The organism is Spiroplasma endosymbiont of Sarcophaga variegata, assembly GCF_965178695.1.
Lineage (GTDB): Bacteria > Bacillota_I > Bacilli_A > Mycoplasmatales > Mycoplasmataceae > Spiroplasma > Spiroplasma poulsonii.
Window position 1 is genome coordinate 115,344 of sequence record NZ_CBCXVU010000002.1, and the last position, 57,671, is coordinate 173,014.

74 protein-coding genes and 3 pseudogenes (2 of these 77 cut by a window edge) are annotated in these 57,671 nt (G+C 27.8%); 10 read left to right on the plus strand and 67 right to left on the minus strand.

The genetic code is table 4. From position 1 onward, the window contains the following. Together ACOBME_RS02060 and ACOBME_RS02065 are read left to right on the plus strand one after the other, a co-directional pair. Nucleotides 1-26, plus strand: the end of a protein-coding gene (locus ACOBME_RS02060; protein ID WP_419333882.1) for a hypothetical protein. The gene continues 913 nt to the left of window position 1, outside the view; 26 of the gene's 939 nt are visible here — the last part of the coding sequence; its start codon lies beyond the left edge, outside the window; it ends in the stop codon at nt 24-26. Continuing rightward, nucleotides 16-1,149, plus strand: a complete 1,134-nt coding sequence (locus tag ACOBME_RS02065) for a hypothetical protein (protein ID WP_419333880.1) — start codon at nt 16-18, stop codon at nt 1,147-1,149. Before ACOBME_RS02060 ends, ACOBME_RS02065 begins: the two co-directional genes overlap by 11 nt. A gap of 24 nt (nt 1,150-1,173) precedes the next feature. Here the strand turns inward: ACOBME_RS02065 and ACOBME_RS02070 are convergent, their stop codons facing one another. Beyond that, on the minus strand, nt 1,174-2,136 hold the full coding sequence (locus ACOBME_RS02070) for an IS1/IS1595 family N-terminal zinc-binding domain-containing protein (RefSeq protein ID WP_338963247.1): 963 nt from the start codon (nt 2,134-2,136) through the stop codon (nt 1,174-1,176). A 228-nt stretch (nt 2,137-2,364) separates the two neighbouring features. On the opposite strand from ACOBME_RS02070, the gene ACOBME_RS02075 reads away from it, so the two are divergent. Both ACOBME_RS02075 and ACOBME_RS02080 read left to right on the plus strand, forming a co-directional pair. Then, on the plus strand, nt 2,365-2,991 hold the full coding sequence (locus ACOBME_RS02075) for a hypothetical protein (protein ID WP_338963398.1): 627 nt from the start codon (nt 2,365-2,367) through the stop codon (nt 2,989-2,991). Between the two features lie 73 nt (nt 2,992-3,064). Further along, nucleotides 3,065-3,403, plus strand: coding sequence for a hypothetical protein (locus ACOBME_RS02080; protein WP_338963556.1), 339 nt, complete (start codon nt 3,065-3,067; stop codon nt 3,401-3,403). A gap of 19 nt (nt 3,404-3,422) precedes the next feature. Here ACOBME_RS02080 and ACOBME_RS02085 read toward each other — a convergent pair whose 3' ends face one another. The 17 genes and pseudogenes from ACOBME_RS02085 to tsf all read right to left on the minus strand — a co-directional run bounded on the left by ACOBME_RS02085 (nt 3,423) and on the right by tsf (nt 12,499). Next, entirely contained in the window at nt 3,423-3,632 is a 210-nt protein-coding gene (locus ACOBME_RS02085) for a hypothetical protein (protein WP_338963231.1), read from the minus strand. Beyond that, a complete protein-coding gene (locus ACOBME_RS02090) occupies nt 3,625-3,828 on the minus strand; it encodes a hypothetical protein (protein WP_419333849.1) in 204 nt (67 codons plus the stop codon). The genes ACOBME_RS02085 and ACOBME_RS02090 overlap by 8 nt, the downstream gene beginning before the upstream one ends. Further along, nucleotides 3,818-4,282 (minus strand): hypothetical protein, encoded by a 465-nt coding sequence (locus ACOBME_RS02095; protein ID WP_338963404.1) that lies wholly within the window; start codon nt 4,280-4,282, stop codon nt 3,818-3,820. The genes ACOBME_RS02090 and ACOBME_RS02095 overlap by 11 nt, the downstream gene beginning before the upstream one ends. Continuing rightward, a complete protein-coding gene (locus ACOBME_RS02100; protein WP_338963407.1) occupies nt 4,267-5,157 on the minus strand; it encodes a recombinase RecT in 891 nt (296 codons plus the stop codon). Before ACOBME_RS02100 ends, ACOBME_RS02095 begins: the two co-directional genes overlap by 16 nt. Before the next feature lies 1 nt (nt 5,158). Continuing rightward, nucleotides 5,159-5,860: a kinetochore Spc7 family protein gene (locus ACOBME_RS02105; protein WP_338963619.1), complete on the minus strand. Its 702-nt coding sequence runs from the start codon at nt 5,858-5,860 to the stop codon at nt 5,159-5,161. Between the two features lie 2 nt (nt 5,861-5,862). Next, the gene (locus tag ACOBME_RS02110; RefSeq protein ID WP_338963239.1) at nt 5,863-6,000 is read right to left on the minus strand and encodes a hypothetical protein; all 138 of its coding nucleotides are present in this window, start codon (nt 5,998-6,000) and stop codon (nt 5,863-5,865) included. Nucleotide 6,001: 1 nt separating this feature from the next. Continuing rightward, nucleotides 6,002-6,223: a hypothetical protein gene (locus ACOBME_RS02115; RefSeq protein ID WP_338963241.1), complete on the minus strand. Its 222-nt coding sequence runs from the start codon at nt 6,221-6,223 to the stop codon at nt 6,002-6,004. Between the two features lie 507 nt (nt 6,224-6,730). Next, on the minus strand, nt 6,731-6,967 hold the full coding sequence (locus ACOBME_RS02120; protein WP_338963243.1) for a hypothetical protein: 237 nt from the start codon (nt 6,965-6,967) through the stop codon (nt 6,731-6,733). Between the two features lie 78 nt (nt 6,968-7,045). Further along, nucleotides 7,046-8,031, minus strand: a pseudogene (locus ACOBME_RS02125) (hypothetical protein). Beyond that, complete coding sequence (locus ACOBME_RS02130) at nt 8,031-8,234, minus strand: DUF2649 family protein (RefSeq protein ID WP_338963585.1); 204 nt, start codon at nt 8,232-8,234, stop codon at nt 8,031-8,033. Before ACOBME_RS02130 ends, ACOBME_RS02125 begins: the two are co-directional and overlap by 1 nt. Before the next feature lie 151 nt (nt 8,235-8,385). Continuing rightward, nucleotides 8,386-8,820: pseudogene (locus ACOBME_RS02135) on the minus strand (DUF3627 domain-containing protein). A 437-nt stretch (nt 8,821-9,257) separates the two neighbouring features. Then, on the minus strand, nt 9,258-9,509 hold the full coding sequence (locus ACOBME_RS02140) for a hypothetical protein (protein WP_419334062.1): 252 nt from the start codon (nt 9,507-9,509) through the stop codon (nt 9,258-9,260). After that, a complete protein-coding gene (locus ACOBME_RS02145; protein WP_004027793.1) occupies nt 9,509-9,658 on the minus strand; it encodes a hypothetical protein in 150 nt (49 codons plus the stop codon). Before ACOBME_RS02145 ends, ACOBME_RS02140 begins: the two co-directional genes overlap by 1 nt. Nucleotides 9,659-9,765: 107 nt before the next feature. Beyond that, nucleotides 9,766-9,921 carry a hypothetical protein gene (locus ACOBME_RS02150; RefSeq protein ID WP_338966611.1) on the minus strand — a complete coding sequence of 52 codons (156 nt, stop codon included), beginning with the start codon at nt 9,919-9,921 and terminating at the stop codon, nt 9,766-9,768. A 321-nt stretch (nt 9,922-10,242) separates the two neighbouring features. Further along, nucleotides 10,243-10,713, minus strand: a complete 471-nt coding sequence (locus ACOBME_RS02155; RefSeq protein WP_338963622.1) for a spiralin lipoprotein — start codon at nt 10,711-10,713, stop codon at nt 10,243-10,245. A gap of 251 nt (nt 10,714-10,964) precedes the next feature. Beyond that, the gene (locus ACOBME_RS02160; RefSeq protein WP_338963623.1) at nt 10,965-11,579 is read right to left on the minus strand and encodes a hypothetical protein; all 615 of its coding nucleotides are present in this window, start codon (nt 11,577-11,579) and stop codon (nt 10,965-10,967) included. A 29-nt stretch (nt 11,580-11,608) separates the two neighbouring features. Next, nucleotides 11,609-12,499 (minus strand): translation elongation factor Ts, encoded by an 891-nt coding sequence (tsf, locus tag ACOBME_RS02165; protein WP_338963624.1) that lies wholly within the window; start codon nt 12,497-12,499, stop codon nt 11,609-11,611. Here tsf and ACOBME_RS02170 point away from each other — a divergent pair. Further along, the gene (locus tag ACOBME_RS02170) at nt 12,482-12,898 is read left to right on the plus strand and encodes a hypothetical protein (RefSeq protein WP_338963625.1); all 417 of its coding nucleotides are present in this window, start codon (nt 12,482-12,484) and stop codon (nt 12,896-12,898) included. The two genes, tsf and ACOBME_RS02170, sit on opposite strands and share 18 nt — an antisense overlap. On the opposite strand, the gene rpsB is transcribed toward ACOBME_RS02170, so the two are convergent. The 4 genes from rpsB to ACOBME_RS02190 form a co-directional block, all read right to left on the minus strand. Then, nucleotides 12,895-13,818 (minus strand): 30S ribosomal protein S2, encoded by a 924-nt coding sequence (gene rpsB / locus ACOBME_RS02175; protein ID WP_338963626.1) that lies wholly within the window; start codon nt 13,816-13,818, stop codon nt 12,895-12,897. The genes ACOBME_RS02170 and rpsB overlap by 4 nt on opposite strands. Before the next feature lie 282 nt (nt 13,819-14,100). Next, a complete protein-coding gene (locus ACOBME_RS02180) occupies nt 14,101-15,063 on the minus strand; it encodes an IS1/IS1595 family N-terminal zinc-binding domain-containing protein (protein WP_338963247.1) in 963 nt (320 codons plus the stop codon). Between the two features lie 243 nt (nt 15,064-15,306). Next, nucleotides 15,307-16,233, minus strand: coding sequence for a hypothetical protein (locus ACOBME_RS02185; RefSeq protein ID WP_338963628.1), 927 nt, complete (start codon nt 16,231-16,233; stop codon nt 15,307-15,309). Nucleotides 16,234-16,326: 93 nt separating this feature from the next. Continuing rightward, nucleotides 16,327-16,668 carry a 4'-phosphopantetheinyl transferase superfamily protein gene (locus tag ACOBME_RS02190; RefSeq protein ID WP_338963629.1) on the minus strand — a complete coding sequence of 114 codons (342 nt, stop codon included), beginning with the start codon at nt 16,666-16,668 and terminating at the stop codon, nt 16,327-16,329. A gap of 98 nt (nt 16,669-16,766) precedes the next feature. Here ACOBME_RS02190 and rnhC point away from each other — a divergent pair, with 98 nt between their 5' ends. Further along, nucleotides 16,767-17,654 (plus strand): ribonuclease HIII, encoded by an 888-nt coding sequence (gene rnhC / locus ACOBME_RS02195; protein WP_338963630.1) that lies wholly within the window; start codon nt 16,767-16,769, stop codon nt 17,652-17,654. A gap of 13 nt (nt 17,655-17,667) precedes the next feature. Here rnhC and ACOBME_RS02200 read toward each other — a convergent pair whose 3' ends face one another. From ACOBME_RS02200 to ACOBME_RS02245, 10 genes are all read right to left on the minus strand, one after another. Beyond that, nucleotides 17,668-18,255: a hypothetical protein gene (locus tag ACOBME_RS02200; RefSeq protein ID WP_338963631.1), complete on the minus strand. Its 588-nt coding sequence runs from the start codon at nt 18,253-18,255 to the stop codon at nt 17,668-17,670. 120 nt (nt 18,256-18,375) lie between these two features. Continuing rightward, the gene (locus ACOBME_RS02205) at nt 18,376-18,753 is read right to left on the minus strand and encodes a hypothetical protein (protein WP_338963632.1); all 378 of its coding nucleotides are present in this window, start codon (nt 18,751-18,753) and stop codon (nt 18,376-18,378) included. Nucleotides 18,754-18,842: 89 nt separating this feature from the next. After that, the gene (locus tag ACOBME_RS02210; protein ID WP_338963633.1) at nt 18,843-19,106 is read right to left on the minus strand and encodes a hypothetical protein; all 264 of its coding nucleotides are present in this window, start codon (nt 19,104-19,106) and stop codon (nt 18,843-18,845) included. A 181-nt stretch (nt 19,107-19,287) separates the two neighbouring features. Continuing rightward, nucleotides 19,288-19,560, minus strand: coding sequence for a hypothetical protein (locus ACOBME_RS02215; protein ID WP_338963634.1), 273 nt, complete (start codon nt 19,558-19,560; stop codon nt 19,288-19,290). Nucleotides 19,561-19,602: 42 nt separating this feature from the next. Then, a complete protein-coding gene (locus ACOBME_RS02220) occupies nt 19,603-20,259 on the minus strand; it encodes a hypothetical protein (protein WP_419334068.1) in 657 nt (218 codons plus the stop codon). A 15-nt stretch (nt 20,260-20,274) separates the two neighbouring features. After that, nucleotides 20,275-21,012 (minus strand): hypothetical protein, encoded by a 738-nt coding sequence (locus tag ACOBME_RS02225; RefSeq protein WP_419334071.1) that lies wholly within the window; start codon nt 21,010-21,012, stop codon nt 20,275-20,277. A gap of 348 nt (nt 21,013-21,360) precedes the next feature. After that, entirely contained in the window at nt 21,361-21,942 is a 582-nt protein-coding gene (locus ACOBME_RS02230; RefSeq protein WP_419334074.1) for a hypothetical protein, read from the minus strand. Continuing rightward, complete coding sequence (locus tag ACOBME_RS02235; protein WP_338963637.1) at nt 21,857-23,443, minus strand: hypothetical protein; 1,587 nt, start codon at nt 23,441-23,443, stop codon at nt 21,857-21,859. Before ACOBME_RS02235 ends, ACOBME_RS02230 begins: the two co-directional genes overlap by 86 nt. Then, the gene (locus tag ACOBME_RS02240; protein ID WP_338963638.1) at nt 23,433-24,101 is read right to left on the minus strand and encodes a hypothetical protein; all 669 of its coding nucleotides are present in this window, start codon (nt 24,099-24,101) and stop codon (nt 23,433-23,435) included. The genes ACOBME_RS02235 and ACOBME_RS02240 overlap by 11 nt, the downstream gene beginning before the upstream one ends. A 30-nt stretch (nt 24,102-24,131) precedes the next feature. After that, nucleotides 24,132-24,758, minus strand: a complete 627-nt coding sequence (locus ACOBME_RS02245) for a hypothetical protein (RefSeq protein ID WP_338963639.1) — start codon at nt 24,756-24,758, stop codon at nt 24,132-24,134. Between the two features lie 420 nt (nt 24,759-25,178). Here ACOBME_RS02245 and ACOBME_RS02250 point away from each other — a divergent pair, with 420 nt between their 5' ends. The 3 genes and pseudogenes from ACOBME_RS02250 to ACOBME_RS02260 form a co-directional block, all read left to right on the plus strand. Continuing rightward, complete coding sequence (locus ACOBME_RS02250) at nt 25,179-26,141, plus strand: IS1/IS1595 family N-terminal zinc-binding domain-containing protein (RefSeq protein ID WP_338963247.1); 963 nt, start codon at nt 25,179-25,181, stop codon at nt 26,139-26,141. A gap of 127 nt (nt 26,142-26,268) precedes the next feature. Continuing rightward, complete coding sequence (locus tag ACOBME_RS02255) at nt 26,269-26,868, plus strand: DDE-type integrase/transposase/recombinase (protein WP_338963640.1); 600 nt, start codon at nt 26,269-26,271, stop codon at nt 26,866-26,868. Between the two features lie 44 nt (nt 26,869-26,912). Beyond that, nucleotides 26,913-27,002 (plus strand): annotated as a pseudogene (locus ACOBME_RS02260) (hypothetical protein); the annotation flags it as partial. Between the two features lie 14 nt (nt 27,003-27,016). Here the strand turns inward: ACOBME_RS02260 and ACOBME_RS02265 are convergent. The 32 genes from ACOBME_RS02265 to ACOBME_RS02420 all read right to left on the minus strand — a co-directional run bounded on the left by ACOBME_RS02265 (nt 27,017) and on the right by ACOBME_RS02420 (nt 52,483). Next, nucleotides 27,017-27,394: a lipoprotein gene (locus ACOBME_RS02265; protein WP_338963641.1), complete on the minus strand. Its 378-nt coding sequence runs from the start codon at nt 27,392-27,394 to the stop codon at nt 27,017-27,019. A 53-nt stretch (nt 27,395-27,447) separates the two neighbouring features. Next, nucleotides 27,448-27,858 (minus strand): hypothetical protein, encoded by a 411-nt coding sequence (locus tag ACOBME_RS02270; protein WP_338963642.1) that lies wholly within the window; start codon nt 27,856-27,858, stop codon nt 27,448-27,450. A gap of 30 nt (nt 27,859-27,888) precedes the next feature. Then, entirely contained in the window at nt 27,889-28,446 is a 558-nt protein-coding gene (locus ACOBME_RS02275; RefSeq protein WP_338963643.1) for a hypothetical protein, read from the minus strand. Nucleotides 28,447-28,498: 52 nt separating this feature from the next. Continuing rightward, a complete protein-coding gene (locus ACOBME_RS02280) occupies nt 28,499-29,695 on the minus strand; it encodes a hypothetical protein (RefSeq protein ID WP_419334078.1) in 1,197 nt (398 codons plus the stop codon). A 57-nt stretch (nt 29,696-29,752) separates the two neighbouring features. Beyond that, complete coding sequence (locus tag ACOBME_RS02285) at nt 29,753-30,226, minus strand: hypothetical protein (RefSeq protein ID WP_419334080.1); 474 nt, start codon at nt 30,224-30,226, stop codon at nt 29,753-29,755. Nucleotides 30,227-30,228: 2 nt separating this feature from the next. Further along, nucleotides 30,229-31,851, minus strand: a complete 1,623-nt coding sequence (locus ACOBME_RS02290) for a hypothetical protein (protein ID WP_419334083.1) — start codon at nt 31,849-31,851, stop codon at nt 30,229-30,231. Continuing rightward, a complete protein-coding gene (locus tag ACOBME_RS02295) occupies nt 31,841-32,887 on the minus strand; it encodes a hypothetical protein (protein ID WP_338963646.1) in 1,047 nt (348 codons plus the stop codon). Before ACOBME_RS02295 ends, ACOBME_RS02290 begins: the two co-directional genes overlap by 11 nt. Next, entirely contained in the window at nt 32,887-33,195 is a 309-nt protein-coding gene (locus ACOBME_RS02300) for a hypothetical protein (RefSeq protein ID WP_338963647.1), read from the minus strand. The genes ACOBME_RS02295 and ACOBME_RS02300 overlap by 1 nt, the downstream gene beginning before the upstream one ends. Before the next feature lie 159 nt (nt 33,196-33,354). Continuing rightward, on the minus strand, nt 33,355-33,693 hold the full coding sequence (locus ACOBME_RS02305) for a hypothetical protein (RefSeq protein ID WP_338963648.1): 339 nt from the start codon (nt 33,691-33,693) through the stop codon (nt 33,355-33,357). Continuing rightward, a complete protein-coding gene (locus tag ACOBME_RS02310) occupies nt 33,671-34,177 on the minus strand; it encodes a hypothetical protein (protein WP_338963649.1) in 507 nt (168 codons plus the stop codon). Before ACOBME_RS02310 ends, ACOBME_RS02305 begins: the two co-directional genes overlap by 23 nt. 270 nt (nt 34,178-34,447) lie before the next feature. Continuing rightward, nucleotides 34,448-35,035, minus strand: coding sequence for a hypothetical protein (locus ACOBME_RS02315; RefSeq protein WP_419334087.1), 588 nt, complete (start codon nt 35,033-35,035; stop codon nt 34,448-34,450). Nucleotides 35,036-35,229: 194 nt separating this feature from the next. Next, nucleotides 35,230-35,472, minus strand: a complete 243-nt coding sequence (locus ACOBME_RS02320; protein WP_127092443.1) for a hypothetical protein — start codon at nt 35,470-35,472, stop codon at nt 35,230-35,232. Next, nucleotides 35,472-35,762 (minus strand): hypothetical protein, encoded by a 291-nt coding sequence (locus ACOBME_RS02325; protein ID WP_198049139.1) that lies wholly within the window; start codon nt 35,760-35,762, stop codon nt 35,472-35,474. The genes ACOBME_RS02320 and ACOBME_RS02325 overlap by 1 nt, the downstream gene beginning before the upstream one ends. A gap of 69 nt (nt 35,763-35,831) precedes the next feature. Further along, nucleotides 35,832-35,987: a hypothetical protein gene (locus ACOBME_RS02330; protein WP_338963651.1), complete on the minus strand. Its 156-nt coding sequence runs from the start codon at nt 35,985-35,987 to the stop codon at nt 35,832-35,834. Between the two features lie 282 nt (nt 35,988-36,269). After that, nucleotides 36,270-36,767 carry a deoxycytidylate deaminase gene (locus ACOBME_RS02335; RefSeq protein WP_338963652.1) on the minus strand — a complete coding sequence of 166 codons (498 nt, stop codon included), beginning with the start codon at nt 36,765-36,767 and terminating at the stop codon, nt 36,270-36,272. Next, nucleotides 36,755-38,128, minus strand: a complete 1,374-nt coding sequence (locus tag ACOBME_RS02340) for a rhomboid family intramembrane serine protease (protein WP_338963653.1) — start codon at nt 38,126-38,128, stop codon at nt 36,755-36,757. The genes ACOBME_RS02335 and ACOBME_RS02340 overlap by 13 nt, the downstream gene beginning before the upstream one ends. Before the next feature lie 6 nt (nt 38,129-38,134). Next, nucleotides 38,135-39,058, minus strand: a complete 924-nt coding sequence (locus tag ACOBME_RS02345) for an RluA family pseudouridine synthase (RefSeq protein ID WP_338963654.1) — start codon at nt 39,056-39,058, stop codon at nt 38,135-38,137. Further along, a complete protein-coding gene (lspA, locus tag ACOBME_RS02350; protein ID WP_338963655.1) occupies nt 39,051-39,638 on the minus strand; it encodes a signal peptidase II in 588 nt (195 codons plus the stop codon). Before lspA ends, ACOBME_RS02345 begins: the two co-directional genes overlap by 8 nt. A gap of 32 nt (nt 39,639-39,670) precedes the next feature. Next, nucleotides 39,671-42,400: an isoleucine--tRNA ligase gene (gene ileS / locus ACOBME_RS02355; protein WP_338966557.1), complete on the minus strand. Its 2,730-nt coding sequence runs from the start codon at nt 42,398-42,400 to the stop codon at nt 39,671-39,673. 239 nt (nt 42,401-42,639) lie between these two features. After that, nucleotides 42,640-43,044, minus strand: coding sequence for a hypothetical protein (locus ACOBME_RS02360; RefSeq protein ID WP_338963656.1), 405 nt, complete (start codon nt 43,042-43,044; stop codon nt 42,640-42,642). A gap of 15 nt (nt 43,045-43,059) precedes the next feature. Continuing rightward, nucleotides 43,060-43,254 carry a hypothetical protein gene (locus ACOBME_RS02365; RefSeq protein ID WP_419334092.1) on the minus strand — a complete coding sequence of 65 codons (195 nt, stop codon included), beginning with the start codon at nt 43,252-43,254 and terminating at the stop codon, nt 43,060-43,062. A gap of 96 nt (nt 43,255-43,350) precedes the next feature. Further along, nucleotides 43,351-43,809, minus strand: coding sequence for a hypothetical protein (locus ACOBME_RS02370; protein ID WP_338963658.1), 459 nt, complete (start codon nt 43,807-43,809; stop codon nt 43,351-43,353). Next, the gene (locus tag ACOBME_RS02375; protein ID WP_338963659.1) at nt 43,802-44,230 is read right to left on the minus strand and encodes a cell division protein SepF; all 429 of its coding nucleotides are present in this window, start codon (nt 44,228-44,230) and stop codon (nt 43,802-43,804) included. The genes ACOBME_RS02370 and ACOBME_RS02375 overlap by 8 nt, the downstream gene beginning before the upstream one ends. A 2-nt stretch (nt 44,231-44,232) precedes the next feature. Next, the gene (ftsZ, locus tag ACOBME_RS02380; RefSeq protein ID WP_419334095.1) at nt 44,233-45,471 is read right to left on the minus strand and encodes a cell division protein FtsZ; all 1,239 of its coding nucleotides are present in this window, start codon (nt 45,469-45,471) and stop codon (nt 44,233-44,235) included. 39 nt (nt 45,472-45,510) lie between these two features. Continuing rightward, a complete protein-coding gene (locus tag ACOBME_RS02385; protein ID WP_338963661.1) occupies nt 45,511-46,854 on the minus strand; it encodes a cell division protein FtsA in 1,344 nt (447 codons plus the stop codon). A 37-nt stretch (nt 46,855-46,891) separates the two neighbouring features. Next, the gene (rsmH, locus tag ACOBME_RS02390; protein WP_338963662.1) at nt 46,892-47,833 is read right to left on the minus strand and encodes a 16S rRNA (cytosine(1402)-N(4))-methyltransferase RsmH; all 942 of its coding nucleotides are present in this window, start codon (nt 47,831-47,833) and stop codon (nt 46,892-46,894) included. A 3-nt stretch (nt 47,834-47,836) separates the two neighbouring features. Further along, nucleotides 47,837-48,268 (minus strand): division/cell wall cluster transcriptional repressor MraZ, encoded by a 432-nt coding sequence (gene mraZ / locus ACOBME_RS02395; RefSeq protein ID WP_338963663.1) that lies wholly within the window; start codon nt 48,266-48,268, stop codon nt 47,837-47,839. A 217-nt stretch (nt 48,269-48,485) separates the two neighbouring features. Next, nucleotides 48,486-48,662: a 50S ribosomal protein L32 gene (gene rpmF, locus ACOBME_RS02400; RefSeq protein WP_338963664.1), complete on the minus strand. Its 177-nt coding sequence runs from the start codon at nt 48,660-48,662 to the stop codon at nt 48,486-48,488. A 267-nt stretch (nt 48,663-48,929) separates the two neighbouring features. Then, nucleotides 48,930-49,892, minus strand: a complete 963-nt coding sequence (locus ACOBME_RS02405) for an IS1/IS1595 family N-terminal zinc-binding domain-containing protein (RefSeq protein WP_338963247.1) — start codon at nt 49,890-49,892, stop codon at nt 48,930-48,932. Between the two features lie 188 nt (nt 49,893-50,080). Then, a complete protein-coding gene (locus tag ACOBME_RS02410) occupies nt 50,081-51,043 on the minus strand; it encodes an IS1/IS1595 family N-terminal zinc-binding domain-containing protein (protein WP_338963247.1) in 963 nt (320 codons plus the stop codon). 188 nt (nt 51,044-51,231) lie between these two features. After that, entirely contained in the window at nt 51,232-52,194 is a 963-nt protein-coding gene (locus ACOBME_RS02415; RefSeq protein ID WP_338963247.1) for an IS1/IS1595 family N-terminal zinc-binding domain-containing protein, read from the minus strand. Nucleotides 52,195-52,240: 46 nt separating this feature from the next. Next, nucleotides 52,241-52,483 carry a DUF177 domain-containing protein gene (locus ACOBME_RS02420; protein WP_338963665.1) on the minus strand — a complete coding sequence of 81 codons (243 nt, stop codon included), beginning with the start codon at nt 52,481-52,483 and terminating at the stop codon, nt 52,241-52,243. Between the two features lie 292 nt (nt 52,484-52,775). Here ACOBME_RS02420 and ACOBME_RS02425 point away from each other — a divergent pair, with 292 nt between their 5' ends. Then, the gene (locus tag ACOBME_RS02425; protein ID WP_419334101.1) at nt 52,776-53,618 is read left to right on the plus strand and encodes a MurR/RpiR family transcriptional regulator; all 843 of its coding nucleotides are present in this window, start codon (nt 52,776-52,778) and stop codon (nt 53,616-53,618) included. 19 nt (nt 53,619-53,637) lie between these two features. On the opposite strand, the gene pheT is transcribed toward ACOBME_RS02425, so the two are convergent. The 3 genes from pheT to ACOBME_RS02440 all read right to left on the minus strand — a co-directional run. Next, nucleotides 53,638-56,037, minus strand: coding sequence for a phenylalanine--tRNA ligase subunit beta (gene pheT / locus ACOBME_RS02430; RefSeq protein WP_419334104.1), 2,400 nt, complete (start codon nt 56,035-56,037; stop codon nt 53,638-53,640). 7 nt (nt 56,038-56,044) lie between these two features. Further along, the gene (pheS, locus tag ACOBME_RS02435) at nt 56,045-57,082 is read right to left on the minus strand and encodes a phenylalanine--tRNA ligase subunit alpha (protein WP_338963668.1); all 1,038 of its coding nucleotides are present in this window, start codon (nt 57,080-57,082) and stop codon (nt 56,045-56,047) included. A gap of 304 nt (nt 57,083-57,386) precedes the next feature. Beyond that, a protein-coding gene (locus ACOBME_RS02440; protein WP_419334107.1) for an FtsX-like permease family protein crosses the window boundary here: on the minus strand, nt 57,387-57,671 show its 3' end. The gene runs 2,934 nt beyond the window's last position; the window shows 285 of its 3,219 coding nt (coding positions 2,935-3,219); its start codon lies beyond the right edge, outside the window; its stop codon occupies nt 57,387-57,389.

Consider the following 57,671-nt stretch of genomic DNA (forward strand, 5'->3'; position numbering starts at 1 on the left):
TAAGGGGTGTTTTATATGGAAAATAATTTAAGTAATTTGTTATTTATAACAGTTGAAGATGTTAAAGCAAGTAAACTTTGACAACCTATTAATGATCGTAAACAATCTGCTTATAATGATAATTTAATTTATAATGCTATTTTAAAAACTAGTTTATGAATGGATAGATTATCAGGTGGAACAATTTCAGATAAAATTAATAAAAAAGATTTGTTTCCTTGAGTAAAAAAAGATAATACTGGTTTAATTGAATATGATAAATGATTAAGTTATATTCAATCTGCTTGTTTATTAGCAGTTATAAATTGATATTTACCAAAAGGAGTTAATGATTTAACTGGTAGTGCTTCATTTTCACAAGGTGGAGTTGCTTATTCACAAACTAATGACCCAGAAGCAAATGAAAATATTACTCGTGATGTTAAAAATGCTTTAAAATTAGCAGGTGAAATTATTGATATTATATCTAGTAAAACAGTATCTAGACCTTATAATTATAGTTTAGATAATTATGCTCATCCATGAGAAGAAGAATATAAGCATATTAGTAAAAAAACTTTTTATCCAACATTATTATTTTGATTAAAAGAACGATTACAAACTGATAATTCAATAAATATTACTTATCCTACTATTAATGATTTTTCTAAAATTGATTATAATGAGTGTATTAAATTAATAGTTCCCTTTGATAATAATACGATTTATTATGAAAATAATGTCTGAAAAGCAAAACAAAGTAGTGGTACTGATATAAAAATTGATAATAAAACTATCATCAAAAATGATAATGATGGGATTGAAGTTTCAGATTTAAAACAAGATAAATTAATATCGGGTGAAAATATTAAAACTATTAATGGTAATTCATTATTGGGGAATGGTGATATATCTATTAATACTGGTAATGATTGAGAATTAATTAATTATCCAGAAGCAAACGAAAAATTAACATTTAAAATTCCAGATTATGATTTAATAAAATATTACTATAAAATATCAATTTCAATAACAGATTATGCATCTGCTAATAAATTTGTAACATATTATTTTGAAACAATATCACAAAAATCCTTTAATTTTGTCGAAAACTCTTGATGAAATAAAAAAAATCATCAATATGACAATTTGAAAACTAATTTTGTGTAAGATTATGATTTTGCTTTAAATTTTTTAAACGTTAAAATATAATACCGTTGATTGTTGGTTTGGTGTTAAACCTTTGTGTTGGTATTTTCATTTTCAGAGCTTTAAATAATTTTGAATATTAGTGAAACCCAAACCATGATAATGAATTAAGGCTTCTTTAAGACTGGATTGTAATTTACTAATCTTATTTAACTTTTGATAACTAGTATCAGGGTTTGTACTAGTTTTGGTGGAATATAGAGTAGAATTTGTTTGTTTTGCTACTAATAAATATAGTGGTTGCATATCAGAAATAATTATTGATTTTTCTTTAATTAGTTGCTTATTCATATTTTCAATAATCCATTGTTTTTGTAATCTTTTGGTATTGGTGGATTGAACAAAAATATTATTATTGCTATCAACTGCCATTTGAATACAGCATTTGGTATCAGTTGAAAATGGATCGAGATGAGTTTTTCGTTTATCAAATTTATCTTTAAAATTGCCTTTATGAATTTCTTTAATAAATGTTTCATCCATTTGGATTTGACCATTTAATTTTTTAAATTTTAACTGTGTATTTTCTAATTGTTTTGATTGCATTAATTTTTGTCGATTATATCAAGCGGTTTTTGGGGTTGTTTTAATAAAACGAGAAATTATTTTACTAGATTGTCCTAACAATGAAATTTGAATTAATAAATTTCACTGTTCATAATTTAAATGACTTCAATAAGTAAAATGATGACGAAATGCATCAAAACTAGCACGACATTTTTTACATAAATATTTTTGTTTTCCTTCGGAATTATGACCATTTTTAACACAATGAAAAGATTTGCAATTAGGACATATAATGCCTTTATCTCTAAATTTTTGATCAATTTCATTTAAACGTTTTTGTTTTTTAATTAAGTCTGCTTGTTGTTTTATTTTTTCATAAAATTCTAAAAATTGATCATCTGTTAAGCTATTTATTAATTCTGTAATTATTTTTTTCATCATTTATTTACCTCCATATATTAAAAATATACCTAATTTTAGGTATATTTTATAAATATCAAGAGTTTTCGACAAAATTAAAGCAAAAATCAATATTTTCATTTTTAGCAGATAATTCTTATAAAAGAATAACAATTAAGCAAGATGGCTCAATTTCAAATGATACAAATAATATTGTTATTAAAGATTTAACAATTAAAAGAAAATTAATTTAGAAAGGATTTTTAATTAATGAAACAAAATAAAACAACTTGATTAAAGGGTGCCTTACCTTGAAATTGATTTAAAAAAGACCCTATTCCAACTTATAATTGAAATCATAAAGATATTAGAGAATGAGAAAGAAAATATAAAATTCGTAGTTGAGTAGTTAGTTTTTATACATTGATATTTTTAGCATTAAATTGTTGATTAGAATATGGCATGATTAATGCAATAAAAGATAATATTAATTGATATAATTATGGACAATATTGAGGTAATGGAATTGCTATTTTACTAACACCTTTATTTACATATGGAATTCAAGGTATATTTGTTGCTAGTAGTAAACCAAAAGTAGATATGAAAATTGATATTCCACGATTAAAAATATCTAAAATGGGATTAGTATTTACAATTTTACCTTTAATTACTTTAATAATTTCTTTAATTATTATTTGAATTGATAAATCAAAATGAAAAAAAGACCATTTAAGACATTGTTTGAACTGCCGTATTAATCCGCGTGTTATTCAACCAAGAATATCAAAACAATGAAATAATTTGGATGGTATAACAGAAGAAATATTTAAAAATATGCAAGATGAATATACTAAAAAACAAGAAGAAAATAACAAAGAATTAAATTTAAAATAAACTATATATAGGGGCGGTTGATATTTTTGGGTGGTTATATAGTTTAATTTATAAATTATTTTGTTCTGAAAGAATGGATGGCCACTGTTTGAGTAAGGATAAGAAAGGAAATAAAGAAATGGAAATTAGTAATGAAATAGTAATTGCTTTACTTGTATTAGCGGGTGCTGGTGGAATGGGTAGTCTTGGTATTCTTGGATTATCTGCTAAAAAAATTAAAAAATATAAAGCAGAAATTAGAGAATTAAGAACTGCTGTTATTGCTCACGAAAAACATTTACGAGGACCTGATTATGCAACAGAATTAGCATTAAAAACAGGTCAAATTAAAAATGTTAAAAAACAAGTTAAAGTAAATGACAAAAAACAAGCACAAAAAGATGCTATTAAAAAACTAACAAATAGTATTTAAAAAAAATAACCTTAATTGGTTATTTTTTATTTTCTAATATTAAGTCTAAATTTTTAACTTTACAAATAACTAAATTATTTTTTCCATAATTATTTTTATAATATTCTCAGTATTCAGTTGAATTAATATCTACATCTTGTTTATCAATCCCAATTATATATTCACCACGAGGGTTTTTACAAGGGCGATTACCTTGTTCAGATCGATAACATAAAATATAATTATTCATATTCTTTATTTCCTTTATAATGTGTTATATAAAAGTTAATAAGATATTCAATTCGTTGCGAATAAGTAAAGTTATTAAATTCATTTCAAACTTTTTCTTCATTTTTATTTAAGTAAATATTAACATTACGAATTTGACAAGAATAATACTTTCCTGTTTTTTGATTATATGAATGTTTCATAATATTAACTTTCATAATTAGCAATAATAATTGCATCTCGTAAATGATTACTTATTTTTTCATTATTATAAAATCAACCTTTACCATATTGATAAGTTAAATTAGTATCTTTATCAAATTTTCATATACAACTATCATTATATTTACTTAAATTTTCCATATTTTTAACAACTGATTTAGTATTTTTTGGTGATACTCAATTAATAAAATATTTATAAACAGATAATGCTCCTAATAATCTTAATAAATCATCTCTATCTTTACTAGCATTAGCAGATGTATATAAACAATCTTCAATATTAATTTTTTCTTCATAATCAAACAATTTATCATTAATAAATTCATATTGTTCTTTTCAATTTTTATTTGTAAATTCTAATTTTTCAATTAATTTATTATCTTCATAAATAACAATAGCAGTAGTACCTGTTCCTGATGGGTCAATACCTATTTTTATCAAGTGGCTCATTCCTCATCGTTGTTATTATTAATTGTTGGCACTACATTTGATATATCTTCTTCTTTAACTAAATTATTATCTGTCACTTCTTCACTTGATATATTTTCATTACTAATTTGACCCTTATTTATGCTTATATTGCTATCATTATCAATATAAATCTTTTCATCATTAGTTGTAATAACTGCCTGATCTGATTTATAAGCTTGTTGTAATTCAACAGACATAATACCTCATTTTCTTAATAAAGATGTTAATACTGTTTTTAATGCCATTTCATCAAAACTAGCAATATAAAATGATTTATTTTTAGCATAAGTTTTAGAATATTTCATAAAATGATTTTCCATTTGTTCTTTGGTCATATATAAAGTTTTTCCAAAACCATTAACCATTTTAAAGTATGCTACATAACCAATAATTGGTAATTTTTCTCTTTCATCTTCATTTTGAATTCAATTAAAACTAGTTCCTTTTAAACGATCATAATTTACTAATTCATTTTCTCTAACATCTGATACTGACATATCTAAATATTGACCACTTCTTTGTGCTAATTGAATATAACCTTTATAACCTATTTGAAATTGAGCTTGATTAATTCATTCTTGGATTTCGCGACCGTTAATAATTCTTGTTATTTTAGTATTATATGGAACTACATAAGCATAACCAAATTGTTTTTCCATTGGTAAATTTAATAAAACTCCTTGATAACAAGCAGTCATAATTGTTTTTGGATCTGCTTTTTGTAATAATTCATTACTATTTGATATTGCAACTATATTACTTTTAAATCTTGCAATTTCATTTTCATTAGAAAATTTACTTTTTATTCATTCTGTTGCTTTATCTGTTCTTAAAAATTCAACAATATTTGCCATATTATTTTTCTCCTTTATTTATTTTAAAATTAATACCTTTAACCCCAATTAAATTAATATCTTTATTACTATCTCACTGATCTTTAATTTCATTTTTAACAATTTGTTCATCAACAACTAAATAATTTTTAATAAGATTAATAAGTTCTAATTTATCAGCATTTTGTAAAAAATCATCATTAATACCAATAACCTCAATATCTTTAATTAATAATTTTTCTTTCCGAAAATTACTAGTAATAATTTTTAATTCTTGCTCTTTTTTTGCTACACTTTTAATTTCTAAAAATTGTTCTTTTTTATGAGTTTCAATAATTTCATTTTGTTTTTGAAATTGAATATTAATAACATTATTTTTTAAAGAATCATGATTATTCTTAATATTATTTTCTAAATTCAAAATATCTTTTCTAATAAAATTTAATTCATCTTTAAAAGATTTTATTAATTCTAATGGTTCTCTAAAAATATAATCAATTTTTGAAACTACTAATTTTAAATCTTTTAGTGATTGTGATTTATATTCTCCATTTATTAATCAAGCTTGTTGTCGATATATAAATTCTGCTAATTCTTGTCCATTTTCATCAATTCATTTTTTAATTGTTAATGCTTTTAAACTTAATTCTTTAAAATTATTTCCTTTTAAATAAAATGGATACGTAATATTTTTAACTTCATTATTTAATTTTAAATCTGCCATAATTAAATTTCCTCTAATTCCATTTCATTAATTAAATTATCAATATATTCATAAGCACTTTCTTCTGAATGACATTCTTCTAATGCCATATTAAATAAATCTTCTTCAGTATAAACATAACCATTTTCATCTTTTCACATACTAATTTACCTCGTTCTTTGCTATTAATATTTCTATTAATTTTCTTCCTTTTTGTTCTTTAATATCAAAATAAGTTATTTCTTGATTTAATAAATGTGCTTCTTCATTTTTAATTAAATTAATATCATCATTAATATTTTCTTTTTGCCCTGTTTTATTATCAAATATATTAATACAAAAATCATTGTACATATATATTGATATTAGATTTTTGATTGTCATATTTACCTCCTATTTTTAACTCGCTGGCACTCACTCCAAAGTGAAAGTGCCAAAGCGAGAGTTAGTTATATAATTAAGTATTTATCTATTTATTTACTACGCCATCCGCTTCACTGCGGGTGAGCGGTGGCGGTATGTTTTATTGTTTAATGTTTAATAATCGACAGTTGTTTTTATAAGATAATGCCAGAGAATTCTCTCTCTTCATCCGCACCATTTCAGGTCAAAGCGTTCAGTTTTTAAAATAAATTCACTTGCACATTGAAGAGCCTAATGCTGACTTTGTGGTTTTTAAAACCTCTGTCATCCTCTAATGGGATAATATCTATCGCAAATTTATTTATAAAGTGGCCATCTCAATATTTATTGTCGTTTGATGTTGACCCCGCACTTATCACGACTATCGCTTGTTAAAGCGTCTATTATTTACGGACTGATTACCGCTGGGCTAGACCGCCTATGTGGAAAAAAACACTTAGTTATTTAAAATAACTGTTCCACCCTGCATTAAGTTGTTTTATAAAATCAAAGTTTAAAAGAACCAGTTTTATCATCAAAGATAATTTTTGAATTTTCTAGTTTTTGATAAAACTGTTTTTGTGTTTTATCTTTTATTTTATTTAATAAATATTTATGTTTTTCACAAGTTCATAAAACTTTATTTGATAAAAATTCTTCGGTAATGAATGATACTGCTTTATAACAATCATTAACATCACATATTTTTTGTTGTTTAATTATCATTACCTCCTTTTAGGGATTTTTTATTTCAAATAAAAAAACAACCCTAACAAGAGTTGTTTTTTGGAGCTTCATCGTACATTATACGGGTTTTAAATTTTTTTTCAAAATATCAATATCAAACAATGCTAAACGCTCTTTAACACTTAATTTAGTAATTTCTGACCAATAATATTCTTTATAATTAACTATTTCATCATTTTTTAAATCACGAACAAACTTTAATCATTTACTATCATATTTCTGTGCAAATTCTAATGGAATAATTATTTTAAAAAACCGAATTCCTAACCCAACATCCGACTTATGTTTTGCTCGTTTACCTTCGGCTGTTCGTTCTACTGATTTTGTTTTTCAAATTTCATAATCTGTAATATCTTGAAAAATACCAATTCGCATAATAAAGAAACGATTAAAAAAATTAAATCCTTTTTAGCAATAGGTTTTTTAAATGAAATTGGAATAATAATACCACTTGCTAATTGTCGAATATTATTTAAAATCATACCCTCACGCTGAGCTGTAAATAAAGCACGATTACCAAAATGTCTTGCTAATACAATTCACGGAATTTTACCACTATGAACTTTTTTCTCATCGTGGGGACTAGTTCCATCAATATATAAATAACTTTCATCAAATAAAATAACACTATCATCTGGGGGAACTGGTTTTGTTCTATCTGTAAAATCTAAATTTTTAAATGTTAAAACTTTAACTTTATCATCTTCTAACGGATAATTACTATAAATCTTATCTGTTAATAGTTTCATGGTTTGTGATAAATAAGTTAAAAGTAAAGTTTTTCCGGTTCCTAATTTACCAATAATAACTGATAACGGATTATCTCAAACAAAACTTACTAACCGAAAAGCATTTAACTGATAAAATATGTTTTTTCAAACTCATCATACAAAATAAACACATTGCAAAGCAAATAATAATCAAAATACTAAACCGGTATAATTTAATGAAATTATTCAAAGTAATAAATCAATTAAACTAAACAAAATCATTGAACCACTAATATAACAATAATTTTTTACGAAAAATATAAATTTTTTCATTACTTAAAATACCCAACTATTTTAAAAACCATTCACAATAAAAACCACGTTAAAAATAAAATCACAATTCAAATACCAATCATAAGAGTTAAATATTCATTTTGAGTTAAATTTCAAGTTGTAATAATTTCAACATTCGTTTTATCTATAAACAAAAATACATAAATAAAAAACTCTTTTAATTTTTCTCAATCATTTTGCATATTTAAAAACTCCACATTTTCTGAATAAGTTTAAAAAACATCCCCAAAAATAAAACGATAAATAATACAAATGATATGACATATAAAAATTCAGGAGCATTTGAACCAATAATATAACTAACAAATTGAACTCAATAATCATATAAACCCATTAATTTAAGTCCTTCAAATCATTAATTAATTTATCTACTTTTTCATCACTTCAATTTGTTAAATTATTGTTAGTTGTTTTTACTTTTTGAGGTTCACCAGGAAATATTGCTTTTTTCATTTGTGTAAAATAATTTTATTTGTATTGATTATACAAATTGATTAGTTCTGCTCCAGTTAAATATTTTCACACATGACGTTTTAAATTTTCATCATATTTTACAATACGATAAGAATTATCATAAATCAAACCGATTGCTACTTGTTCTGAGTGTTTTTCACTCGGATAAATAAATTTATTACTCAACCAAAAACCAATATGACGATTATGATTAGGTAAATTTATAAAAATTGCTTTTTCTGTTTCAAAAACTATCAACTCTTTACGAATAAAATAATTTTCTATATTTTGATTTTTCTTAACAAAATTACTCAATTTTATCAACTCCTAACTAAATATTTATTTAATAAACAATGTTATTAACAATGTTAAATATATAAAATAATAAAAATTGACACACTGAAAAATACTATTTAATTTTTATAATAGTTATTAAAATATAAAATTAATCATTTATAATTAAATTGATATTTTTGCACTACACACTGCCTACAAATTTTAAAAAGAAAGTAGATATATTTATAAAGAATATTATAAAAATTTATATTCCAAAACTACTATTAATATGACCCTTAATAAAAATATTCTTATTTTTATTAAATCCTACTTTAAAACAATTATTTCATTACTAATAATTTCAATAATAACTTATAGACAGTGTGTAATACAAAAATAAACAACAAAATTATTTAATCAACTCACATAAAAGCTAGTGTGCCATAGCTAAGATATATGATCAGTAATAATAAATATTAAAATATTTTAACCATAACACGGAAAAAGTTTAAAATCTTAATGATAACAAAAATACCAAATGGAATTAAAATAATTCACGCATCACCTAAAAAGGTCATTAATTGTGGTAATACAGCATAAATTGCTTCTTTAACTTTCATCATTGCTTGCCCTAAACCACTTCAAATAGAACCCATTCCATCTGAAATAGTAGGTTTATCACCAACTGCTAAAAAATTAATTGCTGTTGTTAAATACATACCTAACATTATTTTTTATCCTCCTTATTTTCAATTTCTTTTTTATCTTTTTTCTTTCCTCGAATTTGGCGAATTTTTTGATAAATTGATAAACCAATTCAAGCAAAAATACCTAATATAATAACAACACTAAAAATTGTCGTTAATCAAACTGGCATAACTTATTCCCCCTAAAAATCTAATTTTCGCGGCACGCTTCGCGTGTTCGCTACGCTCAAAATAAACTATATTGAATAAATTACCGCTAATAAATTACGCGGATAATTTATTCATCTTCTTTTTCATTATTAATTACAATATTATTTACCGTATTAATAACATTATCTTTTCCATACTTAGTTACTAAGGACCGTAAAATAAAATAATGTTTTCTTTCCATTAAAAAATCAACTCCTTTCTGAGTTGATTTGTTGCACTTCACTTACACGATGCCTTGTTATATTAATTTTAGTGGATATTCTCGGATTGTAAAGATTTTTTAACCAAAAGCATAAAAAAACACTAATTAATTAGTGTTTTTTTATATTTGGTTTAATTAAAAGTTGTTTATTAACTAAGCTGTTTTACCTTTAACATTAACATTAAAAGTAAATAATCCCAAAATTTTATTTCCTTCAGCAGTCACTATAAATATACAGCATTAATAACATCTAATTCAGATTGTTTAACATCAGTAATTGTTGCGACAGTAAGTTCAGGTGAACCTTTAGCTTACCCCTGAAATATCAACTGTTGCTGTTCCTTATTCTTTAACTGTAATTTCACTTGAAAATTCAGTCCCTGAAACATATCCTTGGATTTTTTTAGCTGTTGTCAAGTCCTCAGCCTGCATCTCATTGTTTGTATCTTTTTTGTAAAAATCTTTAATTTGATCATCAGTTGCTTTTTTAATTGTTAAAGTAAATTTTTTATCTTTTTCTAATGAAAAAGTAACATCTTTTGTTGTTACTACAAAAGTGTATCCAAATAATTTAAGATTATCAGTAATTTCTTTATTTTTAGCTTCATCTGTTACTTTACCAGCAACAATTCCAATTACTTTAGTATTTAATGCAGCGTCATCTGCAACTCCTAATAAAGCTTTTTCAAAATCTGATGCTTTTAATCCCCCTAAAGTATCTTTACTGTTATCTCCTTTGTTACATACGACTACTGTCGTTGCTCCGGTTGTTGTTAATCCGAATGCTCCTAAAATAGCTAGAAGTTTCTTCATTTTTTTTATTTCCTTTCTGTTTAAGTAGGACATATGAAATCAAAAGTAATTATTACAATTAAAAAATTGTAATACATAAGAGGAAAGGAACGTTAATTTACTATTACATATTTTAATAATACTTTAACTGCTTTCTAACCCACTGTCTTTATTTATATCTTTCTTAATTTCTTTCCCTTATACCGATAAGAATACCATATTCTTTTAAAAAAGCAATAAATATTAAAAAAAAAAATTTTCAATTAAATTGATTAATCTTTTTTTGTTTCTTTTACTGTTTCTGGAGTTGATTCAGCCGTTGGTTTTGAATCTGCTGGTTGTTCACTATCTGGCACAAACATCATAATTTCTTGGTTTAATAAGCTAACATTATTAACCATAAATTGACCAGCTTGGCTTGCTAATGAAAAACGAGTTTTTTTCTTACTACGACTTCCTTCCGTATAATGAATAATTAACTGGTTAGTTTTATCGTTCCGTTCAACACGATTAATTTTACGAATTAAAATTCGTTCTCCTAAAAAAGCAATTTCTTTTTCATCAATTCCAATTGCAATTGTTTGTAAAAATAAGAAAATGTAAACACCAACAGCAACTGTCAACACAAAAGCAATTACAATAACCGCAATTACTGGTGCATTTGTTGCTGGCTTAATCACAAATTCTAATAAGAAACCAACAATAACAACTGGTAAATTAATTCCTAACACAGTAAATAAAATAATTAAAATCTTTTTGTTTACAAAACGTTCTTTAAATTCTCGTTTTGTAAAACTAATTAGACAACCAATAATTGACAAACTAACAGCAACAAATAAAAATGCTGCCATTGCGATCGCAATTATTGTTCCTTTCTGAGCATCCATTTTATGCCCTCCTTTCTGGCAAAACAGTTCTATTTACGAACTTGTGCCATTACTTCAGTTGCAAAATCAACTTCTTCTTTTTCGATTCCTTCCCCAACTTCATAACGAATCATATCAACAACACTAACATTATTTGCTTTAATAACATCGCTAACTTTTTGGTCTGGATTAACAACAAAAACTTGATCAAGTAATGAAATTTCCGCTAATTGTTTGTTTAAACGTCCTTCAACCATTTTTTCTAAAATATTATCTGGTTTTCCCGCATTTTTAGGATCATTTTTTGCTTCAGTTGTTAAAATTGCTTTTTCACTTGCTAAAAAATCAGCTGAAATATCATCTCGCGAAATAAATTGCGGACGCATTGCTGAAACATGCATTGCCAATTGTTTTCCGATTGTTTCATCAATTTTACCATCAAACACTAATACTGTTACAATCCGTTGATTAGAATGAATATAAACTCCTAACGATTGAGTTTCTTGTAAATGTAATGTTTTAAAACGACGAAGGGTGATTTTTTCCCCAATTGTAGCAATTGCATGAACAATAACTGTTTCTAATGATTCACCATTAACTGATAATTGTAATGCTGCTTCCACTGTTTTTGGGTCATTATTTATTAAAGTTTCCCCAACAATTGCCATTAAATCTAAAAATTGTTTACTTATTCCAACAAAATCGGTTTCTGAATTAACTTCAAAAACAACTGTTTTATTTCCTTTTGTTACTAAACCAACTAATCCTTCCGAAGCAACACGGTCTGATTTTTTTGCGGCTTTTGTAATTCCTTTTTCACGCAATCAAGTAATTGCTTTTTCAATATTTCCATCTGTGGCTTCTAATGCTTTTTTACAATCTAACATTCCAGCCCCAGTTCTTTCTCTTAATTCTTTTACTAATTGTGCAGTAACTGCCATACTGATTCTCCTTTCAAATTTAATGCTGCTTGTATTGAAACTAATCAGTTAATACAATTCAATTTTTGTTATTTTTTTACTACTTTACTATCAACAATTGTTAAATGTTTACCTAAGGCACTAACCATTTCGGCTTTTTTTCCTTTTGGTAACCCAAATAGATTTCCTAAAGGTTCTAATTCATCAACTTTTAATTTTGTTAATGTTTTTTCTAAATCATTATCAACAACTTTGATTATATTTAAATCAAAACTTGAAGTTGAGCTATCTGCTGTCCCTTTTTCAACTTTTGCTTTTGCTGCCGGTTGTTCAGGGGCAACCGCTACTGAAGCAACTTTCTCAGTCTTTATTTTTGGTGCTGGTTGATCAGAACCCGGTGCTACAGTAGCAACTTGCTAAACTTTTGCTTTTGGTACTGACTGTTCAGGTGCAGCCGCTACTGAAGCAACTTTCTCCCCTGTTCGATTAGGACCAACTGATGCTCTGGTTGTTGGTCCTTCTGAACGATAATCACGGTTAGGCATATTACGATTAAATGAACGACGATTATCGTATTGACCACCACGTGGTCCACGATTATCCTCTCCTTCACGACGAACAAATTCATTTGGTTTAAATTGTGGTTCCGGCATTTTTAATCCCATTGCATCACCATATAAATCAGCAATATGATGGGTAATAATTGCAATTGAACGTGAAGTATCATCATTAGCTGGAATAACATAATCAATTGGGTTTGGATCAACATTAGTATCACAAATTGCAATTACTGGAATGCGTAATTTTCGTGCTTCACGCACAGCAATATGTTCTTCTTTTGGATCAACCACAAACAATGCTTGTGGCAATTCTTTCATTCCTTTAATTCCACCTAAAAATTTTTCTAGTTTTTCTTTTTCTTTTTTAATTAACATTTGTTCTTTTTTTGGTAATAATTTTAATTCACCATTTTTTTCTTGGCGTTCAATGTTTCATAAACGCTTCACTCGTAAATGAATTGTTCTTAAATTAGTTAATGTTCCCCCTAATCAACGTTGATTAACATAAAAAGATTCGCAACGCTCAGCAGCGTCTTTGACAATTCATTTTGCTTGTTTTTTTGTTCCAACAAATAAAATTTTTCCTTTACGCGCAGCAATTGATGCCATTAATTTTTTAACATCTTCTAATCGTCATAATGTTTGTTGCAGATCAATAATATGAATCTTATTTTTCTCACCATAAATATATGGTTTCATTTTTGAATTTCATCTTTTTGTTTGGTGCCCAAATTGCGCACCAGATTCTCATAACATTTCTCTTGTTAATTCTTTTGCCATATTTCTATTAAATTCTCCTTTTCGTTAAAGCTTCCATTTATTTCTAACATTCACCACTATCTTATTAAAATAAATAGCACTGGGCAAATGAATCCATAAATGTGTATTGTATACCATTAATTTTTATTGAATACAAGCATTAAAATTATAACACACTTTATTTTAAACAAGCAAATAAAAAACTTTAATTTTGTCGAAAACTCTTGATGAAATAAAAAAAATCATCAATATGACAATTTGAAAACTAATTTTGTGTAAGATTATGATTTTGCTTTAAATTTTTTAAACGTTAAAATATAATACCGTTGATTGTTGGTTTGGTGTTAAACCTTTGTGTTGGTATTTTCATTTTCAGAGCTTTAAATAATTTTGAATATTAGTGAAACCCAAACCATGATAATGAATTAAGGCTTCTTTAAGACTGGATTGTAATTTACTAATCTTATTTAACTTTTGATAACTAGTATCAGGGTTTGTACTAGTTTTGGTGGAATATAGAGTAGAATTTGTTTGTTTTGCTACTAATAAATATAGTGGTTGCATATCAGAAATAATTATTGATTTTTCTTTAATTAGTTGCTTATTCATATTTTCAATAATCCATTGTTTTTGTAATCTTTTGGTATTGGTGGATTGAACAAAAATATTATTATTGCTATCAACTGCCATTTGAATACAGCATTTGGTATCAGTTGAAAATGGATCGAGATGAGTTTTTCGTTTATCAAATTTATCTTTAAAATTGCCTTTATGAATTTCTTTAATAAATGTTTCATCCATTTGGATTTGACCATTTAATTTTTTAAATTTTAACTGTGTATTTTCTAATTGTTTTGATTGCATTAATTTTTGTCGATTATATCAAGCGGTTTTTGGGGTTGTTTTAATAAAACGAGAAATTATTTTACTAGATTGTCCTAACAATGAAATTTGAATTAATAAATTTCACTGTTCATAATTTAAATGACTTCAATAAGTAAAATGATGACGAAATGCATCAAAACTAGCACGACATTTTTTACATAAATATTTTTGTTTTCCTTCGGAATTATGACCATTTTTAACACAATGAAAAGATTTGCAATTAGGACATATAATGCCTTTATCTCTAAATTTTTGATCAATTTCATTTAAACGTTTTTGTTTTTTAATTAAGTCTGCTTGTTGTTTTATTTTTTCATAAAATTCTAAAAATTGATCATCTGTTAAGCTATTTATTAATTCTGTAATTATTTTTTTCATCATTTATTTACCTCTATATATTAAAAATATACCTAATTTTAGGTATATTTTATAAATATCAAGAGTTTTCGACAAAATTAAAGTAAAAAATGCTTTTTATACAAGATAAAAAGCATTTTTAGCTGTTCATTTTTATACGGCTGTTCATTTCGATAAAAATTATCATTTAAATTAAAAATTGTTTGTTTTTCAAATTTAATAATTTTTTCAGTAGTAAATAGGTAAATCAAAAATAACAATCATTTTTTAATTTAACATTTTCAATTTCCAATTATTAGGATTAATTTCTTCTTTTGAATGGTTATTTAAAGTTAAATTACGATTAAGTTCTTGTAACATTAAAACTTCAATTAAATCTAAGTCATCTTCTTGATAAATGGCATTGTGCTCATTGGCAAAAAGCTGGCAAAGATAAAGCATTAAAACAAATCAAACAAATAAATCAGCAATTACGGTTGCTACTGATCAAGCTTGATGCAATAGTTGCCGAATTTTAATATTATCATCAAGCACAAATGGTAATGAAATTTTTGTTGAACTATTAAGCAAACTAAATAAAACTAAAATTGTTACAAAGCGAATAATGTTACTTTTTTCATCTTGACGTGTTAAAAACCCACAAAGTTGTAAAATCACAACAAAAAGTAAGATTACTAAACAAGTGAATAAAATAAATAAATCTTTATCATAACGATTAATATTATTTAAATTATTAACAATAACTGGACCAATAATAATAATAAACGGTGAAGCATAAACAACATATAATAGAATCGATACTAACCGACGATTATTGACAATCATTCCTAAGGTAATTGTTAACTGCAAATATGAATATCCCGTTAACAAAGTTCGATAATAACTCGGATCAATTGAAAGATCAGGAACTAACACTAAATTCCAAATAATACTGCTAAAGAAAAAGACACTAATCCCACCAACAATTACCATAAAATTTAATAAGCCGTGGCGAGCACTGATCTTTTTACTTTTATAATGTAAAAAAGTTCATGAAGAAAGAATTGTAAACAAGAAAAAGGCAGCAAAAATAAACATTCATAAGAAAAATTTAAAGACACCATCAGCAGCATATCTATTGTTAAAAATTCATTCTCGTAAAAATGAATTGTCTAAATAATCTTTAAATAATATATCGTCAAATGAATAATACATTTTTGCCCCTCCTTTACAAAACAAACTTACCAATTTTTATTATACTCTACTTTTCTAAAAAAGATAAAAAAAACAACTTTTTATAAAAAATTGTTAATATGTTGATCAAATTGCAAAACCAACACTATAATCGCGTTCGTGACTAAGTGAAACATGAATAACTTCATTTTCTCCTAACGGTACACCTTCAACATGTAATTTATTATCATCTTTTAACTTAATTGTGACTTCGTTTAAAATTAACTTTATTTCTAACGCTTTAATTAATGCTTCTTTCGCCGCTCACCGACCAGCTAAAAACTGGCGTTGGTGTTCTTTATCCATTAATGTTTCATATTCTTGCAGTTCACTGATACTTAATAATTTCTGGCTTAATACTGTTGATGGTTTAATTCGCTTATTTTGGACAATATCAATTCCAACATTTTTAATCATCCTCAATGCTCCCCTCTTTTTATCTTAGTAATATTTTAACAAATTGATTAAAAAAACGATATAATAATTTAAAGAAAGAAAATAATGGGGACAATCATATGAAAAATGTTAGTTTTAAGAAAGTTGATCCGAAAGTTATTCAAGAAATTATTAACACTTACCAAACGTATGAAATTAATAATACTGATCCTAATAAAGTTAATGTTTTTAATAAAAGTGGTATTACAATTAGCATTTATAAGACAAATAGTGTTTTATTCCAAGGCTATCAAGCCGATAAAGAAGCGGCAAAATTTTTTACAATCCCAATAACCCCCATCATTCCCGCTAGTCAAACAACATCTTATTTTGAAAAAGATGTGATTGGAAATGACGAAGTTGGGGTTGGTGATGTTTTTGGTCCCCTTGTTGTTACTGCCACTTATTTACCGCCAACAAGTTTTCAACAACTAGTAACATTACCAATTAAAGATAGTAAAAAAATGACAACTGAACAAATTATGACCCTAGCACCAATCATTCAAAAACTTGTTCAATCGGTGACCGTTGTGATTGATAATAATCAATATAACCAATGATATACCCAATATCAAAATGCCCATGTTATTAAAGCGCTAGCCCATAATCAAGCCTTAGTCCAATTATTATCAATTTATCAATTAACAAATAAGACAATTTTTATTGACCAGTTTGTTAATGCAACAAAATATTTTAAATATTTACAAAAAATAACTCCTGTTGTTAAAGATAATGTGGTTTTTATTACGAAAGGCGAAGAAAAATCCTTAGCAATTGCGTGTAGTGCCATTCTTAGCCGTGCTACCTTCTTAACAACGATTAAAAACCTTGAAACAAAATATCATCTAAAGTTACCGTTAGGAGCAAATGAAAACGTTAAAGCTTTAGCACAAAAATATAAAGCAACACGTCCGCTTCGTGAATATCAACATTTTTTAAAAATTCATTTTAATTTAAAAGCAAAATAATCCTTTCGAAGGATTATTTTTCATCTTCAGCTAACCGCAGCATTTCATCAGTAATTGGTTTTTTATTTAATTTCAATGGTTTATGGTGCTTTGCTAAATAAGTATCTAAATCACTTTTTGAATACTTATGATTATTTAAACATAATGTCGCAATCACAACATCAAAGATTGGCCCCGCAATTCAGATTCAATTAAAACAAACTAAGGCGATTGAACAAAACCCGACAACAATTCGCGCTCAATAGAAGTTTGCTAATCCTAAAACCGCAAATATTAAAGTAATAATACTAAATGATAAAACAATTTCATTCTTATAGGGATAATTAAGAATTTTTGATCAAACATTCCGTAAAACATAATATAAAATTGAAAAAATAATGTTAAATATCGCAACGACAATTGCTAAAATCATTGCAATTTTTCCCTTCCGATCTAACTGACGGTATTGTTTAATATTTAACATAATTTTAATTTGATCAACTTTAGTAATATTATTCTCTTTAATTTGTTTACGGAAATAAAATAAGTTATTAATCCAAATAAATAAATATTGAAACGAGGTACATAACGTAAAAATTAGAACCGTACCAACCGCTAACATTGGAAACCCATTTGTCGCATAGAAATTTAAAAAGAAATATGGAAATAGGGTGTTATCTGGTTGGTGATCAGCATGGCGAATATAACCACGAATTAAAATACAAATTAAGTATAAGAATGGTTATAAACAAATTAACCAGTAATTAGCTTTATGATGTGTTTCAAATTTATAAAAAGTATCACCAGCAGTGAAAATATAACTAAAAATCATTACCCCTGGAATAATTGTGTGTAAAATAAAAGTTGAAATTCATTCATAAATACTCTGATTTTTAACAAGATCACCTTGGGCAAATAATCCAAACCAAAAAACCAGCATTGTCATCGTAATATAAACTGTCACCATTAACCGAATAATAAAATCAGGTTTAGTGTTTTTAAATTTATTTTGAAATAAATAAAAAACAAAATAAACAAAAACAAGATAATTTGATTGGGTTGTAAAGTAAGCATAATAGTGGCTTAACCGTTCCCCATATGATGTGAAAACCACAGACATTTAAGAATTTAGTTCATACCGTTAATAAAATTATAACATTAAAATAAAAAACTGCCATTAATTTTTGGCAGTTATAAATTAAATTAGAATTATAATACCATATTTGGGCCAGCAATAGTACAATGGCCACTTTCAAGTACATCCAGTCCAATTATTGCGTCAAATCCTTGGCTGAAAATATGTTCATTTCCGTGAACCATTGTAATCTTAGTTACAAATGAACTTGGGAATACTCGAGATTTTAATCCCTCAGGTGTTGATACTATTCCTTGTTGAAGGTCAGTTGGTAAATGTAAAGCAACCATATATGTATAAAATTCATCTTCTGAATTAGAACCAGTAGAAACTTTCATTTTTCCTCTTGACTCAAGTTTTAATTTTTCAACAATTTTAGTTTATATAACAGAATTTGTTGCACCAGGTATCTATTAAAGCTTTACAAAAAAACCATCCTTTAAATTAATTTCTTTGTTGGAAATGGAAGTAACGACTAAATCAACTTCGAATCTTCTATTTTTAAGTGACGTTCAAATTTTAGGCATAAAAACTTAATCCCACATATCCAAAATTATTCATTTTTGGATCTAAATCACTAATTTTTTGAACGATGAATTTTTTATCACTTAAATTTTCTAATGAATAAATATTAGCTTCATCATAATTAGAAAATTTTGCTACAAATTTTTTATCCGAAATTATAACAATATCCTCATTTTTTAAATTATATTTTTTAATTAATTCATTTTTATTATCATTAAATCATTTAAAATTTTCGTCAATATAATTCTTATTTTCACTTTTACTCATTTCACATCAACTCCTATTACATATTAATTATAACTTATTTTTTTAATTTTTAAATAATTTAAACCTAAAATAGCTAAAACAACATTCAGCTGCATTTATCATATCCAATTTATTTACACCAGGTTTTTCATCGCGAATATTAGTTTTCTCATTATTAATACAGTTAAATAATTCTTGATATAAATAACCGTTCTTTTTTACTAATATTTCTTTGTCATTAAATGTTTTAAAAACATCTAAATTCTCACTAAAATAAATTTTTCCTTCGGCTAATAATCTTTTTCATTTATAATGTCGGTCTTGTACACTTCATCCTTTTGTTCCAGTAACTAAAATAGTAGAAAATCTTGTAATATCTAAATCCATATTTTTTCAATCATTATTTTCAAGTAGTGTTTTTCTAACAAAATGGCCAACTGTACGAGCATCATGTCCAATCCGATAGTTAAATTCTTCTTTTAAATTATGATAAATTTGTGATCAACTATTAATTTTATTAACCATACTATCAACTTTTTCAGTCATATCCTTAAATTCTGTACTTGATATTGATTGTTCTTCAAGAATATAAATTCCTTCAATAAATTCTTCCTTATCAAATTCAAATCCTATTAAAATTTGAGTGGCATCATCTTGCCCTTTTATACTATCAGCATAATCTGCACCAATTTTAATTTTAGTAAATCAATATTTGTTCATATCTTTTCAATAAAATTATTTTGGATTAAAAAATTTGGCACCAGTAATTAAGTCTTTTTTGTAACTATAACGTTCAGGATTAAATTGACGCTCTCCCCCACGAAATAGTGAATCATATACTTCTGGTTTATTTTCATTTAATCAATTTCCTAAATCAAATACTCTTTGATTAAGATTTTTGTTATTTACTTTTGTAGTACCTCTGACAACTGTCACACCAATATCATTCATAAAAGTTTGATCATTAAAATATGATATATCATTATCATCTAGTTCTTTTTGGACTTCCTCTGTTAATGGAAAAATAGATTGGACGAATGTTTCATAAATAATATGATCAGCATTATGATTGTTAAAGCCAAAAATAATAATCTGTTCTTTTCGTAATTCCATTGTTACATCATCATCTGAATAACATAATTGTGGAACTACTTCTCTTGTAGTTGCAATATTTTTCCCACGTGAAATTTGAATTATCATATTGAATAATCGATATATGTATTCGTTTTCATCTAAAATTGTTGCATCTAGCGGAATTACCTCGTCTAAACCAAAAAAGGAATATTCCCCTACTGATGCATCTTGTCCTTCTCAAGTACTTCCGTTGTCAAAACCAACAACTTTAATTATTCTGCCATTCGGTCAAATATATTCAAATCTAGTGTCACTAACTTTTTTCTTTATTATTTTTTCTGAAATAGCTTCTTTGATTGTGACTCCATATTCTTCTAAATCATTAATAACTCTTGTCATTTTCTTATCGTAGTTATCTTTGGCTGATATGTAAGTATATCTTGCCAGTAGACAATTTCAATCTAAAAAATTGCATGTATAAAATAACGCTAATAAACAAATAAGATAATATTTTCCAAACCCTTTTGCCCCAGTTAAAATTTTAAATATTGCTGATTTCGATATTGGCTCACAAAATTTAGCAATAAAAATTTTAGCTAGTGCGTCAATGTTAAAATTACAGTTTTGTTCATCTCAATTTAAGTTAATTATTTCTTTTGTTTCCATGCCAATATAGATGCACTATTTTTCTTAAAAAGTCAATAAAATTACGCGCGAGCGCTCGTGGATTTTGGCAAATAAAAACCCTTATAATATAAGGGATATTAATGATCTAGATTGATCAGTGCTATCAAATAAACCAATTGCAAATTTAACTGTCTCATTATATTCATCAGTTAATTTAAACTCTCATAATCCATAACCCGGGATTGAACTAACTAATAATTCGGTGATATAAGATGGAGATTGTAACTTGAATTCGCCTTTTTTAGTAAGACTATCATTGTAAGAATCAAATTCAATTTTGCCACTACCATAGCTAGAGTATAATTGTTTGACTTCTTCATCTAAATTAGTAATTCGATGAGCTAAGTATTTTGAATAGCCACCATTAGCTAACTGTTGATCTAAAGGCATTGTGGAAGGAATCGAACTAGTTTCTAACGAATTATTAATTTCCGGAAATGAAAAGTTATTATAGTCTAATTGATAAATATAGTTTTTTGAAATTATATCTTGGTTAAATTCAAAGCTATTTTCAGTAAAAATACCATAATTTGATTTTAATTTAACAACTATATCTTTATATTCATAATAGTCAGTTGCATCTGGACTTTCTAGGATTAGTAACCTCAAAATAATATGGTAATAAAATTTTGTAATCGTCATTATCTCCTTTATTAATACAATAATTTGATTTTAAATTACTTGATAACATAGCTAATGCATTTTCAATTCGATTAACCATACTTTTATTTTCTAAAACTACTGTAGGATTTCTTTTTTTTCATGCTATTCATAAATTTGTTACTACTGCATATCTATCTTGACCTTCAAATAAAGTTCTAATTTTATAAATTTTTTCATTATCTATTACTTCTACTCATTGATTATCATTTTTTATAAGTTTAACTGCATGTTCAAATTCTCTATCTTTTCAGTAACCGTATGTTAACATTGTTTTAAGTAACTCAAAAGCATCTGAAGAAGGAGTTGCACCATCGGGAATAATTTCAAGATTAATAATTGAATTCAGTTTTGTTGTTTCTTGATATGGTACTAATCCATATGATGCAATTGATTGATATAAACTTTTAGCAGTACTATCAGAATTTGAAAAATCTGAATTAGGAAAAATTGTAACTTGATCTAAGTTTAATTCAAAAACTTTATTTCGACTAGTAAAAGGATTTTTTTGATAATAAGCTGTTCCAGTTCCACTATCAAAAGCCGGAACTTGATCATTTCCATCATAAACGGCATTAAATTTAATTCTTTTTGCTTTAGCAATTTGAATTGACGAGGGTGGTTGTGAACCACCAAGTTGTAAAAAATCTTGTAATGAAAACTCTTGATTGTATTTAATACCTTTTGAATCCAAAAAAGTGAAAATATCTTTTAAAGGGATAATTTGATTACCGTTTCAAAAATCTGTCATCGAAATATTTGGTTCCAATTGCCATGGAAAAACTAATTTCGGAAAAAGGACTGTTCCATCTTTTGCAATCAAATTAGGAACTTTCCCCTGTTTATTTTTTAATTTTAAATTACCAACATAACAACCATTGGGAGACGTAAAACTTAATTCAGTAATTTTATTAGTAAATGGCTTTGATAAAATTATTTTAATTGGCGATATTTTATAAGAACTCGTTAAATCCTTAATTTCACGAAAAATAAATGATGTTGAATCATTATTATTTTCAATATTAGGAATTTCCATTTCTTGATTTACAAATTTTTCAATGTTTTCAAAATTTTCAGTTGTAATCACTTCTTTTGTCAATAAATATAAGTAATCCGTATCAAATTGTTGTTCATCATTTTGAGTGGAAAAAACTAAACTAACTGTATTTTTTAAAATTGACTCAGAAGGATTAGTTGGATCTGCCAATTCATTTAAACTAAAGACATTATTTTGGGTTAAATATCCACTAATTTTTTGACCAAGTTCAATTTGTGTTGCACATATGGTTATTTTATTTGTTGAAGCTTTAATTCCATTTTTAATATTATTACCTGTTAATGAATAAAGCGGATAAATTCAATAATCTTTGACTTCATCTTCTGTATAAAATTGCGAATTATCTGCTTTTTCACGACGATTTAATTTTGCTTTAATACTTTCGACAAAATCATCGTTTAAATCATCAAATTGTTTATTTTCCATTATTAGTATCCTCCTGATTATTATTAATTGTTGGGGTATTTGTGATCATATTCATTGTTTGTAAAATATTTTTTTGGGTTGTTAAATCAATGTCTAAATCAACTGTTCCATCGCTAAAATCATAACCTTGTAATAAACTCCCTTCTTTTAAATTACATTCCTTTAGCATCATCAAAAATTTTTTTCCAAAATTTTGTAAAAAATTAACATATAACATTTTTTCGCGTTCAATAGCTGGCGATACTAAAAATTGATTGGCTTGAATTTCAGCAGTTGTTTGTTGCGCAGACTTAATTTCATCAATATTTGGTATTCCTAAATCTGTTTTAATTTCATTTCAAATATCATTCCGTGTGTTACGCATTGTTTGCATTAAAGAGTTTGGTTGCCATGTAACAACTGATTGGTTAAAAGGTAAAAAAACTTGGCCATCACCAACAATCGGTTTCATTCGAACCATTCCTTTTAATAACAAATAATTAATAAAATCATTATTATTTTTTTCTTCATTAGGATTATCTACTTGATCACTAGTAGTCATAATCCCTCCCTTTTCTCAATGAGGTAAAATAGCACTAATCTCTTCGTATTTTTCCATCATTTCTAACTTTGACTTAATTTTATGACAACGTGGTTTTTTATGTAAATCAACTGGCATTATTGCAACGGGCAAAAAACTTTGTGATAATTATTCAATTCGATCAAAACGATAATTTGCATAAGTTGCTGGCGATAATTCTTTTTTTGGTTTTTTAATTTCTCGGGTCTTTTGAATGTCCCAGACACTACGTGTAACACTAACTTTATTATTATTAACTGAATAAACTTCAGTTAAAGTATATAATGATAAACTATGAATAATATTATCTTGATAATTAACTGAAACCTCAAATATTTCACCATTTCGAGTATTTTTACAATTAACAAAGGCTGGTAAAATAATTGGTTCAGTAATAGCAATACCATTTTTATCAACACTTTCAGTTTGCACTTTATTAATAACTAAACTATAAATTCCATATCGTCCTGAGCGATATTTAGCCATTCATGATTTAAGCTCAAATTTACCCTTTTGTAAATATTTTAAAAATAAATCACGAACTGGTTTATTCTCTTGATTTTGGCCATTTTTAATTTTTCATTTAATTTCTTTATTACTTTTTGCTCGACCATAAATTAATTTATAAATTCCATTTTCATATAAAAATCCTTTTTCAGCATTTTTTTGTTCATTTTTATAAATTTCAACATGATCTTCAGCTCATTTTTTCATAATTTCACCGGGATTTGTAATAACATTATTAACTTTTGGCATACACTTACTACCCCTCTTCTGAACATATAGATGCACTATTTTTCATAAAAAGTAAATAAAAAATGAGCAAAGCTCATTATTATCCTTATGGATAATTGCGGTATGTTTGTGTATTAATACAAAATTATTATATCATAATAATTAGAAAGGATATTAATATTATGAGAAGAAATAACTCTGTATTATCCCCAGAAGATCTTTTGACATTAGAGATAAACTTAAAAAAATGGCATCAATCTTCAAATAGTAACCAAAAAGAATATATTTATAGACAAATTAAAAAGTATATTAAACTATGCAATTCTTACCACAATAATGAAATAAAATTAACTGATTTAATCTTTAATTTTGTCGAAAACTCTTGATATTTATAAAATATACCTAAAATTAGGTATATTTTTAATATATAGAGGTAAATAAATGATGAAAAAAATAATTACAGAATTAATAAATAGCTTAACAGATGATCAATTTTTAGAATTTTATGAAAAAATAAAACAACAAGCAGACTTAATTAAAAAACAAAAACGTTTAAATGAAATTGATCAAAAATTTAGAGATAAAGGCATTATATGTCCTAATTGCAAATCTTTTCATTGTGTTAAAAATGGTCATAATTCCGAAGGAAAACAAAAATATTTATGTAAAAAATGTCGTGCTAGTTTTGATGCATTTCGTCATCATTTTACTTATTGAAGTCATTTAAATTATGAACAGTGAAATTTATTAATTCAAATTTCATTGTTAGGACAATCTAGTAAAATAATTTCTCGTTTTATTAAAACAACCCCAAAAACCGCTTGATATAATCGACAAAAATTAATGCAATCAAAACAATTAGAAAATACACAGTTAAAATTTAAAAAATTAAATGGTCAAATCCAAATGGATGAAACATTTATTAAAGAAATTCATAAAGGCAATTTTAAAGATAAATTTGATAAACGAAAAACTCATCTCGATCCATTTTCAACTGATACCAAATGCTGTATTCAAATGGCAGTTGATAGCAATAATAATATTTTTGTTCAATCCACCAATACCAAAAGATTACAAAAACAATGGATTATTGAAAATATGAATAAGCAACTAATTAAAGAAAAATCAATAATTATTTCTGATATGCAACCACTATATTTATTAGTAGCAAAACAAACAAATTCTACTCTATATTCCACCAAAACTAGTACAAACCCTGATACTAGTTATCAAAAGTTAAATAAGATTAGTAAATTACAATCCAGTCTTAAAGAAGCCTTAATTCATTATCATGGTTTGGGTTTCACTAATATTCAAAATTATTTAAAGCTCTGAAAATGAAAATACCAACACAAAGGTTTAACACCAAACCAACAATCAACGGTATTATATTTTAACGTTTAAAAAATTTAAAGCAAAATCATAATCTTACACAAAATTAGTTTTCAAATTGTCATATTGATGATTTTTTTTATTTCATCAAGAGTTTTCGACAAAATTAAAGGATTTAATTAATAAATATTATATTGGTATGCAACAATTTTATTTAATTCGTGATAAAGTAAAAAAAGTAATTAATAACGATTGAAACTTTTCTTTATTTGAAAAGAAATCAACTCGCCCAAAAAGAATTCAATATAAGTATAAAAAAGAATATGGGACTGGAATTTATGAATTTTATTATTTAACCAAAATTGGCCATTTTAAATATCAAGACAAAACAGTTAAACATAATATTAAAACATTAATGAATTGAAATAATATTTTTAATGCAAAAACGTCAAAATATAAAAACCCAGCTAAACATCCACGTTATGAAGTTGAAAAATTAGGAAAAATCCAACATGATATCAAAGTCTTAACCAAAGATTTAACTGGATTAGATCGTAATTATTATGTTTTTGATTTTATTGACGAAAAATCACGTTTTGCAATTGGTTATATCTATGATTCAAAAGGTGTTACTAATGCTATTGGTGCTACTAGAAAAGCGATTCAACGTTTTGCTGACATAGGCATTAAAGTAACCCGAATTCGTACTGATAACGGAACTGAATATATTTCTAATTTACATAAACATCCAACAAGAAAAATAAGTGAATTTACAGAATTTTTAAATAAAAAAGGATAGTACATCAAACTACCCCTATTCGAACTCCCGAAGCAAACGGGAAAATTGAAAGATTTCATCAGAATTGAAATAAATTTTTTTATCAAGTTAAGTCAAAATGTTCCGGACTTAAAGATTTACGAAAATTTGCAGAAACCTTTCTTAATTATTATAACAATGTTCGCCCACATAAATCATTAAAATTAAAAACTCCTATACAGTTGGTCTGTAACCAAGTTAGTTGTTTAAAAATATTTGGAGCTCAGTATTCTGAGCAAATTCCACCTGTTACATTATCTAATCTTTTTGTTGTTGAATCTACTAAATAGATTAAAATTGTACAACGTGGCCCTGGTGGCAATGGATCTACTAAATTATATGATTTCACATCTGTCTTTAAAACTTTATATAATGGATCACTATTTATTCAATCTGGTGGCATAATTATTAATCATTTATCGTCTTCATTGTTATTACATGCCACAACTGAAAAAGAAACTGTACTAGCTAAACTTACTGCTCCTAGTAATGATAAAATTTTTTTCATACCGCAATTTCCTCCTTTACCTAAATTATAAAGAAAAAGTTGGAATAATCCAACTAAAATTTCTTTTTCATTTTCATTGCTTTTTCGTGTTGTTCACGATCATACAACTGTGATTTAATTTCATTTTGCTTATTAAGTAGACTGGTTTTATCATCATCTGGAATTAATCCTTGTAAACCATTAGCGCGTGAAATTTGATCACCATATTGTAATAATTCCTCAGTTTTTAATCGTCTTCGCAATTCTGCATCACGAATATTAGCAATGTATGATAAAACTAAAAATGCAAATAACATTGCTAAGAGCATAATTAAGCAAATAAATAAAGCAATTGCCCACCCGGGTAGTATTTGACTCAGTTTTGGAATTCCATAGAAAATTCCTTCAGCAACTCCTAATCCTGTTATTCCCGATACTCCGGTAATAGTATAATTTCTAATTTTACGCTTTTTATTTTTGATCATTTTAAATTCCTCCTGGTACATATAGATGCACTATTTTTCTTGATTTGTCAATGAATTTAATTTTCTTTCATTTCATAAATCTTCTTTTTGTTTAATTTTCTTATTGAACATTGTTCAAATTGGTATTGTAATCAAATAAGCAGGTAACCGATAAAGATGTTGAAAACCTTTACCAATATATAATTTTCTAGTTAATGGATTATTAGTTACTTTACAGATTCCTCAAATTCCTAAATATTCCACCGGGTAACCACCCCATTCTCCAAATTTTAAAGTAATAAAATTATGAGTATCATAAATTGGAGATAAACCCTCTCCAAATCATTTGTATTGGCTAGCCACTAATAAAATTGAGAAAATTGATAAATATGGAATATGGCCAAAATAACGAAACATTGCTTGACGTTTAATTTTTAACTCACAAATTTCTTTTGATAACTGCAACTCATTTGTTAGTTCTTTTTGTCGATTATCTCTTTCATCAAGATATTTATTTTTTCACTGCCCTACATTAAATAATTTCTTCAAGCCATCAAAAATGGGTTTTGGATTTAAACTTTCAAATAAATTAAATTTTGTATCTGCCATTATGAGTCATCTCCTTCATTTTTTTTGTAATATTTATAGTAAGGATGTAACCCTAATGTTTTCATTCGATGCTCATCTTTTTGCTGTATAAAAAAAATCCATCAACAATAGGTTTAATTTCGCTAATTTGGTCTTCTAATGGCTTAATATCAGATAATTTAGCATTTTCTCTCTTTAATCGTTTGCTTTCCTCTTCTGCTAATTCTAGTTCATGTTGTTTTTCTCAATAGGGAATTGTAAAATTAATTTTCTGATTTGAAATAGGTTTATCAAATGTTATTGGCAATGGTATTCCTTGACCATTATATTCATATACACTAAATTCTGAAATTTGACCTGATAAATTTTTACTATCAGTCATTTGGCTTTTTGTAACATCAAAAGTACAGTTATTTCCCCTTAAACTTATGATACCTTCTCTTGCAATTGCACCATCAATTGGAAAACTAATACTAACTCAAGATGTTTTAATTGAAATAACGCCAGCTTGAGTTGAAGATACATTAGTCTCTGACGATAAAAAAATGTCTTGACTAGTTTTTACTCCTGGTGAAACTTCTTGATAATTTGGTTTAACAAAATTTCAAAAATATAATTCTTTATTATTTATTATTCCAAAAGCAACAATTAAATACTTTTTATTTATATCTAATAAACTACCTTTTGTCTTAAAAAAATCAGTAACATCTTTATAAAGATTATTCTTTAGTAAATCAAATTTATCATTTGTCGAATTAATAGCATTTGTTAAATTATCTTTTTGATCTGTCGTTAATTGAGTAATATCACCAATATTACTTTTGTTATTTGTAATATCAGTTGTATTTTTGGCGATATCAGTTTTTGCTTGCATTACATCATTTTCAACACCATATCCTCAAACACGTCCAATTGCATTTACTAAATCACTATCAGAAGTTGACTGAACAACCATAGCATCTTTAACTTCACCCAAAATGTTATGATTTAAAATTGCACGTTTTTTACCTTCGGGAGTTGTGACAACGGCATTTGCTGGATAACGACTAATTTCTAAAATTTCATCAAATTGACCTAGTTTTTCAATAGGTCCAACTGGTTGACCTTCATCATCAGTTGCTTGCTGATATAAAATTTGATCAGCAATATTTTGCTTTTGGTTAATTTCGGATGTTAATTCAGTTTCTATTTTAACAATTAAATCACGGTTTTTTGTTGTTTCAATTTCAGCAAAACTATGTTCTTCTTGAATTGTATTATCTATTTCCAATAAGAAAGCATCAATTTCTTGTTTGTCATAAAACTGTTTCGGGTCTAATAATGGTGTCTAATTCTTTTTTGCTAAATAAGTTGAATATAGATGCTCTAGACCGGTTGCTCGTCAAGCTCTTCATGCAAAATCACCCAATAAACCATCAATTGTTAATTTAGGAGTTTTAACTGTTGAATCAGTTCGACTACCATTGCTAATTGATATATTAACACGATCATCTTCGACAACAACATAATCGTTAACGGGTAAATAATCCATTGCCCGGTAAGTAAAACGTTTTAAATGTTCCTGTGTAATTGCTGGTAAATCACGTGAATTAAATCAATTAGGATTATCAATCATATTACCAATTTTCTCATTGGCCATTTGTTGTGCGGTAATCATTTGCGCGTTAAAAAATTCCTCTGGAGTCGCATATCCTAAAGATTTTTGATATGACGTTAATTTAGAAAATTGACCTACCGTACTTCTCCAATTATTAAAATAATCATTATATGAAGTTATTTCTAACAATTGATTAAGTTCCATAATTATATCCCCCTAATATATTGTCGATTTAGATGTGAACCTACTTTTGATGATAAGATTTTAACAACTTGACCATTTTTATATTGATGATTAATAATTAAATTCTTAATTACTGGTGTAAAAAATTTTAAACTGGGGATTGCTCCTAATAAAAAATTAAAATTAGTATTAAAAATTTTTTTATACATTTTATTAACTTGATTTTCACCCCAGTTGTTAACATTGAAATTTTTTGCAACATGATACAACGATTTAATTGAATTGAAAAAATTAATATTTTGTTGAAAAATTGAAGCAATTTTTGGACTTAAAAAAGATAATAATTGAAACTCATTTTGTGAATAACCAAATCCTAATTGTCAATTTTCACGATAAAAAGTGTTTTGATGTTGTGAAACAGCGAATTGTTCAACTTCAAGTAAAGTTGTGTAAGCTATAATTGGACGATATTTTGAAACAATGCCTGTTTTTTTAGAAATATAATCTTTTTTATGAATTTCAATAATTCCTTCTCCACTAATTCCTAAAGGTTCAAACTTAAAACCTAATAAAAATGAATCAGGCTGATATGAAATTAATGATTGATACAATAATTTTTTTGGATCAACTTTAAAAATTTTTGTAATGGTCTGTGAAACTTTTTCAGATAATTGGGTTATTTTTTTCTTAATTGGTTCAAAAACAGTATTTAAAGCTTTTTCAATTCAATAAAATGGATTTGCTTTTTTAATTGATGAATTAACTTTTCCCTTAACTTTAATAAATCTTTTATAAAGCTGATTTCAAAATTGATTTTCTAATCGATATTGATTAATCTTCATCAAGGTAGTATTTCCAATTTTTGTTTTAGTAGCTAAGTCGGTAATGATTGCAATCGAATCATAATAATTCATTCTAACAAAATCTTTTAATGAAATACCTGCCGACTTTTGTAAATAACTATCATATTTTTTAAGATCTAAATTAGTATATTTTGGAATTAAGCTAGGATTTAATTTATAAATCGTTTTTTGAAGTGCCAATAAATCGCGAATTGAATCAGCAGAAAGATTTTTTAACTGTTTTCGTAATTCAGCATCAGCAATGCTAGCGATTGTTTGCAGTAATTGTTCATCTGTTACAGTTTTATTAAAACGAATTACAACTTTATTTTTAGTAATAATTTCGGATAAAGCAACTTTATTTCTAATTTGCATAAAGTTTTTAACTTTAGCACTAATCCCCAATTGCTTGAAAATTCATTGTTCATTAGCAATTTTAATAATTTTTTGAGCTTTTAAACCTCGTCCTAATTTACCAAAATCATTAAATGAAAAAGCCAAATTTAATAACGTATTTTTTAAACTCACATTGTTATTGATAACATCATTTGTTTCCATTACTAAAAAATTCGTAACTCCACTAATAAAAACTTTTCCTGTTGTAATAAACAACTGAGATGCACCTAAACCCTCAATTATTCCTGCCCCAATTCCAGCAGTTAAAAACCCTAAAACTGTTGCTAATACTTGTAGACCAATCATCGCTAATAATAGTTCTCAAAATGATTTTGCTTTTTGAGGCGTTTGATAAACAATCCGTTTTTTATACGTTATTAAGTTTTGATCTAAAATCTTACGAGGCATTTTTAGTGTCTAAAAACTTAAATGCTTCTTCTTTAGTTTTATATACATCATCTAATTTATTTGCATCATTAATTTTTTTAACATATTCACTACGTTCTTTAGTGTAAGGGACACCATCATAAGCTTCAAGAACTAAATATAAGGCTAATCTTTTTGCATTTTCTAATTGTTCAACATTTTCAATACTTCTTGTTACTCTTGTTGATGATGGTGGCACATAATCAGGGTCTGGATATGAAAATCAAAATTTATTTTGAACAACTTCACCATAATAAAATTCATTATTGGCAATAAATAACTGACCCAAATATCTTCCTTGAGTATACTGTCCCGCTTGTAGTGGCACATCAATAGCAAGAACTCATGCCATTGCTTGTGGTGCAATTGGTACCATTAAATGACCATACTGTTTAATTGGAGCCTCAACAAAATTAAATCCTAATGCGGAAGTAATTGTTGCCAAAGTTCCTTCAATTGTTGCTTTTGAATATTGAATTTTAGCATTAATCATTGCACTTACGACTTCAGGATCAATAAAAATAATACAATCTTCTAAATGAATATCATTTTCTAAAACAAATGCTTGTAAACGTTTTAATTCAGTTACAAAATTATCTTTTGTAATTTTAATTGGACTTGTAATTTTATTTGCTACGTTTGTGCATAAAACTTTAATAATATATTTATCTAAAATTTTAGCTTTTTGTGAATCAGTAATTGTTAATTTATTAGCTGGTCAATTTGATGCCAATTTATCTTGATTAGCAATTCGATTATAAACAGTAAAATTTTGATCTAATTGTACTTTTTTAAAGTCTTCTGTAACATAAGTTTCCGTAAAACCTAAATTAGGATCTCAATCTTTTTGTGTTATTGATTCATTTATAATTGGTAAGTAAACTTCGGCTTTTCATCCACCACCATCTTGTTGCAACTCATTAGGGAATAAAACAGAATATTTAGATCTTCCATATAAATTACTTAATTTAAAATTATCCTTAAAATAAGTTTGAATATTATTTAATGTAATTGCCATTATTCACTACCTCCCACTATTTTGAATGATTGTAAATCAATTCCCATTGAAGAATTTGATTCTTGATTATTATTAACATTTAAGTTATCAGACTGTTTATTTTCTTGAGTAAATCCTAAACCTTGATTTCCTTTAATTCCTTGTTGAATTTCTGCAAATTGTTTTTCAAGAACTGCAAGACTATCTTCTTTTTCAGTTTTCGTTTTAGTAGTTTGATCTTCTAATTGTTTAGTGGGTATTTCTTTAGCTTTTTCTTCTGCTAATTTTTCACCTTGTTCATTAACTTGTTTTTTTATTTCATCTGCCATTAAAGAGTCTAAATCAACTTCTTCAATTTCAAATTATTTTTTATCATTTAAAATTGGATTACCTTTATCATCTAATTTTAATTTTTTAATTATATTGGCCATAATAATTCCTCCTGGTACATATAGATGCACTATTTTTCTTAATTTGTCAAGGTTTACTTATTTTTTATGATATGCACGATCCAACCTACCTACTTTATCAATTTCAATTAAATTATTAATAACTAACAAATTATTTTTATAATATCGACTAAAAATATTAGTTAAAGAGCCTTTAATGTGAATTACATCATTAACTTCAAATTTCTTTAACTGAGTTATATTTTTTGAAATAGTTTCTTTAATTCAGCCATAACTGGAACCTCAACGAATTTGCATACTCATCACATCAACTTCAACACCATTAATTTTTTCTTTTAATAAATCTTTTTTATAAACTGCAACAATGCCATCAAATACTGATAGCAACATCTTATTATCAATTTTTCTTTGTGCCATAATCAATTACCTCCCAATTGTATTTTTCACATTTATATCCAAATTCTTTTTCCCTAAAATGTGCCTCTAAAATTGCTTTTGCATGAATTGAATGCTCATTTTTAGTAGTTCGTTCTTTAAGTTCTTTTTTAATAATTTCCTTGTTTTTATCAGCTGGGTAATGTAATTGCATTTTATTTTGCAATTCATATCTTAAAATTCCAATTAACTCACGGGTTGCACGCACCTCACGCATTTTTTCAGGACCCATGTGCAAATTCTCAACTACTACCACATTTAAAGATAAATCATGATGTTTATTTTTAAAATTATTGATAATAGTTAAAATTTCATTTGCTGAATCCGTTGGATTACTGCACCTTACTTGGACATATTTATAGTGGGGAAATCGTGTTCCAATTGTCTTAATAAAAATACCAGTAGTTCCAATTCCAGCTGGATCTATCCCAACTGAGAAACTAGGAAAATAACTTTGTTGTTTCATAAAAACCTCCATATCAATATTCGTGACTTTTATGTGTACCTTTCTGTGATTTCTTTTGTATATTTTATGTGAACAAGAATATCATAATATTTTGCCAAAGCAAAAATAACAATTTACGCAAAAATAGTCTATTGTGTTATAATTTACACATAGACGTATGTTTCTATTAAATTCCCTCTCCTATCATTAATCTCATAAAATATTGTCGTCATTATCAAAAACAATGGTTGGAGGATCATTATTACTGTCAGGGTTATCATTAATTTTATATTATGCACCACGGTAGGTTACAGGTTGGTTTGATAATTTTTTTTCTTGCACTTCAGCAAGTTTTTTTATTCTTTCATTATTTTCGATACGCTTATTAATTCATTCTTGATTGTTATTTCATATTTTTGTTAATTGATTATTAGCCTCAATTTGTGTTTTATGATCATATTGTTCTAATTCAATTAAATCAACAAAAATATTAAATCCTTTTTTCTTAATACTTGGAATTCCATGTGCAGCTTCTCTATTTGTTCGAGTATAATAAATAAATTGTGGAACAATTCCAACTATTAAAAAATCATCTTTAAATTTATCCTTATGAACAAAAGAACCAAGAAAAATAATTCAACGCTCAGGAGTTTTAACAATGTAACTAATTATTTTTTGGCCACAATTATTATATTTTTGCATAGAACTTTTATGAATTCGATAATTAGATATATTTTTATTTTTATCTTTTTGCTTGTAAGGTTTATAAATTTCTTTAGTTTCAGAATTAGTGCTAAACTCTTTTATAAAATCAAAGTCTTTAGCAAAATTCCTACTTCGATCATATCAACCAGATTCACAAATTTTTATGTTTTCCATTGTAGCTAACCCCTTTCTAATTAAAAATAATTAATTTTTCAACAGTTATGTTGCACTTTTTTTAAATTTAATATGTGGAATATCTGCTGCTCACTTAACAGCATATTGATGTATTTTTTTAATTTCTTTTAGTTGTTTTATTTTTTTTCATAGTTTCTTCATAATTTTTTCCTAGCTTTTTTATTTTAGTAAATTTATAATTCAATAATTGTTTGTAATTTATTTTTTTCTCCTTTTAATTTAATTGATATAAAGTCTTTAACTACTTCAGGTTCAATTCAATGTCCTGTAGAATTAAAATAATCTTCAGTAATTCATGCAATTCAATCTCAATCGTCATTGCCTATAACATATAGGAATAAATATTTCTCTGAGTTAGGTAATTTTTTAACTATATATCCATTTTTATATTTATAATTAAATTCTTTTATTGTCATTATTTTATATTCTCATTTTGAATTTCTTTATTTCAAGGTAATTCACTAATTTTACCTTTTGCATTAATACAATGTTGACAAGTTAAAAGTTCTTGTTTTCCTACTATTTGTGCATTGATAAAATTATTAAAATGTTCCATCATTGATTTACCTTTTTCATAATCATCTAAACTTAATTTTTTACATAATTCAATAAATTCATCACAAACATCTTTATATGTTTTATTGCTTAAACTTTCTTGTAAATATATTTGTTGCTCTTGGCTTATTTGTATAACTGTTTTTGCCATTATTAGTATCCTCCCTTACAAAATAAACATAAATCGCTATCAATCGTATTTACTGGACATTGACATTTTTTACAATATTTTGCCATTATCAATTGCCTCTTTTAATTCTTCATAAACAATTTTTAATGTCTCATGTGCCATTTTGTTAGGTCATTTTTTAAAATCATCACCACATATTTGTTTTACTTGTTCTATTTGTTTAATAATACTGTTAATTTTTTCCATACCACATTTCTCCTTCTTAAACGTAAAAAACCGCTTTTACGCGGTATTATGCTAAATTCTTAAATGTGTATGGTACCTTACAACCGTTCCCCATATGATGATAGCTGGCCATAAATCCCACTCTTTGTTTTTAAAACTAAAATAAAATCACACACTAAAAAAATAAAAATTAGCATAATACCAATAATTCGGTAAATAAATAACTTGCGATCGGTAAAATATTTTTTCATTTATCAAAAAGAACCTTTCTAATTAATAGTTAATAAGAAAATGGTTTAATATTTATTTTGGTTGGCGCGTTACAGTGATACTAATAACTGGTAACGATCGATAGCTAACTTGGGCTTGGTCAAACATTCGTTTGGCTGCTTTGTTATCATCAATACCAACATATTTATCATCATCATAAATGACTTCTTTAATTCCAACTTGAATGATAATTTTAGCACATTCAGCACAAGGAAATAAGGTTGTATAAATCCGACAATTTTCTAAGTTAGTATGAGCACTTAAAATGGCATTTAATTCCGCATGCGCAACATAAGGATATTTTGTTTCTAAATATTCTCCTTCCCGTGCTCAGGGAAATTCATTATCATTTAAACCACGTGGTAAGCCATTATAACCAGTGGCAATAATTTGACCAATTTGATTAACAACACAACTACCAACTTGCGTGTGCGGGTCCTTACTACGCATCGCACAAACATGCGCCACACTTAAGAAAAAGTCATCTCACGATAAGTAATCAGTCCGTTTTTGTGCTGTTAACGGTGTCATAAAACCATTCCAAACATATTGATAATATCCTTTGTTGTTTGCTGATTAGATGTTAAGAAATTTGGTCAATTATTTTTTGGATAGAAATAATAATTACCCAACATATTTTCAATGCTGCCCCGACTGACTAAACCGGCGCGGTAATAACTTATTAAAGCATCAATAACATCACCATTATATGGTGGCACATAACGTCGTCACGATAAAGTAACAGCAATCACAGCAATCATCACAACAACAACCAAAACAGGATACAACATTGTTCAATTGATGCGATTTGTGCGATTAAACTCTAAACAATAACCAATGGCACTACCCGCGAAAAAACCAACGAAATTAATTAAGTAATATGAATAACCTAAAAATAATGGCATTAATAACAATCACATCACTACAACTAGTGTTCGTTGATTTGCAATTAGCGCTCCTAAATCATCTTTCCCATAATTATAACTAAATAAAGCACCCCATAAGATTGCTAATAAAATTGTTGACCCACCAAAAATTCAATTTGGTAACACTGCGGCTAAAAATAACCCTGCTAATGGCACCCCAAAAATTAAAATAATTGCTAACCATCATCGTCCTAATAATGCTTCAGAATAACGAGCGACACTAAAAATCATAAATAAGTTGAAAACAACCAAAAATGGATTACCAGAAAATAGAATATAAGTTCATAATCTTCACCATTGATTACTTCAAATTAATAAATCACGGGTAATACCCCCGTAAACAAGGGCCGTGGCATTGGTACTTAAGTCTTTCGTGTTAAAAATTTGCGCTCCAAAAAAGATCCCAACAATTGGAATAATTAATAATAACGCAATTAAAACTCATGTCACCCCTAAATTATTAACACTTAACTTATCACTTAATTGTTTTAAGTTTTTTGTTAATTTACTATTTGGATCTTTAATTCCATCTAAGATTTCTTCTGGTGACATCCCCGCCATTGAACTATCATCATTGTTATCTTCTAACATTGTAATTTTTGGATAATAATGACTTAACCGGTCAAGATGATTATGTCTATCAACAAATAAAACAACATCCCCATTATCTTCCTTATAAACTTGCGAACGATTTTCAATTAAAACAACTGACAAAATAGAAAGTTTTACTCGTTGAAATTTTTTATTTAAAAAAGCCTTTAAATCTTGGACCACTTCATCAACACTAACATATTCTTTAAATTCACCACTAAAATCATCAATAATTTTAATTATTTGAAATTCTTTACTATCAACTTTATATAAATAAACATTATTATTACCTCGGGGTTTATTTTTATAAACATTATATTTCTCTTGTTTAAGAAAATAATCAACCAATGATAACTTGTCTTTATCAAAACTCATTGTTTCCTATCCTTTCGTGCGTAATGCTGCTAATTTATTTTCAAATTCCAACGGTAATGCTGCTGATACCGTAATTGGAAGATTTGTAATTGGATGCATAAAAGTTAACTGATAAGCATGCAAATATTGGCCAAATGATTCCTTTTTATCAGCGACCGTCCCATATAGTGGGTCACCAACAACCGGATGATTAATATACTTTAAATGCGCTCGAATTTGATGCGTGCGACCAGTTTCTAACTCACACTCTATATAAGTATAATCATTAAAGCGCTCAATTACAAGAATATTAGTCACTGCTTTTTTAGAATTTTTGGCTGTGACAACCATTTTCTTGCGATCTTGCGGATCGCGACCAATTGGCGCATCAATTTTTGCTCGCGTTTCAACAATATTACCGTGCACCAGGGCTAAATATCGTCGTTGTAATTGCTTTGTTTGAATTTGTTCTTGCAATTGGTGATGAATAAAATCATTTTTAGCAATAATTAATGTTCCTGTTGTTTGCCGATCAATCCGATGGACAATTCCTGGTCGCAATTCACCGCTAACAGTTGATCAATCTTCACTTCGGGCAATTAAAGCATTAACTAAGGTGTCATTTAAATGCCCCGGGGCAGGATGAACAACCAAATTATTTGGTTTATCAATTACCAATAACACATCATCTTCGTACAACACTGTTAATGGCATTGCCATTGGCGTTGGGTTTGTTGTTGATGGCGATGGTAAAGTAACAGTAATTGTATCATTGTTAACTTGGACAAGATAATTTTGGTGCACAAATTGGTCATTAACTTGGACTTGGTTTTGGGTTATTAATTCTTGAATTTTTGTTCGTGAAAAGATCGTTGCTGTTGTGGCAAAATATGCGACTAACACTTTATCAATGCGCCCACTTGTTGATGCAACAAAAGTAATTTTATTCATTATTCACAATACTTTCTTCGCGATTACTTCGCGCACGGTCACGATAAAAGCGCGTAATTTCAATGATAATTGCTAATACTAAAACAACAACCCCAAATGTTACTCAAGTATCAGATAAATTAAAAATACTATATGGTGGAAAGAGAATTCATGCTAAAAAGTCAACAACTCCCCCTTGGTTTCACATACGATCAATTAAGTTACCAAACCCACCACAAGTTATCATAATTAAACCAATCGCTGCTGTTTTACTATTAATATATAAAAACACAATAAAAGCTAATATCGTAATTAGCACCGCACCAATAATTGTTGCCACTAAATTATCAGCATTTGCTCCAAAAGCAATGCCTTTGTTAATAACAAACTTAAAATTAATAAAACCATCAAGAAACTTAACTTCTGGGGCATAAGGATCATGGGATAATAAATGAAAGGCTAATTGCTTTGTAATAATATCTAAAATTAATAAACCAATAAAAATTGGTAAGCAAATTTGGAGCTTAAATTTTCAAATATAATTTCGACTTTTAAAATATTCACCAACATCATGCCAAAATTGCTTTGTACGTTCTCTCATTCTTTCTAACTCCTTTTATTTCATTGCTATTATTATCGCACATTTTTTGCTAATAAAACATTAAAACAACGATCACAAATATCATTATTTTCCGCATTTAAATGTTCGTAAATCATTCAACAACGCTGACATTTAAAGCCATCTTTTTCTTGCGCTGTAATATAACTTGTTTCATATTCAGTTAAATTATTATGCTTAGGGGTAAAAATAATTTCACTAACAATAAAGATTTGATGTAAATCAGCAATTGTTGCTAATTTAGCATAAGCTGGTTTTAAGGCAATCGTTAATTGACATTCTAATGATTTTTTAATTTCTTTCCGTTCACGACGATATTCTAACTCTTTGTTGACATCATCACGTAATTTTAACACTTGTTCTCACTTTGCCACTAGTTCTAAACTAATTGGTTTACTAAAAACAAAATTTTCTTCAAAATGAACAGAACTTTGTTGGTGTGGATACTTAATGAACTTGTGACTTTCTTCAATTGTATGCGGAATAATTGGTTTTAACGCATCACTTAAAATACGATATAAATAATATAACGTTGTTTGGACTGCTCTTCGGCGCGATGAAGTCATTGCTTCAATATATAAAATATCTTTTGTAAAATCTAAATAAAACTTCGATAATGTTGTTGTCACAAAGTTATTGATTAACATATAAACATTATTAAAGTTAAATTCTTCATAGTTGCGATTAACTTTTTGCTGAAATTCACGCGCTAAGTGTAAAACATATCAATCAACTTCTGCTAAATCATCACGAAGATCAGTTGCGGGGTTAAAATCAGTTAAATTAGCTAATAAAAAGCGCAACGTATTACGGATTTTTCGATATGCTTCCGCCACTTGTTTTAAAATATCTGGCCCAATTTTAACATCATCACGATAATCAACTGCAGCTACTCACATTCGTAAAATATCAGCGCCATATTGAGCAGTAATTGCTAACGGCGAAATAACATTTCCTAATGATTTACTCATCTTACGACCTTTTTCATCATTCGCAAACCCATGTGATAAAACAATTTGATATGGCGCATGTCCGGTTGCAACAACAGAATTAATTAAAGAAGAATTAAATCATCCGCGAAATTGGTCAATCCCTTCTAAATAAACACTGACAGGATGTGGTAATTGGTGTGCTTTTGTCACGGCTAAATTACTAACTCCACTATCAAACCACACATCCATAATATCTTGTTCTTTGCGTCATTGTCGCTTTTGATAAGCTGGTGGTAACAATTGATCAGCAGTTCATTCAAACCAAATATCTGTTGTTTTTGCTTGTTGAAATAATTTAATAACATGGTCAATCAATTCTGAATTAAATTGTGGGACATTATTTTCATCATAAAAAGCAATAATTGGCACCCCTCATAACCGTTGTCGTGAAATACATCAATCTTGGCGATTTTCAATCATTGTTTCCATTCGTTTTGCTGCTCACGACGGATTTCATTGTACCTTTTTAATTTCAGCTAACAGTGCTGGTTTCATTTTTTCAATTGATACAAACCATTGGGCAGTGGCACGATAAATAACTGGTTTTTTTGTTCGTCAATCAATTGGATGTTTATGCTTAATAAATTTTAATTTTAGTAAAGCCCCCTCTTGTTCTAACCGTTGACCAATCATTTTATTAGCATTTTCATAAAAAACACCCGTTAATGTTTCATCATTGACTTCTTTCGTATATTTTCCCTCATCATCTAATGGGGCAAAAATTGGAATATTATTGGCACGAGCAATGTGATAATCATCTTCACCAAATCCCGAGGCAGTATGAACAATCCCTGTTCCAGCTTCAGTTGTCACATGATGGCCAAGAAAAACGATACTATCACGATCATATAACGGATGTTTCGTCACAATTCCAACTAAGGCAGTTCCGCTAACTTCTTGTAAAATGTGAACCTCTTCTCATCCAATCGTTGTTTGAATCGCTTCTAATAATGCTTTAGCAACTAAATATTTTACCCCCTGCACTAATACTTCCACATAAACAATTTCTGCGCCAACAGCTAACAACTGGTTCATTGGAATTGTTCATGGTGTTGTTGTTCAAATAACAATTTTTGTTCCGGGACTAATTAGACTATTTCCCGTTGTAACATTAAAAGTAACATAAATTGAAGGCGCTGATAATTCTTCATATTCAATTTCAGCTTCTGCTAACGCTGATTCACTTGATGGTGATCAATAAATTGGCTTTAACTGACGATAAATTAATTGTTTTTGAACCATTGTTTGAAATAATCGTAATTGTTCTAATTCATATTCTAAATCTAAGGTCACGTAACGGTGGTTTGTGAAGTCACTAAATAACCCCAAACGACTAAATTGTTCAATTTGTTTATCAATTTGCTCTAAAGCATATTTTCGACAAATTTGTCGAAAAGCAACGGGCGGTGTTGTTTTACGATCAACCCCACTTTTAACAACGGCTGTTTCAATTGGCAAACCGTGCGTATCTCACCCACAAATTCACGGACTATAGTAACCCTTTTGGTTATAATACCGAACAATAAAATCTTTTAAAATTTTATTTAAGGCATGACCAACATGCAAGTCACCGTTAGCATACGGCGGACCATCATGGAGAATAAATGGTGGCTGATGAGCATTATGGTGATAACGCCCCCTCACAACATTATTACGTAATCATTCCAGTTGAATTTTTGGCTCTTTTTCAGTTAAATTTGCTTTCATCTCAAATAAAGTGTTTGGTGTTAATAAGGTATCTTTATAGTTCATCAAAATCATTCCTTTCTGTCATAAAAAAAGTAAGACTATAAGAGCGCTAATAACACGCGGTACCATCTTACTTTATAAATATCTTGGCAATATTTACCTTTTTTTACAATGTTTGTTTAGTTGTAAAAACAAGGGATAATTATTTGGGTTTTATAATTAGCTCTCATCTTCCTAACCTTGCTGCGATAAAAGGGCCAAATAATTGTGGTTTGTTTTCTTATAAATAAATCTTACACTATTTATCTAATTTTGTTAATAATTTCTTTCTTAATCATTTCCGTAATCCGTTCCCCATCATTAATTGAAAAAGCATAAATTCGTTTATTACGTTCTAAGAACTCATCAATTACTTTTAAGACATTTTGCGGATTATGGCGGTGATCATCAATTGCTTCTAATAATAAGGCAATTTCATCTTTAAACGCATATGAAAAATCAACTGCTTTCATAATAATTCGCCCAGCGTTATGACTAGCAACTTCAAAGGCTTCCCGCGATTTCTCAATGTTATAGCGCGAAATATGCTCTAAATGTTGTAATTCTTGCAACCGTTGGACTAATTGGCGATTATCATATGTTAACTTTTCAATAATTTCATTTTGTTCACGAATAACTGTTCGTAAGTCTCTATCTTGTTCTGCCATAACTTTCCCTACCTTTTATGCAAATTTTGCAATTGTAATTCGATAATGTTGATTTTTGCTCGGAATAATTTCATTAATTTTAAAACGACCATACCGCCTTATTGATATTATAATATCACAAGCAACTTGAAAAGTCTTATTATTTACCACCGAAAAATTAACATAAACATTATCTGCTTCAACATAAGCTTGCCCTTTTTGGCGGGACAAATTACAAATCGCACTAACAATTGCATCTAACCGTAAACTTTTAACTGTTTTAGTAAAAATCGTAAACTGGTGGTCAAGGACAACGGGTGATGGTACTTAGTGTCATATTAGAACATGCTTTTGAATTACCAGTGGTGTATTAGTAAACACTGGTCCAATTTTTGCTAAAACACTTAAAGATATCATAGTCGCAGTAACATATAAATCACCAATTACACGCAAATCTAACTGTAACTGGTTTAAAATGAACCCCGGCACAAGATGATGTTGTAAAATAGTGGGAGTTGGTTGCGGGGTTGTCAGAATAATCGTATTATCCTGGGTACTATTAAAAGTAACCGTCTTCCGAAAGCCATTCACAAATGATTCGTGAATGCTATAATCAGTGATTTTTTCTTGGCGAAGGATTGCCGTTAAAATTGCTAATTGGCGTAAATCAAGAAAACCGGTTGCAACAATTTTTCCTTGGCGTGCTTGGGCACACCAACCCTTAATTTTATTAATTAAATCATAATCTTGCTGGTAATGTTGTAATAATTGAGTTTTATTAAGCATCTTTTCTAATCATAAATTGATAAGTCTTATGTTCTAACTTTTGAACATCCCCATCAAACGCATACATTACCCCGGTCATAAAATCTAACAACCGAATTCGCTCTTCTTTTGATAACTTTTCCAAATGAACAACTAACTGTCCTTTGCTTAATAATAAATCAGCCATTTTCGGAGCATCATTATAACTATCTGCAACAAAACCAGTGCTTATCGTTGAACTAGTTTCATCACTAGTTGCAACGTTCGGCGCTGGTTCTGACGCATCAAAAGTAACCTTTTGAAAAGGAACGGTTGGTGCTTGTGGGGTGTTATCTTCTTTGCGATCGGTTTGGACAATTGGTTCAACAGCAGCAGTGTCATTAAAATCAATTCGTGGTTGAGAATCGTAAATACTTTTAGGTTTTTTCTTAAAAATGCTCATTATTATCAACTACGACGAACAAATGGTGGTAAATCATCATCGTCATCATCATTATCAGCTGATCGATTATTCTCATTGACATGTTCTTTTCACGCATTGATTCGACGGCTGGCATTTGCTGTTTCGCGGCCAGCATTTTCTTGTAAATTATTAAAATAACTTGGGCACTTACGGACAACATCTTGGTCTTCTGGATCCTCATCAGCATTTTCAGGTGGCGCTGTTTTTGATGAAGGTTCTTCATATTCTTCCGCTGAAGCACAATAATTATTATCGGGGTTTAAAAAATTTTCATCTTCATCAAACCCTGTGGCAATAACTGTCACAATCATTTCATCATCTAGATGTTCATTAACAGCAGTTCCAAAGATAATATTAATTTCACCACCAATTGCCTGTTTAACAATGTCAACAGCATCATTAGCGTCATTTAAGGTTAATGTGTTTCCACCAGTAACATTAATAATGGCATCTTTTGCCCCACGAATTGATGCTTCTAATAATGGTGAAATAATCGCCTTATTAGCCGCTTCAATTGCTTTGTCTTTTCCAGAACCAATTCCAATTCCAAACAAAGCATTACCTTTACTTTTCATTACCGTTTTAATATCAGCAAAGTCTAAGTTAATTAATGATGGTACCGCAATTAAGTCGGTAATTGTTTGTACTCCCTGACGTAAAATGTTATCCGCCTCTTTGAAGGAATCCTTTAATGGCACGCCCCCAATAACTTCTAATAAGCGGTCATTTGAAATAATAATTAATGAATCAACATATTTACGTAATTCATCGGTTCCTTGAATCGCATAACTGTTCCGAGCACGTCCTTCAAAAGAAAATGGAGTCGTAATAATTCCAACTGTTAATGCACCTTGTTCTTTTGCAATTTTCGCAATAATTGGGGCAGCCCCAGTTCCAGTTCCGCCACCCATTCCAGCAGCAACAAAAACCATATCAGCGCCTTTTAACGCTTCTTTAATTTCTTCTGCTGATTCAATTGCTGCTTGACGGCCAACATCAGGATTAGCACCTGCTCCAAGCCCTTTTGATGTTTCTTTCCCTAATACAATTTTATTTTTTGATTTTGAAACACTAATAATTTGGGCATCAGTATTTGCAACAATAAATTCAACCCCTTGGACACCAGCTTCAATCATTCTATTAACAGCATTATTACCAGCTCCACCAATGCCAATGACCTTTATTGACGCAACTTGTTCATAATTATCAAAATTGTCCATAACCTTAACTCCTCCATTTTTATATATATATTGTACTATTTATTTGATATTTTGGTAATATTTTTGATGATATTGTTGTGAACTATTAAAATGTTGTTGATTAAGATTCACGACCCCTTGTGGTGTTCCACCAGAACCACCTGGTTGACCATTCTCATTCGGTGGTAACATTCGCTGTTTTTTATCAAGATTATTATTTAGATAACGAATATAGCGATGATCAACTGATTGAACATTTGTTGCGCTAACTTTGTTTGCTAAATGTTGATAGTAGATATTCCCTAAGAGACCGGTCGTTCATGGTTCTTTTGCCCCTAATGTTGGCGCCGTATAAACTGAAATATTACGGTCTTTATTTAAAGCCAATAAGGTTTCTTTAAACCCACTAATTCGTAAAATTTCACCAATAACAACAATTGGATAATGATAGCGCCCTAAGCTATGTGCCAATTTTTCATTTAATGTTTCCATTTCTTCACTTAAAACATGGTTAACAATTCGTTTTAAATCATAATGGGTCAAATTTAATTGTTTTTGTTGTTGATGATCATATTTACTATAAATAATTAAATTATCTTTACTATTATTATTTAAATTAATAATTTTATATAAATACTTTAGTGCTTGCTTATTATCACAGTTTAAGATATGACGTAACCGATTAATAATTTTTTTAACTCCACCCGGAATAATAATTTGGTTAGATAAAGTTTCACGAACAAAGACGTAAGCTTTAATACTGTCATGATCTCAATCAATAATTGTAATCCCATTCTGCAAATCAACTGGTGATGCAAGATTTCACGCAAGACTAAACCCTTCTGGAAGAATACCCATAATTTCTATTTTGGCATATTTTAAAGTAGCAAAAATACTTTGAATAATTTGTTTTTTTGTTACATAAACAATTGCCTTAATACTTACTTTATGCGCCGCCTGCCCGATTGGTGGCGATGATAATGCTTTTTGTTCATTAAGAATGTAACGATATGGTCTAATAAAGAATGCTGTTTCATCATCTAATAATGGTACTTCTTTTGCTAACGTAATTAATGAATCAATATCATTCTTAGTAACCAAACGGTCATGCGTTAAATTTAGCATTTTGGTTGAAGTTTTAATTGTCATATTATTAGCCAGAACTGTAATTGCCACCCGTTCAATTTCAAGTCCCAATTGGCGATTAGCATCTTTAATTAAATTCGCTAATTCTTTTGCAACATTTTTTTCATCAATAATGACTCCATTATCACAAAAACGATATTCAAGATGTCTTTTATAGAGCACTTTAATTTGTGATTCACTATAAACACCAACCATAAAACTAAAACTATAATTTTTAATTTCTAACACAGCATAAACTTCTTTTAATTTATAGTCCATTTCGCTCACCTCCCTTTAATATTTTTTAAGTTGAATATTATTTCACCCGTTCTAATATTCGTAACTTTGCACTAGTACTACGAGGATTAAGTATTTGTTCATCCACCGCTGGGACAATTGCTTTTTTGGTAATAATCCGGTAATTACTTTCAAAATGCGATGCCGTTGGTAATTGTTGATTAATTTCATAGTTTGGATCTTGTGTTAACGTTTGAAAATACTTTTTAACAATGCGATCTTCTAACGAATGAAACGAAATAACAACTAACCGTCCTTTAACAGCTAGAATTTTTGCTGCTTGTTCTAACGATGCTTGTAAAACCGCTAATTCTTGATTTACTTCAATCCGTAGCGCTTGAAAAATGCGTTTTGCGGGATGCTTTGCTTTCTTAAGAACTTTTTGCGGTAAACTTTTTTTAATAATTGTTACTAATTCGAATGTTGTTGCAATTGGTTGTTCAGCACGAGCAATCCCAATATTTTTGGCAATAACTTTTGCAAATGGTTCTTCCCCATACTCTTGAAAAACCTTTGCTAAAGCAGCAATAGAATAAGTGTTGATAACTGTTTTAGCTGTTAATATTTGTTGCTGATTCATCCGCATATCTAACATGCTATCATAGCGATAACTAAAGCCCCGTTTGTCATCATCTAATTGGGGGGATGAAACGCCAAGGTCATATAAAATGCCATTAACCGTTTTAATTTGGCGTAATTGTAACTCAGCCGCTAAATTAACAAAGTTATTTTTAATAATTTCATAGTTATCATAATTACTTTGTTGTAAAACCTGCTGAGAAGCAACAATTGCTTCTTCATCTTGTTCAAAACAATATAACTTTCCAGTGGCTAAATGTTTTAAAATTTCAAGACTATGACCAGCTCGTCCTAAGGTACAATCAACATAAATCCCATTGGGAATGATGTTCAACCCCCTCATTGCTTCTTGCAATAAAACACTTTGATGTTTAAATTCCATCGCTTAAATTTTTTCCTCAAAGTTTTTCGCCGCTTCTTCCATTCCTGGTGCTTGGTCAATATAAGTTTCTCAAACTTGCGGATCTCATAATTCAATGTGATCGTTATTTCCAATAATCACAACATCTTTAGTAATACTTACTTTATTTTGTAAAATGGACAAGATTTTAATTCGTCCAGCATTATCGAAAGTAGTTTCATCCGACATTGACATGATTTTCCGTGTTAATGCCCGCCCTTCGGGTGTGGCTTGACCTGTTGAAGCAACTTTTTCCGTTCACTTCAGTCATTCTGCTTCATTACGAACATCAATACAACCATCAAAACCAAGAGATATAAAGACTTTTTCATCTTTAAATTGCTCTCGCATTTTAGAAGGAATTGTTAATCTTCCTTTATCATCTAAAGTATGGTTGTAAGTTCCTAATAACGCCATTTTATCCCATTCTCCCCCACTTTCCTACATATTATATGATAATATTTCCCACTTTGCAACACTTTTAGTAATTTTTTTACAAAAAACAGTAATTTTTAACAATTAAAACTTTCCGGTTTTTAACCAAGATTAATTGATGCTCCCACTTTTCCCTTTGGTTTAACCAAAACAAAAAAAAGAATCTTTAACAAGATTCTCAGGTTAATGAAATATTAGATTAATCAACTCTAACAACTTCTTTATTCTTATAATATCCACATTCACGACAAACTCTGTGTGGCTTAATTGTTGCCCCACAATTTTTACATACTATTAAAGTTGCCCCAACTAATTTAAAATGGGTACGGCGTTTTCTTTTTGCCTGTTTGGATGTTTTGCGAAATGGTACTGCCATTATTTCCCCTCCTTTGTTGTTTTAACCAATTTCTCGTGTAATTGTTCTCATCGTGAATCCACTTGAGTGGCCTGATATGCTGCAAATTCATCTTCTGAAAAAACTTACCAAGTTGAATCACCACTAATTATTTTATCACTATTTTTTGATAAATTAATAGGAATATTCTTTAATTTTGTCGAAAACTCTTGATGAAATAAAAAAAATCATCAATATGACAATTTGAAAACTAATTTTGTGTAAGATTATGATTTTGCTTTAAATTTTTTAAACGTTAAAATATAATACCGTTGATTGTTGGTTTGGTGTTAAACCTTTGTGTTGGTATTTTCATTTTCAGAGCTTTAAATAATTTTGAATATTAGTGAAACCCAAACCATGATAATGAATTAAGGCTTCTTTAAGACTGGATTGTAATTTACTAATCTTATTTAACTTTTGATAACTAGTATCAGGGTTTGTACTAGTTTTGGTGGAATATAGAGTAGAATTTGTTTGTTTTGCTACTAATAAATATAGTGGTTGCATATCAGAAATAATTATTGATTTTTCTTTAATTAGTTGCTTATTCATATTTTCAATAATCCATTGTTTTTGTAATCTTTTGGTATTGGTGGATTGAACAAAAATATTATTATTGCTATCAACCGCCATTTGAATACAGCATTTGGTATCAGTTGAAAATGGATCGAGATGAGTTTTTCGTTTATCAAATTTATCTTTAAAATTGCCTTTATGAATTTCTTTAATAAATGTTTCATCCATTTGGATTTGACCATTTAATTTTTTAAATTTTAACTGTGTATTTTCTAATTGTTTTGATTGCATTAATTTTTGTCGATTATATCAAGCGGTTTTTGGGGTTGTTTTAATAAAACGAGAAATTATTTTACTAGATTGTCCTAACAATGAAATTTGAATTAATAAATTTCACTGTTCATAATTTAAATGACTTCAATAAGTAAAATGATGACGAAATGCATCAAAACTAGCACGACATTTTTTACATAAATATTTTTGTTTTCCTTCGGAATTATGACCATTTTTAACACAATGAAAAGATTTGCAATTAGGACATATAATGCCTTTATCTCTAAATTTTTGATCAATTTCATTTAAACGTTTTTGTTTTTTAATTAAGTCTGCTTGTTGTTTTATTTTTTCATAAAATTCTAAAAATTGATCATCTGTTAAGCTATTTATTAATTCTGTAATTATTTTTTTCATCATTTATTTACCTCTATATATTAAAAATATACCTAATTTTATGTATATTTTATAAATATCAAGAGTTTTCGACAAAATTAAAGGGAATATTCTTTAATTTTGTCGAAAACTCTTGATGAAATAAAAAAAATCATCAATATGACAATTTGAAAACTAATTTTGTGTAAGATTATGATTTTGCTTTAAATTTTTTAAACGTTAAAATATAATACCGTTGATTGTTGGTTTGGTGTTAAACCTTTGTGTTGGTATTTTCATTTTCAGAGCTTTAAATAATTTTGAATATTAGTGAAACCCAAACCATGATAATGAATTAAGGCTTCTTTAAGACTGGATTGTAATTTACTAATCTTATTTAACTTTTGATAACTAGTATCAGGGTTTGTACTAGTTTTGGTGGAATATAGAGTAGAATTTGTTTGTTTTGCTACTAATAAATATAGTGGTTGCATATCAGAAATAATTATTGATTTTTCTTTAATTAGTTGCTTATTCATATTTTCAATAATCCATTGTTTTTGTAATCTTTTGGTATTGGTGGATTGAACAAAAATATTATTATTGCTATCAACCGCCATTTGAATACAGCATTTGGTATCAGTTGAAAATGGATCGAGATGAGTTTTTCGTTTATCAAATTTATCTTTAAAATTGCCTTTATGAATTTCTTTAATAAATGTTTCATCCATTTGGATTTGACCATTTAATTTTTTAAATTTTAACTGTGTATTTTCTAATTGTTTTGATTGCATTAATTTTTGTCGATTATATCAAGCGGTTTTTGGGGTTGTTTTAATAAAACGAGAAATTATTTTACTAGATTGTCCTAACAATGAAATTTGAATTAATAAATTTCACTGTTCATAATTTAAATGACTTCAATAAGTAAAATGATGACGAAATGCATCAAAACTAGCACGACATTTTTTACATAAATATTTTTGTTTTCCTTCGGAATTATGACCATTTTTAACACAATGAAAAGATTTGCAATTAGGACATATAATGCCTTTATCTCTAAATTTTTGATCAATTTCATTTAAACGTTTTTGTTTTTTAATTAAGTCTGCTTGTTGTTTTATTTTTTCATAAAATTCTAAAAATTGATCATCTGTTAAGCTATTTATTAATTCTGTAATTATTTTTTTCATCATTTATTTACCTCTATATATTAAAAATATACCTAATTTTAGGTATATTTTATAAATATCAAGAGTTTTCGACAAAATTAAAGGGAATATTCTTTAATTTTGTCGAAAACTCTTGATGAAATAAAAAAAATCATCAATATGACAATTTGAAAACTAATTTTGTGTAAGATTATGATTTTGCTTTAAATTTTTTAAACGTTAAAATATAATACCGTTGATTGTTGGTTTGGTGTTAAACCTTTGTGTTGGTATTTTCATTTTCAGAGCTTTAAATAATTTTGAATATTAGTGAAACCCAAACCATGATAATGAATTAAGGCTTCTTTAAGACTGGATTGTAATTTACTAATCTTATTTAACTTTTGATAACTAGTATCAGGGTTTGTACTAGTTTTGGTGGAATATAGAGTAGAATTTGTTTGTTTTGCTACTAATAAATATAGTGGTTGCATATCAGAAATAATTATTGATTTTTCTTTAATTAGTTGCTTATTCATATTTTCAATAATCCATTGTTTTTGTAATCTTTTGGTATTGGTGGATTGAACAAAAATATTATTATTGCTATCAACTGCCATTTGAATACAGCATTTGGTATCAGTTGAAAATGGATCGAGATGAGTTTTTCGTTTATCAAATTTATCTTTAAAATTGCCTTTATGAATTTCTTTAATAAATGTTTCATCCATTTGGATTTGACCATTTAATTTTTTAAATTTTAACTGTGTATTTTCTAATTGTTTTGATTGCATTAATTTTTGTCGATTATATCAAGCGGTTTTTGGGGTTGTTTTAATAAAACGAGAAATTATTTTACTAGATTGTCCTAACAATGAAATTTGAATTAATAAATTTCACTGTTCATAATTTAAATGACTTCAATAAGTAAAATGATGACGAAATGCATCAAAACTAGCACGACATTTTTTACATAAATATTTTTGTTTTCCTTCGGAATTATGACCATTTTTAACACAATGAAAAGATTTGCAATTAGGACATATAATGCCTTTATCTCTAAATTTTTGATCAATTTCATTTAAACGTTTTTGTTTTTTAATTAAGTCTGCTTGTTGTTTTATTTTTTCATAAAATTCTAAAAATTGATCATCTGTTAAGCTATTTATTAATTCTGTAATTATTTTTTTCATCATTTATTTACCTCTATATATTAAAAATATACCTAATTTTAGGTATATTTTATAAATATCAAGAGTTTTCGACAAAATTAAAGGGAATATTCATAATTATTTCATCTCACGCATATTTTATTATATCAAAGTTTTGTTCATTTAAATAATTAATATCACTTTTTTTAAAAAATTTAAAACTATATTCATCGTTTCATTTTAAATTAATTGGGACCTTAAAATGTTCTAAAGTTCGGGCGTCTTCAACAACGATTTCGCCTTGAATTGTTGCAACAACATTAACTGCATTCAAACTTGCATGATAAGTAAGAACCCCGGTAATAAAAACATCATTTAGCGCTTTAATATTTGGTGAATAAGCTAATAATTAATCAGTAATAATTAGAGCTGTTTCAATGGTAATTATTGGTTGTTTGATCAAATCTGCTTCTGTATAAATCATTATTTTCCCCCATTTACTATTAATTTTAACAGATTTTTCCCTACAATTAATTTGATGAATAAAATTTTTTTGGAAAATTATTGTTATAATATAATTATACATTTATGTTTAAAGCGCAAATGTGTAAAAATGAGGAGCCGCCATGAAAATAATAACATGTGACAAAGAAAAACAATTAACTGAATTACAAATTCAATTAATTGAAAAGTTAAATAATGACATTCAGAGTGTTCTAGAATTAACTATCAATGAATTAGCTGACAGTCTTTTTATTAATACATCAACATTAAGTCGATTAATTAAAAAATTAGGTTTTGAAAATTATAGTAAATTCAAAGTCTGAGTTGCTGGAAAATATAATAATATTAAGGAATTTGATATCCAAGAAGATGACACAACCTTACATAATGTTATTGATAATATTTATAAGTTACATACCTATGCTTTGGATGAAACTTATCGCAATTTAAAAATAAACCAGTTAGAACAAATTATTGATACGATTCATAATAGTAACCGTATTGTTATTTGAGGAATTAGTCGTCATTCCTTAATTTGTGATAACTTAAATCTCCACTTAAATGTTTTAAAATATAATTCAACTTATTTATCAAACTATTATGCAACAATTCAAATCATTGAAACACTTGGTTCAGGAGATCTCCTAATCTTAGTTTCTAAAAGTTTACAAGATGCTGAATATCATTTTCTAATTGAAATTGCAACAAAACGTAATGTTCAAATTATTTTATTAACAATTAACAAAGAATATAAAGGTCCCCCTAATGTTCAAAAATTAACTTTAGAAAATACAGAAATTTTAAATTTCTATGTTGATAATCATCGTTATGTTTCACGTTTAATGTTAATTAATATAATATTTGGGATGCTAATTGCCAAATACCATCCAACTCATAATGAAGAATACCAAGATTATTACTTGGCAATTGATGAATGACATGAATATGTTAAAAAAATGAAATAGAGCAATCTGTTTCATTTTTTTAACGAATTTGTAATTTTAACGTTGCTAAATTAGCTTTAATTTTATCAAATTGTTGATTAACATCTGCTTCTGTTAATTGTTTTATCATATTATTAAAAGTAAAACTAATTGTTAAAGCACGATGATTTGGCATTGTTTTTTCATCAAAATATTGGTCAATCACTTCCATTGTAACAACATCTTTTACTTCTGTTAAAATTGTTGCTTTAATATCTTGATAGTTTAATTCGTTTGGAACTCAAATTGAAATATCACGACTACTTGGGGTAAACTTATAAAGATCGGCAAAGAAAGTTCTTTTTTTTGCCAAATAATTAAAAATTACTTCAAAATTAATTTCACCAAAATAAACTGGTGATTTTAAATCATGTTCTTTACTATAGACGGGATGAACCACACCAACCACCGCTAATAATTGTTTCTCTAATCAAACTTCACTTGTTTGATATGGATGATAAACATTATTTGCTGGTGCTGGTTGATAAGTTAACATATTTAAATCAATTTGTTCACTTTCAAGATAAGCTTCTAGTAAACTTTTTATATAATAATATGAATTTGTTAATTGCTCGCCAGTTGCTTTATTTTTTACAATTTCTGTTTGACTAACAAATGCCCCATGATAATAATTTTCCCCATCATTGGCATAAATTTTTTCAACCGTAAATAATTTTATATTTTTATTATTGCGGGCATTGTTATAAGCAATACTTTCTAATAAACTATTTGTTAAACTTAAACGCATTACTTCGTGTTCTTGGGATAATGGTGATAATAAATGGTATGGTTTTTGATAACCAAAAAAGTTAAAATTTTCAATTTCCTTCGTACTAACTAAAGCATAAGTTTTTGCTTGATAAAAACCATTATTTAACAAAAATGTTTCAAAATTCTTCATTGTTTTTTCATAGGGGCGTTTTGCTTTTGCTATGTTAGGAAGAATTGGTGGCTGTGGTGTAATTTGATCATAACCAAACAAACGCGCAATTTCTTCAATTAAATCTGCTTTTTGAAAAATATCAGTTCTTGTTACGGGCGGAGTTACTAATAGTTTTTCCCCTGTTTCTTGTAAGCGAAACGCTAATGGTTCTAATAAAGTTTTAATATCTCCTAACTGAAAATTATGGCCAATTAACTCGTTAATTTCAGTTAATCTAATACTAATTGGTTCAACTGCTTTTTTATATTCTTTAATAAAATTTAAAGCAGATAATTCTTCTAAAAAACCATTAATTTTTAACAAGTATAAATAACGTGATAGTCCTAACCCAACTGTAGCATAACTAAGTGGTTTAATATAACGTTGTAAATTAATATTACTAATCCCAACTTTTCGTTGTTGTTGACGCATAACGATATGATTTAAATGTAATGCTAAAACAGTAATTTCAACAGTCTTGGCACTAACAGCATACGTTGGATTTACCCGCACCCCAATTAATTCAACAAATTCATCACCATCAACAACAACTAAATCACCTTTTTTAATTGCAAAAGTGTCATTTTCATAATTATCAGTAATTTCTAAAGTTCCTTTAATTTTATTAAAATCATAAATTAATAATGGTTGTCCTGTTTCTAACGTTGTTTTAATTGCTAAATCTCCCAATGGATCAGTAACATCTGATTTATATTCATTAATTTTTAATCATACTCGTTCCGCCAGTTTTAATGGTGTTTGTTCTGCTGTCAACTTGACATTAACACTAATGGCTGATTCTACAGCAGTTGAATCTAACGTCACTTTTAATGGATTTTGATATTCTTTTAAATTCTCTGTTGATTCAAGTTCTAACGGATATAATTCACTATTAAAATAACGGGCCAATTCACGGGCCAATTCATAAGCACTTAAACAATCACTTCGATTTAAGGTTAAATCAATTTCAAATAAATAATCTGTTAAACCAATTTTTACTAAAACATCATCAGCTCCAATCATGTCATAAGAAACTTCTTTTTCATTAAAACTTAAAATAATTTCATCTTTTTCTTGGTCTGTTAAATACTTCTCAGAAATACCTAATTCACTTAACGAACACAACATTCCTTCCGAAGCGTATCCTTTAATTTGGCGTGGTTCAATTTTCATCCCATTTGCTAAAACAGCTCCTGGTTTTGCAACAACAGCATAACCATTTTCAGTTGGATTTTTAGCCCCACAAACAATTGGATCAACTAATTCTTGTGCTGTATCAACTAAGCAAAATTTTAAATGCGTGTCAGGAATTTCATTTACAACTTGGATGCGACCACAAACAACGTTACTATTACGATCAAAATTATGAGTGCGTTCAACCTCAAACCCTAAACTATTTAATGCCGCAGCAATTTCATCATTAGTAATATCTTCAAAATCAATATATTTATTTAATCATTTTCTTGTAATAATCATCATGGACCTCCTAATCAAATTTCTTAAACTGTTCTAAAAAGCGAACATCATTTGTATAAAACCGACGAATATCATCAATCCCATATTTAATCATTGCAATTCGTTCAATCCCAATCCCAAAGGCAAACCCAGTTAAATCTGGGTCTTGACCGCAAGCTTGATAAACCAAAGGATTAATCATTCCAGCCCCCATAATTTCAATTCATCCTGTTTGTTTGCAAATTGAACAACCTTGACCATGGCAATTAACACAAGTAACATCCAATTCAACCGAAGGTTCGGTAAAAGGGAAGAAACTTGGTCGTAAACGAATCTTAGTATTTTCACCGAACATTCTTTGACAAAAGTATTGAATTGTTCATTTTAAATTAGCAAAACTAGTGTGCGGAGCAATTAAAAAACCATCCACTTGCATAAATTGGTGCGAATGTGTTGCATCATCATCATCACGCCGATAAGTATTCCCTGTTGAAATCATTGCGACAATTTCATCTTTTCTTTTCATTTGCGAAATTGCACGTGCTGTCATATTTGTACAATGTGTTCGTAATAAAGTATTCTTCGTAATATAAAAGGTATCTTGCATATCACGTGCTGGATGACCAATTGGTAAATTTAACCGTTGAAAGTTATATTCATCATCTTCAACTTCGGTTCCAAAAACAATATCATAACCTAACTCTTGAAATAATTGTGAAATTTCATCAATAACTTGGTTTAACGGATGTTTTGTTGCTAATGTTAAATTATATCCCGGTAATGACAAATCAATTTTTTCTTGTTCAAACATTGCCATCGCCATTACATTTTCTAATTCGCTTTTCTTTGCTTGACATAATTCTGTTAATGTTGTTTTAATAACATTTGCTCGTTTGCCAACCGTTAAACGCTCTTCATTACTAATATCTTTCATTTTCTTTAAAAGTTCATTTAAAATTGATTTTTTCCCGAGATATTCTAATTGTAACGCCGCTAATTCAGCCGTCGTTGTTGCGGCGTTAATTTTTTCAGTTGCTGTGGTGAATAATAATTCTAATTCTTTTTCCATGGTTTTTTCCTTTCTTTTGAATGATTATTAAGTAATAAAAAACCTTGCTTATATCAAAATATAAACAAGGAATAATTACTTACGGTACCATCCTTTTTTTACTAATAAATTAGCCTTAATTACAGGTAACGAATTATTATCAAAATAATAATCCGGCTGGGATTAGCAGCTCTCCTTAGGTGAATTCCTAACCACCTAAGCAGTTATTTCCACCACCCATAACTTCTCTGTGCCTTAAGTTAGAAAGCACTACTCCTAATTCAAAGATTTAATCTGAAATTTTATAATTACATTATAACCCATTTTATTCTGTTAGTTCATTTAGTTTCCGTTTTTTTACCAAATACATTGATAATAGTCATGATAAGACTAAAATTACACTAATAATAACCCCAACTTTAACTGGTGTTTGTCAATTTAATTGTAAATTAATAACAAACTTAAACTGATGGAGAATAATATCAATTGCAAAGTACCACACTAGTAATGAAATAACATATGCTAATAAAAACATTAATAAAACACCAAAGACATAATTACCAATAATAATAAAGTTTACTTGCCGTGGTTTATATCCTAAAGCTCGCAT